Consider the following 56857-nt stretch of genomic DNA (forward strand, 5'->3'; position numbering starts at 1 on the left):
GAAGGCACCATCGGCAAGATCGTGGTGCCGGAAGGCACCGAGAACGTGCCGGTCAACGAGGTCATCGCCATCCTCCTGGAGGAGGGCGAGGATGCCGGCGCGCTGAAGGGCGGCGCGCCTGCCGCGAAGCCCGAGCCCAAGGCGGAGGCTCCGGCCGAGCCGAAGGCGGAAGCGCCGGCGGCGCAGCCCGCCCCGGCCGCCAAGCCGGCGACCAACGGCCATGACGACAGCCGCGTCTTCGCCAGCCCGCTGGCCCGCCGCATGGCGCAGCAGGCCGGGGTCGACCTGGCGGCGCTGAAGGGCAGCGGCCCGCATGGCCGCGTGGTCAAGGCGGACATCGACGCGGCGCTGGCCGGCGGCGCCCCCGCGGCCAAGCCGGCCGCCGCGGCGCCCGAGGCGGTGAAGCCTGCGCCCGCCGCCGCCCCGGCCGCGAAGCCGGCGGCCGCCGGTGGCCCGAACGCCAAGCAGCTCGCCGATGCCTTCGGCATCCCGTACAGCGAGCAGAAGCACAGCAACATGCGCAAGACGGTGGCGCGCCGGCTCCTGGAGTCGAAGCAGACCGTCCCGCATTTCTACCTGACGGTCGACATCGAGCTCGACGCGCTGCTGAAGCTGCGCAAGGAGCTGAACGACCGCGGCGACGTCAAGCTGTCGGTCAACGACCTGATCATCAAGGCGGCGGCGCTGGCGCTGCGCAAGGTCCCGGCGGCCAACGCCTCCTGGACCGACGAGGCGATGATCCAGTATGAGCGGGTCGACGTCTCGGTCGCGGTGGCGACCCCGGGCGGCCTGATCACCCCGATCATCAAGGACGCCGACCGCAAGGGCCTGGGCACGATCTCGGGCGAGATGAAGGACCTGGCGGCCCGCGCCCGCGACGGCAAGCTGAAGCCTGAGGAGTACCAGGGCGGCACCTTCTCGATCTCCAATCTGGGCATGTTCGGGGTCAAGGATTTCGCGGCGATCATCAACCCGCCGCAATCCTGCATCCTGGCGGTCGGCGCCGGCACCCAGCGGCCGGTGGTCAAGGACGGCGCGCTCGCCATCGCCACGGTGATGAGCTGCACGCTGTCGGTCGACCATCGCGCCGTCGACGGCGCGGTCGGGGCCGAGTACCTGGCCGCCTTGCGCGCGCTGGTGGAAGCTCCGCTGAGCATGATGCTTTGACCGGTCGCGGGGGCCGGGCCCGACCCGGCCCCCGACCGGCGACCCCGTGATCGCCTCCGCCGGGATGCGGGTGGCAGCAAGGAGACACCACAGTGGCTGATACCAGCTTCGACGTCCTGGTGATCGGCGGCGGCCCGGGCGGCTATGTCGCCGCGATCCGCGCCGCCCAGTTGGGGCTGAAGACCGCGCTGGTCGAGCGCGAGCATCTGGGCGGCATCTGCCTGAACTGGGGCTGCATCCCGACCAAGGCGCTGCTGCGGTCGTCCGAGATCTCGCATCTGCTGAAACATCTCGACCAATATGGCTTTTCAGCCAAAGACATCAGCTTCGATCTTAAGAAAGTGGTTGATCGGTCGCGCAAGGTCGCGTCGCAGCTGTCCGGCGGCGTCAAGCACCTGCTGAAGAAGAACAAGGTGCCGGTGTTCGACGGCGCCGCGAAGCTGCTCGGCGGCGGCAAGGTCGAGGTGTCGCTGAAGGCCGGCGGCAAGGAGACGCTGGCGGCCAAGCACATCATCATCGCCACCGGCGCGCGGGCGCGGAACCTGCCGGGGCTTGAGGCCGACGGCAAGCTGATCTGGAGCTACAAGGAGGCGATGGTCCCGCCGACCATGCCGAAGTCGCTGCTGGTCATCGGCTCGGGCGCCATCGGCATCGAATTCGCCAGCTTCTACCGCAACATGGGCGCCGAGGTGACCGTGGTCGAGATGCTCGACCGCGTGCTGCCGGTGGAGGACGAGGAGATCTCGGCCTTCGCCAAGAAGCAGTTCGAGAAGCAGGGCATGCGCATCCTGGTCGGCGCCAAGACCCAGAAGCTGGAGAAGGGCGCCGACAATGTCACCGCCACCATCGAGGTCGGCGGCAAGACCGAGAAGATCACCACTGACCGGGTGATCCTGGCGATCGGCATCGACGGCAATGTCGAGAACATCGGCCTGGAGAACACCAAGGTGAAGGTCGACCGCGGCCACATCGTGGTCGGCCCCTATCTGGAGACCGACGAGCCCGGCGTCTACGCCATCGGCGACGTCGCCGGCGCCCCCTGGCTGGCGCACAAGGCCAGCCATGAGGGCGTGATCTGCGTCGAGAAGATCGCCGGCCAGCATCCGCACCCGATCGATGTGACCAACATCCCGGGCTGCACCTACTGCATGCCGCAGGTCGCCTCGGTCGGGCTGACCGAAGCCAAGGCCAAGGCCGCCGGCTACGAGGTCAAGGTCGGCCGCTTCCCCTATATCGGCAACGGCAAGGCGATCGCGATGGGCGAGCCGGAGGGCATGATCAAGACCGTGTTCGACGCCAAGACCGGGGAGCTGCTGGGCGCCCATATGATCGGCGCCGAGGTCACCGAGCTGATCCAGGGCTATGTCGTCGCCAAGACGGCGGAGTCGACGGAGGCGGAGCTGATGCACACCATCTTCGCGCACCCGACGCTCAGCGAGATGATGCATGAGAGCGTCCTGGACGCCTACGGCCGCGCAATCCACTATTGAGCAAAGCGAGCTTGGCTTCCGGCGGCGCTCCCCCATCTTTGGGTGAGGCGCCGCCGAGGCCCGGCCGCAACCCGCCCAGGACACCTCAAGGACGGACCATGTCCGCTGTAGAGCCCCATCTCCGCCACCCCGAAAAGGCCAACCGCCCGGACAATCCGATCCAGCGTAAGCCCGCCTGGATCCGGGTCAAGGCGCCGGTCTCGGCCGAGTACAACCAGACCCGCAGGCTGATGCGGGACCTCAAGCTGAACACGGTGTGCGAGGAGGCGGCCTGCCCCAATATCGGCGAATGCTGGGCCAAGGGCCATGCCACGGTGATGATCCTGGGCTCGGTCTGCACCCGGGCCTGCGCCTTCTGCAACATCGCCACCGGCCGGCCCGACCAGCTCGACCCGCATGAGCCGCAGCACGTGGCCGAGGCCGCCGGCCGGCTGGGGCTGAGCCACATCGTCATCACCTCGGTCGACCGCGACGACCTCGACGACGGCGGCGCCCGGCATTTCGCCGAGACCATCCGCGCGGTCCGCGCCGCGGCGCCGGACACGACCATCGAGATCCTCACTCCCGACTTCAAGAACAAGCCGGGAGCCGTTGAAATCGTTGTCGAAGCGCGCCCGGATGTCTTCAACCACAACCTCGAGACCGCGCCCCGGCTGTACCCGTCGATCCGGCCCGGCGCCCGCTACTTCACCTCGCTGCAGCTGCTGTCGCGGGTGAAGGAGCTGGACCCGACCATCTTCACCAAATCCGGCATCATGGTCGGCCTGGGCGAGACGGCGGAGGAGGTCGGACAGGTGATGGACGACCTGCGCGCCGCCGATGTCGACTTCATGACCATCGGCCAGTACCTGCAGCCGACGACCAAGCATGCCAGGCTGGACCGCTTCGTCACGCCGGAGGAGTTCCAGACCCACGAGCGGATCGGGCGGGGCAAGGGCTTCCTGATGATCTCGGCCTCGCCGCTGACCCGGTCCTCCTATCACGCCGGCGCCGATTTCGAGAAGCTGAAGGCCGCCCGCCTGGCCAAGCTGGCCGCGGCCTCCGGATCCATCGACCTGGTCGCCCTGGCGCAGGGCGCCTGAAGGTCGCACTGGCGGGACGCCGCCGACGGTCTAATCTAGGTCGTCGAGCCGTCCCGCGGGTCCATCATGCCGTCACACACCGAACGCCGCGTCCTGCCCTTCACCCCGCAGCAGCTCTATGAGCTGGTGGCGGATATCGAGGCCTATCCGAGCTTCCTGCCCTGGTGCCTGGCCGCGCGCATCCGCAAGCGCGAGGGCAATGTGCTGACGGCCGACCTGGTCATCGGCTTCAAGATGATCCGCGAGCGCTACACCAGCCGGGTCACGCTGACCCCCGGGCGGCAGATCGACGTCGCCTATGTCGACGGGCCGATGAAGCGGCTGACCAATTGCTGGCGCTTCCTGCCGCATCCGAATGGCTGCGAGATCGACTTCCATGTCGATTTCGAATTCCGGTCGCGGGTGCTGCAGACGGTGATCGGGGCGGTGTTCCACGAGGCCTTCCGCCGCATGGTCGGCGCCTTCGAGACGCGGGCGCGGGCGCTCTACGGCGAGCGCGCCTCGGTGCCCGCGGCGGCCGCCGAGGGCTGATCCAGGCCGGCCGTGGTGAAGCGCGGCGCCAGGGTGCGGTCGGCGCAGAGTGCATCGAGCGGCGCCGCCGGCATGTCGATGAAGCGGGCCACCAGCTCCGGCGCGCAGCTCTCCGTGCTCAGGATGGAATGGCTGCCGGCCCGGAACTCGATCACCCGGCCGTTGGTCAGGGTCCGCGCCGCGATATAGGCGTATTCCGGCGGCGTGATCGGGTCGAAGCTGCCGGTCAGCAGCAGGGCCGGGGTGGTGCTCGACACCGCCACCGCATCGACCGCCGAGATCGGCGGCACATGCCAGGAATCGCAGACCTGCCACTCCAGCGCATAGGCGGCGTTGCCGCCATAGGGCTCGGAAGCGGCGACCGACGCCGCCAGCGTGTCGCGGGTGGCGAAGGGCCAGCTCTCGCTGCAGGCGACGCTCAACGCCAGCCCGTCGGACCGGTTCGGCCCGCCGCTGAACACCGGCCCGATCCAGGGGACGAGGGCGCTCAGGTCGCCGCGCGCCACCTTGTCGATCAGCTCCGGCAGGTCGGGCAGGACGGCCGGGTCGTAGAAGGTGGCGTAGAGCGCGTCGAGCAAGATGCCGTCATCGACCCGGATGCTGCGCCGGCCCTGGCGGATCGTCTCCGGCTGGGACCGCAGCTGCGCCAGCATGCCGTCGAAGCGGGCCTCCAGCAGCGGGTATTGGGCGTCGCAATCGGGGCCGGAGTTGCACTCGCCGAACAGCCGGCGGAATACGCGGGCGATCAGCGCCGGCTGGGTGTCGAGGTCGAAGATCCCCGGCGGGTAGACGCTGTCCAGCACGGTGCTGCGCACCCGGTCGGGGAAGTCGCGCATCACCGCCAGCGCCACCCGGCTGCCGTAGGACACGCCGATCAGGTTGTAGCTCTCGTAGTTCAGCGCGGCGGCGATGTCGTCGACATCGGCCGCGGCCTCGGCGGTGGTGTAGGCCGACAGGTCGATGCCGGACCGGGTCAGGCGGTCATGGCAGCGCACCGCCGCCGGCCGCTCCAGCGCCAGCACCTCGGCCCGGCCCATCCCCGGCTTCCAGTTCCGCTCGGCGATGCGGTCGAGCTCCGGGCAGTCCAGGTTCGGGCGCGACTGGCCGACGCCGCGCTGGTCGAAGACGATGAAGTCGCGCGCCTCGCGGATCGGCCGGCTGATCTGCCACCAGGTGTCGGCATCGTCGCCGAAGGCGGCGTCGCCAGGGCCGCCATTGAGGAAGATCACCGGATCCGGCAGCGGCGACGGGGCCTGGCTGTGCAGCACCGCGACATAGAGGCGGAGGCTGCGGCCGCGCGCGCCTTCGCGATGCGTCGGCACGGCGACGAAGCCGCAGGTCGCCCGCTCGCCGCGCGGCACGGCGAAGACGCAGCGCGTGCTCTCGAAGCCGGAGGCCGCGGAAGCCGGAAAAGCGAACAGGAGCAGGGCGCCGAAGGCGATAAAGGGCCAGAAGCTCGGGGCCGGAGTCAGACGCACTGGCACGATACTTTCGTGTGAGTCTCGCCGGCCATGATGCGGTGCGCCCCGCCGGCCGGCAACCCGCGTCAGCCGGCGTGGGGGGATGCGGTTTTCGCAGTTTGCGCGCCGGAGATCCGGTCCGGAGCCGGCCGCTCCGCTGGATCAGTCCTGACGATCGACGGTAGCGGAGGCGTTGGCCAGCACAGCCGCCTTGAATGCGACGGCGATCTTGTTCACGAACGAGGCGCTGAAAGCCCCGATCGGATCGGCGGCGGGGTCGAGGTAGAACGAGCGCTCGGCCACGTCGCGGTTGTACTCGTTTACGCAGACCCAGCAACGGGCTTTCCATTCTGAAAGTCCGCCCCTTCGGCACTCGATCTCAGGCACCTCGATCGCACCGTCGCGATCGGTCGGCGCAACCGTGCTGACGGCCAGCAGGTAGAGAACGGTTTCCTTCGATCCGGCCTTCTGTACCGGCAGCAGCATGCAACAGGGGCGATCCTTTCGCCCCTCGGTCTCGCCGGCTGCCTGCTGCCGGGCCCAAAGGTACGGATACCAGATAAGTTGCCCGGTCCTAGGCGTCGCCATCACGCTTGCCGTCGATGATGTCGTCCAGGGCCGCAAGAAGCTCCGCGCGAACATCGGCGGGTTCCTTGCCCGAGACATAGACCTGGCGCGGGTCTTCCGCCCGGCGGGTCAGGCGCTCGAAATCCTCGATCGCCATAAGGACCAGCCGGGGCTTGTTCCGCTGAGTGATCATGACCGGGTGCCGCAGGGCTTCGGCGATGATGTCGCCTGACCTGCGCGAGAGGTCACTGGTGGAGTAGGACGACATGGCAGCGATCTCCTGTGATGCTGTAAAATACAGCAAAAGCAGCATTGCTGCAAATTCCAGAGACGAAAATGCCGCCTCGGATGGCGGCTAATCCAGGGATCGGTGGCAGGGCCGATGGCCCGCAACATTCGTCAGCCGGCGCGGGGGGATGCGGTTTTCGCAGCTTGCGCGCCGGCCAGCAGCAGCTCCAGCGCCAGCCGCAGCGCCTGGGCCCGGACCGCGGCCCGGTCGCCGGCGAAGACGCGCTTTTCCGTGCGCGTCGCGGCGCCTTGCCGGGCGAGGCCGAAATGCACCAGCCCGACCGGCTTGCCGGGGGTGGCGCCGCCCGGCCCGGCGATGCCGGTCACGGCCACGACCAGGCCGACCCGGGCTCGGATCAGCGCCCCCGCGGCCATCGCCGCCGCGACCTCGGCGCTGACCGCGCCCTTGGCGGCGATCAGCTGCGTCGGCACGCCCAGCAGCTCGGCCTTGGCCGCGTTGGAATAGGTGACGAAGCCGCGCTCGACCACGTCGGAGGAGCCGGCGATCGCGGTCAGCGCCGCCGCCACCAGCCCGCCGGTGCAGCTTTCCGCCGTCGCCAGCGTCAGCCCGCGGGCCCGGCAGGACTCCAGCACCTGCGTGGCCAAGGCGAGGTCCGCATCGTCGATCATGCCAGCCCTCCCGCCAGCACCGCCGCGCAGACCGCGGCCGTGGCCGCGCCGGCGGCGATGTCGTCCATCATCACGCCCCAGCCGCCGCCGAGCTCGCGGTCGAGCCAGGAGATCGGCCAGGGCTTGGCGATGTCGAGCAGCCGGAACAGGCCGAAGGCGAGGGGGTAGAGCCACGGCACCCCGGCGACCGGGGCCAGGGCCAGCAGCTGGCCGGCCACCTCGTCGATCACGATCGCGCTCGAATCCGCCTCGCCGCCGCGGCAGACCGCGCCGGCCGCCCAGACTCCGGCCAGACCGATGACAACCCCCGCGATCGCCACCGCCACTGGCCCGCCGAGCCGCCACAGCAGCCAGGCGAGGGGCAGGGCGGCCAGCGAGCCCCAGGTGCCGGAGGCCACCCGGATCAGCCCGATCCCGCCCACCGTCGCCAGCAGCGTCGAGGGCTGCCAGAAGGTGCAGCCGGGCGGGAGCGGCCGGAACGACGGCATCAGCGCTCGATCCGCACGCTCGCCGAGGCCTGGGCGGCGATGCCCTCCTCGCGGCCGGTGAAGCCGAGCCGCTCGGTCGTGGTCGCCTTGACGCTGACCCGCTCGGCGTCGATGCCCAGGATCTCGGCGATCCGCGCCACCATGGCGGCGCGGTGCGGGCCGATCTTCGGCCGCTCGCACAGCAGCGTCACATCGACATTGAGGATGGTGCCGCGGGCCCGCACCAGATCGGCGGCATGGGCCAGGAAGGCGGCGGAATCGGCGCCGCGCCAGCGTTCGTCCGAGGGCGGGAAGTGCTGGCCGATGTCGCCGGCGCCGATGGCGCCGAGCAGCGCGTCGGTCAGGGCGTGCAGCCCGACATCGGCGTCGGAATGGCCCTCCAGCTTGGCGGCGTGGGGGATGCGGATGCCGCACAGGATGACCGCGTCGCCGGTGATCAGGCGGTGCACGTCGAAGCCGGTGCCGGTCCGGATGTCGACGGCGCCGCCGAGCAGTCGTTCCGCGCGGGTCAGGTCCGCCTCCGTGGTGATCTTGAAGTTGTCGACATGGCCTTCGACCAGGCGCACGGCGATGCCCTGGCGCTCCGCCACCGCGGCGTCATCGGTCAGCGCCTCGCCGGCGGCGGCGCGGTGGGCGGCCAGCAGGGCCGGGAAGCGGAAGCCCTGCGGCGTCTGCGCCTGCCACAGCCCGCTGCGGTCGACCGTGCCGGCGGCGATGCCGGAATCGGCCCGCTTGATCGTGTCGACCACCGGCACCGCGGCGATCGCCGCCTCGACGGTGGCCAGGGCGTGGAGCACGCGGTCGATCGTCGCCCGGTCGACCAGCGGCCGCGCCGCATCATGCACCAGGACGAGATCCGGCGCCCGCGGCGCCAGCCACTCCAAGGCCGCGCGGACGCTGTCCTGCCGGGTGGCACCGCCGATGACCGGCTCGGGCAGGCCGAGCCCGGCGGTGGCGGCCTCGTAGAGCGGCCGGTGCTCATCGCGGATCACCACGACGATGTCGTCGAACCGGCCGGTGGCGCGGAACGCCTCGACCGACCGGCGCAGCACCGAGCTGCCGGCCAGCGGGCGGTACTGCTTGGGCAGGGAACCGCCGAACCGCTCGCCGGTTCCGGCGGCGACGATGACGGCGGCGTGGCGTGGCATGATCCGCTCGGTCTCCTGGACGAAAGGCGCCGCACGATAGGGCGGCGCCTTGGATGAGACAAGCGGAAGGCGGGCTCTACTGCGGGATCAGCTCGACCCGGCGGTTCTTGGCCCGGTCCTCGTCGCTGTCGTTCGGCGCCACTGGCGCCAGCGGGCCGACGCCCGCCGGGTTCAGCCGGCCGGCGGCCACGCCGTACTGCTTCACCAGCGCCGCCACCACCGCCGCGGCGCGGGCCCGCGACAGGGTCATGTTGGTCTCCGTGCCGCCGACATTGTCGGTGTGGCCGACGACATGGATCTTCAGCGCCGGGTCGTCCTTCAGGAACTGCGCCACCTGGTCCAGCGCCGGCTTGGATTCCGGCTTCAGCTCGGACTTGGCGAAGTCGAAATAGATGCCGTAGAGCGCGATGTGCCCCTGCGCCGACAGACCCCTCCCGATCTCGGCGGCCGTCACCGTCACCATCTTGTCCTGCAGCGTGCCGGATTCGATGACGTCGAGCTGGACGATGGCCTGGCCCTTCTCGACCTCGACCTGCGGCGTGTAGCCGTCCTCGAATTCGGTGACGTAGAGGGCGATGCTGACGGTGGCGCCGTCCTTGCTCAGCTCGGCGGTCAGGAGATGCGCCGCCTCCGGGCTGTAGCCGAACAGCTGGGTCCCGATCCCGTCGAAGATGGCGTCCTGGCGCCGGCCGATCGCGCCGCCATCGGCCTTGAACAGCACCGTGTAGCCTTTGGCCGCCAGCTCGTTCTGGTAGTTCTCGAACACGTCGTCGGAGGAAATGCCGGCCGGAACCGTATAGCTGAGGCGGGTCAGGGCGCCGCTGGCCTGCTTCGAGGCGGCGAACACCGGCTTGTTGTCGGAGTCGACGTCGTCGGCGGGGCCGAGCGGCAGGGTGTAGTGGGTGAATTTCTGGGTCTTGTAGACCACGATCGACGAACCGTCGAAGCGCTTGATCCCCGGATAGTCCTTCGCCCCCGGGACGTCGGCGGCGAAGGCCGGCGCCGCCACCGCGGCGGCCAGCGCGAACGCCAGCACGGCGATGCGACCGATCGTCCCGATCATCGAGTTCATAGGATTCTGCTCCATACTTGCCACCGGCCCGCAAGCTCGATGACATCATGCTCCAATCGCGGCCGTACTTCCGGCAGAGAAAGCGTCAATGCCCGTCCCCGACCTTCGGCCGGCTCTCATGTAGCGCGCGTCGCAAGGAACTTCTTCCCCCTCAGACTAGGGGGGCGGATGTCATTTCTGCTCATTGGTTAGGCAAAAGTTTCATTGGACAAAATTTAGGCGATGGGTTGATCTGACATTTGTAACCTTCTCGCCGCACATGCCGAACCTGAAACCCATTCCTGCCGCCGCGGCCGAGCCGCAACCGGATCCCTTCGCGCTTCTGGCCTCGCTGCCGGTGGCGGTGCTGGCGGTCGGCCGCGACCGGGTGATCCGCTTCGTCAACCTGGCCGCGCAGCAACTGCTCGACGCCAGCGAATCCGCCCTGCTGGGCCAGGACCTGACCGGCTTCGTGCCGGGCGACAGCCCGCTCTTCGCCCTGATCGAGCAGGCGATCCAGCAGGACCGCAGCGTCGGCGATTACGGCATGCTGCTGGAAAGCCCGCGGATCGGACGCCGCACCGTCTCGGTGACGGTCGCGCCGCTGGTCGACCCGCCGGATCTCGCCGTGCTCAGCCTGTTCGAGGAATCGGTGGCGCGGCGGATCGACACCCAGCTGAACCGCCGCCATGCCGCCCGGTCGATGACCGCCATGGCCGCGATGCTGGCGCATGAGATCAAGAACCCGCTCTCCGGCATCCGCGGCGCCGCCCAACTGCTGGAGCAGACGGTCGGCGACGAGGACCGGGCGCTGACCCGGCTGATCTGCGAGGAGACCGACCGCATCGTCCGGCTGGTCGACCGCATGGACGCCTTCTCCGACCCCAGCCCGCTGAACCGCGACCCGGTCAACATCCACGAGGTGCTGGAGCGGGCGCGCCGGGTGGCGCAGACCGGCTTCGGCCGCCATGTCCGCTTCATCGAGCGCTACGACCCGTCGCTGCCGCCGGTGTCGGGGCACTTTGACCAGCTTGTCCAGGTCTTCCTGAACCTGATCAAGAACGCGGTCGAGGCGGTGGCGGAAGACGGCGAGATCGTCCTGACCACCGCCTATCAGCGCGGCGTGGCGATCGCGGTGCAGGGCACCAGCCAGCGGCTGAACCTGCCGCTGATGGTGGCGATCCAGGACAACGGCCCGGGCATCCCGGACGACCTGAAGGACCATCTGTTCGACCCCTTCGTCACCACCAAGGCGGAAGGCTCCGGCCTTGGCCTGTCGCTGGTGGCCAAGATCATCGGCGACCATGGCGGGCTGATCGGCTTCGAGAGCGAGCCGCGCCGCACGGTGTTCAAGATTTCCCTGCCGATCCACGCCGAACCGGTGGCGCACGGCGAAGACAACGGAAGCGAAGCATGACCAGCGGGACCATTCTGGTCGCGGATGACGATCGCGCCATCCGCATGGTGCTGACCCAGGCCCTGTCGCGCCTCGGCCACGAGGTGCGCAGCACCGGCACCGCCTCGACCCTGTACAAATGGATCCAGGACGGCATCGGCGACCTGATCATCACCGATGTGATGATGCCGGACGAGAACGGGCTGGACCTGCTGCCGCGGATCAAGAAGCTGCGGCCGGAGCTGCGCGTCATCGTCATGAGCGCGCAGAACACCCTGCTGACCGCGGTCAAGGCGACCGAGCGCGGCGCCTTCGAGTACCTGCCCAAGCCGTTCGACCTGAAGGAGCTGGTCGGGGTGGTCGAGCGCGGCCTGACCCTGCCGCGCCAGGGCGGGGCCGAGCGGCGGGAGCCCGAGGACGGCGAGGAGGCGATGCCGCTGATCGGCCGGTCGCCGGCGATGCAGGAGATCTACCGGGTGATGGCCCGGCTGATGGCGACCGACCTGACCGTAATGATCGCCGGTGAGAGCGGCACCGGCAAGGAGCTGGTGGCCCGGGCGCTGCACGATTACGGCCGCCGCCGCTCCGGCCCCTTCGTCGCCATCAACATGGCGGCGATCCCGCGCGACCTGATCGAATCCGAGCTGTTCGGCCATGAGAAGGGCGCCTTCACCGGCGCGCTGTCGCGCTCCACCGGCAGGTTCGAGCAGGCGCAGGGCGGCACGCTGTTCCTGGACGAGATCGGCGACATGCCGATGGAGGCGCAGACCCGGCTGCTGCGGGTGCTGCAGGAGGGCGAATACACCACGGTCGGCGGCCGCACCCCGATCCGGGCCGATGTCCGCATCGTCGCCGCCACCCACCGCGACCTGCGCACCATGGTGCGGCAGGGGCTGTTCCGCGAGGACCTGTTCTACCGCCTCAACGTCGTGCCGATCCGGCTGCCGCCGCTGCGCGAGCGGTCGGAGGACATCCCGGCCCTGGTCAGCCACTTCATGCGCCGCGCCGCCGCCGAGGGGATGAGCGAGAAGGCGCTCGACAAGCGGGCGATGGAGCGGCTGACGCGGCACCGCTGGCCCGGCAATGTCCGCGAGCTGGAGAACCTGGCCCGGCGGCTCTGCGCGCTCTATTCGCAGGAGACGATCGGCATCGACGTGGTCGAGGCCGAGCTCAGCGACGCCCTGCCGCAGGCCGGGATCGCCGAGCCCGGCGTGGAGCCGGCCGGGGAGGGGCTGTCGGCCGCGGTCGAGCGCCATCTGCGCGACTATTTCGCCGCCCATGCCGGCAGCCTGCCGGCCAGCGGCCTGTACGACCGGGTGCTGCGCGAGGTCGAGCGGCCGCTGATCACGCTGAGCCTGGCCGCCACCCGCGGCAACCAGATCCGGGCGGCCGAGCTGCTCGGCCTCAACCGCAACACCCTGCGCAAGAAGATCCGCGAGTTAGACATTCCGGTCGTCCGTGGCCTAAGCTAGGACGCTTGACCGTAGCGCCTGCAGAACCGCCGATGACAACCAACGCCGCGAGCCCGACCTCTCTCTGGCGGCAGCTGTACCAATGGGCGGCCCGGGTCGGGCTGGAGAACAAGCTGGCGGTGGTGCTGATCTTCGCCGCCGTCGCATCCGGCATCGCGACCTATACCGCGCTCAGCAGCAACTCGCTGTTTGGCAAGGACGCCGACCGGGTGTCGCTGCTGCTGGTGCTCGACCTGACCATCCTGCTGATGCTCGGGGCGATCGTGGCGCGGCGGCTGGTCCAGATCTGGGCGGCGCGGCGCCGCGGCTCGGCCGGGTCGCGCCTGCATGTCCGTCTGGTGGCGCTGTTCGCCGTGGTGGCGGTGGCGCCCGCCATCCTGGTCGCGATCTTCTCCGCCGTGATCTTCAACATCGGCGTCCAGACCTGGTTCTCCGAACGGGTCTCGACCGCGATCAACGAATCGCTCTCGGTCGCCCAGGTCTATCTCGAGGAGAACCAGAAGAGCATCCGCTACGCCGCGCAGAGCATCGCCTACACCGTCGAGCGGGCCTACGCCCAGTATCCGGAGTTCATCTCCGGCAACCGGTCCGCCCTGGTCGGCATCCTCAGCAGCATGACCTCGACCTACGGCATCCCGGACATCCGGATCATCGACCGCAAGGGCCAGGTCGTCGCGGAATCGGCCTTCGCCAAGGGGCTGAAGCTGGAGATGGTCGGCCAGGAGCATTTCGAGCGGGCGATGTCCTCCGACACCACGGGCTACGGCCCGGTCGAGCTGATCGTCGACAGCGAGAGCGACCGGGTGCGGGCGCTGGTGCGGCTGAACGGCTTTCCCTTCGAGGCCTTCCTCCTGATCGGCAAGCAGGTCGACCCGGAGGCGCTGGCCTATGTCGAGCAGACCAAGGGCGCCGTCGCCGACTACCGGGCGCTGGAGGGGCGGCGGTCGCAGCTGCAGCTGATCTTCACCGCGATCTACGTCACGGTCGCGGTGCTGCTGCTGATGGCCGCGGTCTGGATCGGCCTGGTCTTCGCCGACACGCTGGTGCGGCCGCTGCGCGAGCTGATCATGGCGTCGGAGCGGGTGCGGGCGGGCGACCTGTCATACCGGGTCCAGGGCAGCGACAGCACCGACGAGCTCGGCAGCCTGGCCCGCTCCTTCAACCGCATGACCAACCAGCTGGAAAGCCAGCGCCGCGAGCTGATCGAGGCCAACCGCCAGCTCGACCAGCGCCGGCAGTTCACCGAGACTGTGCTGTCCGGCGTCTCGGCCGGCGTGCTCGGCCTCGACCAGGACGGCCGGGTCCATCTGCCGAACCGCTCCGCCACCGACCTGCTCGGCCGCTCGGTCGATGAGCTGGTCGGCCATCCCCTGGAGGCGGCGGTGCCGGAGATGGCCGATCTGATCGAGAACGCCCGCAGCCGCCAGGGCCGGGTGGTCGAGGGCCAGGTGAAGATCCGCCGCCATGGCGAGCTGCGCACCCTCCTGGCCCGCATCGCCGCGGAACGGCTGGACGGCGAGATTCAGGGCTTCGTCGTCACCTTCGACGACGTCACCGAGCTGCTCTCGGCCCAGCGCAAGGCGGCCTGGGCCGACGTGGCCCGCCGGATCGCGCATGAGATCAAGAACCCGCTGACCCCGATCCAGCTCTCGGCCGAACGGCTGAAGCGCAAATACCTCAAGCAGATAACGGACGATCCGCAGACCTTCATCACCTGCACCGAGACGATCGTCCGGCAGGTCGGCGACATCGGCCGGATGGTCGACGAGTTCTCGGCCTTCGCCCGCATGCCGACGCCGGTGATGAAGACGATCGACCTGTCGGAGACCTGCCAGCAGGCGATGTTCCTGCAGCGCAACGCCCATGCCAAGATCGGCTTCGCCTTCAGCCAGCCCGACGACCGCCCCCTGGTGCCGTGCGATTCCCGGCAGCTGTCCCAGGCCGTCACCAACCTGCTGCAGAATGCCGCGGACGCGATCGAGGGCCGCATCGCCGAGGGCCGCGACCTGCCCAAGGGGCAGGTGCGGATGGTGCTGGACTATGCCGACGGCGAGGCCTGGATCACGGTCGAGGACAACGGCAAGGGCCTGCCTACGGTCGACCGCGACCGGCTGACCGAACCCTATGTCACCACCCGCACGAAGGGCACCGGATTGGGTCTCGCCATCGTCAAGAAAATCATGGAGGATCACGGCGGCCGGCTGGTCCTCGAGGACCGCCCGGGCGGTGGGGCCCGGGTGAGCCTCGTCTTTCCGTTGGAACAGGCGGGCGTGCCGGCCGTTCCAACCGGCGACGAGCCGGATGCATCGACCGATCGGGTGACAGCTGCGGGCTCCAAGGACGCGGTGGGCCATGGCGCATGACATTCTCGTCGTCGACGACGAGGCGGATATTCGGATGCTCATCTCGGGCATCCTGGACGATGAAGGCTATACGACGCGGGAAGCCGGCGACACGACGCAGGCGCAGCACGAGCTTGCCGCCCGTCAGCCCAGCCTGGTGATCCTCGACGTCTGGCTGCAGGGCAGCCCGATCGACGGGCTCGAGCTGCTCGATATCATCCGGCGCGACCATCCCGGCGTGCCGGTGCTGATGATCAGCGGCCACGGCAACATCGAGACCGCGGTCACCGCCATCAAGCACGGCGCCTACGACTTCATCGAGAAGCCGTTCAAGTCGGATCGGCTGCTGCTGATGGTCGAGCGCGCCATCGAGGCGGCGCGGCTGCGGCGCGAGAATGCCGAGCTGCGGCTCCGCGCCGGCACCGAGGTCGAGCTGGTCGGCGCGTCGCCGATGATCGGCCAGTTGACCCAGCAGGTCGAGCGCGTGGCGCCGACCGGCAGCCGGGTGCTGATCACCGGCCCCGCCGGCGTCGGCAAGGAGGTGGTGGCCCGCCAGCTGCACGCCTTGTCCAAGCGCGCCGAGGGCCCGTTCATCGCGCTGAACTGCGCCGCGATGCATCCGGACCGGCTGGAGGAGGAGCTGTTCGGCGTCGAGGTCATGGTCGACGGCGCCATCACCACGCGCAAGGTCGGCACCTTCGAGCAGGCGCATGGCGGCACGCTGCTGCTGGACGAGGTGGCGGACATGCCGCTCGCCACCCAGGGCAAGATCGTCCGGGTGCTGCAGGAGCAGACCTTCGTCCGCGTCGGCGGCGCCACCAAGGTCGAGGTCGACGTCCGGGTGATCGCCTCCTCGAACAAGGACCTGCCGAGCGAGATCGCCGAGGGCCGGTTCCGCGAGGATCTGTACTACCGGCTCAACGTCGTGCCGATCGCGGTGCCGCCGCTGGCCAGCCGGCGTGAGGACATCCCGCTGCTGGCCCGCCATTTCATGCAGCGCGCAGCCGACGGCCAGGGGCTGATGCCGCGCCAGGTCGGCGAGGACGCGATGGCGGCGCTGCAGGCCTATAGCTGGCCGGGCAATGTCCGGCAGCTGCGCAACGTCGTCGAATGGCTGCTGATCATGGCGGCGGGCGACAACAGCATGCCGATCCATGCCGACATGCTGCCGCCGGAGATCGGCGCCATCGCCCCGGCGGTGCTGCGCGGCGACCGCGGCAGCGAGATCATGGGCCTGCCACTGCGCGACGCGCGCGAGCTGTTCGAGCGCGAGTACCTGATCGCCCAGGTCACCCGCTTCGGCGGCAACATCAGCCGCACCGCCGAGTTCATCGGCATGGAGCGCTCGGCCCTGCATCGCAAGATGAAGAGCCTGGGCGTGCACGGCGCCGGCGACCGCAAGCTGGTCGACTGACGGCCGCAGAGGAACGGGAGACATCGGGGAATGGCGCGCGACGCCTATGTCAACGGGCGCTATGTGCCGCATGCCCGGGCGGCGGTGCATATCGAGGACCGCGGCTTCCAGTTCGCCGACGGCGTCTACGAGGTGGTGTGCATCCGCCGCGGCCTCCTGATCGATGAGGACGGCCATCTCGACCGGCTCGACCGCTCGCTGCAGGAACTGCGCATCGCCTGGCCGTGCGAGCGGCGAGTGCTGCGGCTGCTGATGCGGCAGCTCTTGCAGCGCAACGGCGTGCGCGACGGGCTGATCTACCTCCAGGTCACTCGCGGCGTCGCGCCGCGCGACTTCCGCTTCCCCGCCGCGGTCCGGCCGACCCTGGTGATGACCACGCGGCGGGCGACGCTGGCGCCGCATGGCCGGACCGGCGTGCGCGTGATCACCATCCCCGACATCCGCTGGAAGCGCCGCGACATCAAGTCCGTGGGCCTGCTGCCCCAGGTGCTGGGCAAGCAGGAGGCGGCGGAGCGCGGCGCCTTCGAGGCCTGGCAGGTCGACGAGGACGGCTTCGTCACCGAAGGCACCTCGTCCAACGCCTGGATCCTGACCGCCGACGGCGCGCTGGTCACCCGCCCGGCCAGCCACGAGATCCTCAACGGCATCACCCGGCAGTCGATCCTGCGGATCGCGGCGGCGGAAGGGCTGCGCTTCGAACAGCGGCCGTTCAGCCTGGAGGAGGCTTTTGCCGCGCGCGAGGCCTTCCTCAGCAGCGCCACCAGCTTCGTCACGCCGATCCTGCAAATCGACGACCGCACGGTCGGCGACGGCACGCCCGGCCCGCTCGGCCGACGGCTGCTGGACGCCTATGTCGCGCATGCGGCGGGTGCCGGCGCAACATGACAATGCACCATTGTTCCCTTTTCTCCGGGCCGGTGCTTCCCATATTGTCGGACGGTGCCACATCGTGTGGCTCGGGCCCCTCGGGGCTCCAATAAAATCAAGCAGCAGGATCCAACTAATGTCGGAAAAGGCACAGAACGTTCAGGACGTGTTCCTCAACAACGTCCGGAAGAACAAGATCCCGGTGACCATCTTCCTCGTCAACGGGGTGAAGCTGCAGGGTATCATCACTTGGTTTGACAACTTCTCGGTCCTGCTCCGCCGCGACGCCCATTCGCAGCTGGTGTACAAGCATGCGATCTCGACGGTGATGCCGGCGCATCCGATCCAGCTGTTCGAGCCGCAGAAGGAAGAGGCCTGATCCCTTTGGGCCAAACTCTGGGGCCAAATGCCGGTGCGGATGGCGCGTCCTCGGGACGCGCCATCGTCATCCACCCGGTTCTGCCGGGCACCCGCAACGATTCAGGGCGGACCGCCGAGGCCTCGCTGGAGGAGGCGGTCGGGCTGGCGCGCGCGATCTCGCTCGATATCGCCGAGGCCCGCTGCGTCCGGGTGTCGCGGCCGCAGCCCTCGACCCTGATCGGCGAGGGCGCGCTGGAGGAGCTGGCGAGCGTGGTCGCCGCCACCGAGGCCGGTCTGGTCGTGGTCGACGCCACCCTCAGCCCGGTGCAGCAGCGCAACCTGGAGCGGCGCTGGAAGGTCAAGGTGATCGACCGCACCGGCCTGATCCTCGAGATCTTCGGCGAGCGCGCCCGCACCCGCGAGGGCCAGTTGCAGGTCGAGCTGGCGCATCTCAGCTACCAGCGCTCGCGCCTGGTCCGGTCCTGGACCCATCTGGAGCGCCAGCGCGGCGGCGCCGGCTTCCTCGGCGGCCCCGGCGAAACCCAGATCGAGCTGGACCGCCGCCAGATCGACGACCGCATCATCCAGATCAAGCGCCAGCTCGACGACGTCCGCCGCACCCGGTCGCTGCACCGCGACGCGCGGGCCCGGGTGCCGTATCCGGTGGTGGCGCTGGTCGGCTACACCAATGCCGGCAAGTCGACCCTGTTCAACCGCCTGACCCGGGCCACGGTGCTGGCCAAGGACATGCTGTTCGCCACGCTCGACCCGACCATGCGGTCGATCGAGGCAGGGCAGGGGCGGCGGATCATCCTGTCCGACACCGTCGGCTTCATCTCCGACCTGCCGACCCATCTGGTCGCCGCCTTCCGGGCGACGCTGGAGGAGGTGCAGGTCGCCGATTTGATCCTGCATGTCCGCGACATCGCCCATCCCGACACCGAGGCCCAGCGCGAGGATGTCGAGGGGGTGCTGCGCGACCTCGACATCGACATCGATTCCGACGGCAGGGTGATCGAGGTCCTGAACAAGGCCGACCTGCTGCCGGAGCATGAGCGCGAGACCCTGTCGACCGCGGTGCGCCGGCGTGGCCATGACGCGGCGGTGATCTCGGCCCTGACCGGCGAGGGCTGCGACGGGCTGATGGAGCTGATCGCCCGCCGCATCAACGCCGACCGCGAGACCATGACGGTCAAGCTCGACATCGCCGACGGCCGCACTTTGGCCTGGCTGCACAGCCACGGCGAGGTGCTGGAGGCGCGCGACGACGGCGCCCATCTCTTCATCCGCGTCCGCCTCCACCCGAACGACGCCGCGCGGCTGCACCGCCAGCTCGGCATCGCCCCCCGTCACTGAGAGCTCTTCGATGCTGCGCCTGCCCGAGATCGACACGGTCGCCGCCCTGATCGCGGAGACCGCGCAGGAGCTGATCCTGCCGCGCTTCGGCCGGCTGGAGGAGGGGGCGGTGATGGAGAAGGCGCCCGGCGATCTCGTCACCATCGCCGATCAGGAGAGCGAGATCCGCCTGGCCGCGCGGCTGCCCGGGCTGCTGCCCGGCTCACTCGTGGTCGGGGAGGAGGCCTATGCCAAGGACCCGGCCATACTCGACCTGATCGACGGCGACGACCCGGTCTGGATCGTCGACCCGGTGGACGGTACCGCCAATTTCGTCGCCGGCCGGCCGCGCTTCGGCACCATCGTCGCCCTGGTGCATCGGGGCGAGACGCTGATGGGCTGGATCCACCTGCCCATCGAGAACCGCACCGCCTGGGCGATCCGCGGCGAAGGCGCCTTCATCGACGGCCGCCGCCAGACTCTGGCCGCGCCCGGCCCGCTGGCGACGCTGCGCGGCGGCTTCAACCTGGCCAAGCGGCCGCCGGGCTACGCCGTGGCGGTGATGCGGCTGCGCGATGCCGTCGCCTCGCACATCCATGTCAACTGCGCCGGCGCCGACTACATCGATGCCGTCGAGGGCCGGATCGACATCCTGGCCTATCGCAAGCTGTTCCCCTGGGACCATGCCGCCGGCACGCTGCTGCATGCCGAGGCCGGCGGCTGGGCCGCGGTGCTCGACGCCACCCGCTACCGCCCGACGCTGCGCCAGGGCCCGATCCTGGTGGCGCCGGACGAGGCCAGCTGGCGCGCCGCCCGCGCCGCCATGGGCGAGATCGCGGCCGCGGCCTGAGCCCGGCCGAACCCGACACCAACCCGAGAAGGAAGCACCATGTCCCGCACCACCACCGCCTCCGGGCTGGAATACGAGGATCTCGAGGTCGGCACCGGCGACGAGGCGAAGGCCGGCGTCACCGTGACCGTGCACTACACCGGCTGGCTGCAGAACGCCGACGGCAGCGCCGGCCGCAAATTCGATTCCAGCAAGGACCGCAACGAGCCGTTCCGCTTCCCGCTCGGCGGCGGCCGGGTGATCCGCGGCTGGGACGAAGGCGTGCAGGGCATGAAGATCGGCGGCAAGCGCCGCCTGGTCATCCCGGCCGCGCTGGGCTATGGCGCCCGCGGCGCCGGCGGCGTGATCCCGCCGAACGCGACCCTGATTTTCGACGTCGAACTGCTCGGCGTCTGACCCGTCCGTCCGCCCTCCAGGCTTGACCCGGCCCGGCCCCTGCTAGGACAATAGGCCGAGCAGGGGCGGTACGGTTGCCCCGAACGCAGATATTTGTCTCAATATTTTTACGTCTTATCGGGAGGGTCACGTGGCGATCATCAACGGCGACGACAACCCGAACGTTATCAACGGCACGTCGGACGACGACACGATCAACGGCTTCGGCGGCGACGATAGCCTCTCCGGTATGGACGGCAACGACGTGCTCAATGGCGGCGACGGCGACGATGTGCTGTACGGCGGCAGCGTCAGCAACGGTGAAGGCATTGATCTGCTGCACGGCGGGGCCGGCGCCGACAGCCTCACGGGCGACTACTGGCTGGGGGACATCGCAACCTATTATGACAGCGCGTCGGGGGTGGCGATTGATCTCAAGGCCTTCACCGCCGCGGGCGGCGACGCCGAGGGGGACACCCTGTACAACATCAGGAATGTCACAGGCTCCGATATCGGCGGCGACACCCTGATCGGCGGCTACCGCGACAATGTCCTGCGCGGCGGTGGCGGCGATGATGTGCTCAGCGGCGGGGACGGCCACGACACCCTCGATGGCGGTGACGGGTTGGACACCGCGACCTATTACGACGCCCCATACGCGGTACGGGTCGATCTCAGCACCGGGAAAGGCTCGCTGGGCGAAGCCTACGGCGACATCCTGATCGGCATCGAGAATCTCATCGGCTCCGATGTCGGTGGCGACACCCTGACCGGCAACAGCGGCGCCAACGTCCTGCGGGGCGAGGGCGGCAACGATCTGCTCCGCGGCGGGGCCGGTGCCGACACGCTCGACGGCGGTGACTCGGTGGACACCGCGAGCTATTACGCCAGCGCATCCGTGGTGACGGTCGATCTCACCACCGGCACCGGCACCGGCGGCGACGCCCAGGGCGACACGCTGATCGGGATCGAGAACGTCACCGGCACCAATGCCGGCGGCGACACCCTGACCGGCGACGGCAATGGCAACACCCTGATCGGCCTGGCCGGCGCCGATGTTCTGCGCGGCGGGGCCGGGAGCGACTCGCTCGAAGGCGGGGCCGGCAACGACACCCTCGATGGCGGTGGCGGGGTGGACACAGCGAACTATATCAACGATGTCTCGGGGGTGACGGTCGATCTCACCCTCGGGATCGGTGCGGGCGGCGACAATCTGACCGACACTTTGATCAGCATCGAAAATGTCCTCGGCTCCAATATCGGCGGCGACAAGCTGACCGGAAACAGCGGCGCCAACGTCCTGTACGGCTACGACGGCAACGATGTGCTCCGTGGTGGCGCCGGCGCCGACATCCTCGATGGCGGTTACCAGGATCTGGATACCGTGACGTATTCCGACAGTGCGTCGGGGGTCACGATCGATCTCGCCGCCAATGCCGGCCCGTTCGGCAACTCCGGCACCGGCACAGGTGGCGACGCCCAGGGGGATCTCCTGAGGGACATCGAGATTGTCATCGGCTCCAACTTCAACGACACGCTGACCGGCAACTGGCACTACGAAACGCTGCGGGGCGGGGGCGGCAACGATCTGCTCCGCGGCGGGGCCGGCGAAGACGTCCTCGACGGCGGCGCCGGAGTGGACACCGCGTCCTATTACACCGGCGCCTCGGCGGTGACGGTCACTCTCAGCGGCGGCACGGGCGGCGACGCCCAGGGCGACACCCTCAGCGGCATCGAGAACCTCACCGGCTCGAATATCGGTGGCGACACGCTGACCGGCGGCAGCGGCGCCAACGTCCTGAGCGGCTGGGGCGGCGACGACAGGCTCTACGGCGGGGCTGGGGCCGACAGGCTCGACGGCGGCAGTGGAGTCGACTTCACGTCCTATTACAACAGCAGCGCTGCGGTGCGGGCGAACCTTGCCGCCGGCACCGCCTCCGGCGGCGCCGCCCAGGGCGACGTCCTGGCCTCGATCGAGAACGTCAACGGCTCCAGCTTCGACGACACCCTGACCGGCAGCAGCGCCGCCAATGCGCTGGGTGGCCTGGGCGGCCGCGATACGCTCACCGGCGGCGCCGGCGCGGACAGCTTCATCTATAAGGCGACCAGCGAGAGCGCGGTCGGGGCCAATGCCGACCGGATCACCGATTTCAGTCACGCCCAGGGCGACCGGATCGACCTGTCGCTGATCGACGCGAATGGCGGGGGGCTCGGCAACGCAGCCTTCACCTTCATCGGCACCGGCCTGTTCACTGGCGTGGCCGGGCAGCTCCGCTACGCCGTGACAAGCCCCGGCGTCACCACCATCGCCGGCGACGTCAACGGCGACGGCACCTCCGACTTCCACATCGCCCTCACCGGAAACCTGACTCTCGTCGCCGGCGATTTCGTGCTCTGAGCCGACGGCGCCGGAAACGCCGTCAAGCCAAGCGGCCTCCGCCTGCCGGCGGCAGGCCCCGGCTTGACCCGGTCTGGCTCATGCTGGGACAATGGAGCGAGCAGGGGCGGGCCGGGGGCCACCTTTGTGATTCCGACATAGTGTCATCGTTATATTTTTGCGTTGGGAGGGGGACGTGGCAGTCATAAACGGCAACGACAACCCGAACTATCTCCTGGGCACGCTGGACGACGACACGCTCAACGGCTTCGGCGGCGACGACATCCTCGACGGCGGCTTCGGGGCGGACACGTACAGCGGCGGCGCCGGCATCGATACGATCCTCTACGACGAGGGCTACAATCCCGACGGGGTGTCGGTCGCGATCGGCGGCACCGGCAGCTTCGGCGATGCCGAGGGCGACGTGATCGGCACCGACGTCGAGAACATCGTCGGCTCGGCTGCGAGCGACGCGCTGACCGGATCGGCCGCAAACAACGCGCTCACCGGCGGCTTCGGCGACGACAGACTCGAGGGGCTGGGTGGCGATGACGTCCTGGACGGTGGCCCCGGCGGGGACGCGCTGAGCGGCGGCGACGGCAACGACTATCTGAATGCTGGCGAGTCCTTCATTGCCGGCTTCGAAGTGCTTGAGGGCGGCCCCGGGGCGGACACGCTGATTGGTGGCGGCAGCGGCACCACGATCACCACGATCGTCTACGAACGCAGCAGCGCCGGCGTGTACGTCGACCTGGCCGCATTGGCTGCGTCGGGCGGCGAGGCCCAGGGCGACGTGATCGGCGTCGGCATCCAGAACATCATCGGCAGCGGCTTCGACGACAGCCTCTACGGGTCGGACGAGCGCAACGAACTCGTCGGCAATGGCGGCAGGGACGGCCTCCGCGGCTACGCCGGAGACGATGTCCTGGTCGGCGGCGACGGTGCCGATTTTCTGTCGGGAGGGACCGGGGCGGACATGCTGTTCGGCGGGGGCGACATCGACACGCTCAACTACAGCGAGAGCGGCGCCGGCGTGACGGTCAACCTGACGACGGTGGCGGTTTCGGGCGGCGACGCCGAGGGCGACGTGATCGACGACACGTTCGAGAACGTCCGCGGCTCCGGTTTCGCGGACACGCTGACCGGATCGGCCGTCGCCAACCAGTTCTATGCCGGCGACGGCAACGACACCCTCTCAGGCCTGGCCGGCAATGATGCGCTCGACGGTGAAAACGGCGACGATGTGCTGGATGGTGGCGACGGCAGCGACACGCTCTATGGCGGGGCCGGAGCGGACAGGCTGAACGGCGGCGCCAGCTCCGACCTCGTCGGCTACAGTTTCGGCAGCGCCGGCGTGACCGTGAACCTGACCACGCTGACGGCATCGGGCGGTGACGCCGAGGGCGATGTCATCGGCACCGATATCGAAGGGATTGTCGGCGGCGGGTCCGATGACACCCTGACCGGAAACGCCGCGAACAACACCCTTTACGGTTTCAACGGCAACGACAGCCTCAGCGGGATGGCCGGCAGCGACAGCCTGGTCGGCCATCCCGGCGACGATCTGCTGCGCGGCGGGGCCGGCGGCGACAGCCTCGAGGGCGGTGACGGGGTGGACACCGCAACCTATTATGAGAGTGCCTCCGGGGTGACGGTAGATCTCGCCGCCGGCACCGCCACGGGCGGTAACGCCGAGGACGACATCTTGACCGGGATCGAGAACCTCTCCGGCTCCAATCTCGGCGGCGACAGCCTGACCGGCAGCAGCGGTGCCAACTCCCTGCGGGGCTATGGCGGCAACGATCTGCTCCGCGGCGGGGCCGGGGCCGACACGCTCGAGGGCGGCGTCGGAACCGACTTGGCGTCCTACTACAACAGCGCCGCCGCGGTGACGGTGAATTTGGCCGCCGGCACCGGCACGGGCGGCGACGCCCAGGGCGACATCCTGGCGTCGATCGAGAACGTCAACGGCTCCAACTTCGCCGACACGCTGACCGGCAACGGCGGCGCCAACGCGCTGCGCGGCCTGGCCGGCCGCGACACGCTCACCGGCGGCAGCGGCGCCGACCGCTTCGTCTATGCCGCCACCAGCGAGAGCGTGGTCGGGGCGAACCGGGACGTGGTCACCGATTTCAGCCAGGCCCAGGCGGACAAGGTCGACCTGTCGCTGATCGACGCCGATACCGGGACGGCCGGCAACCAGGCCTTCACCTTCATCGGCGCCGGCCTCTACACCGGCGTCGCCGGACAACTGCGCTACTCCGCGGTCGGCGGTGTCACCACCATCGCCGGCGACGTCAACGGCGACGGCGCCTCCGACTTCCACATCGCCCTCACCGGCACGTTCGCCCTGCTCGCCGGCGACTTCGTGCTCTGAGCGGAGCGGGCTAGGCGGTCTCCGCCCGCTTGGCGGCGACCCAGAGGGCCTCCATCTCGTCCAGGCTGGCCCCGGCGGGATCGCGGCCCTCGGCCCGCAGCGCCGCTTCCAGGTGGCGGAAGCGGCGCTCGAACTTGGCATTGGTCCGGCGCAGGGCGGAATCGGGGTCGACCTCGGTGCGCCGGGCCAGGTTGACGGCGCAGAACAGCAGGTCGCCGATCTCGTCCTCGATCCGCTCCTTCGGCGCCCGTCCGTCGATCTCTGCCCGGATCTCGCCGACCTCCTCCTCGATCTTGTCGAGGATGTCGGCCGGGTCGGTCCAGTCGAAGCCGACCCGCGCTGCCCGCTTCTGCAGCTTCAGCGCCCGGGTCAGGCTGGGCAGGCCGCCGGCGATGCCGTCCAGCACCCCGGCCGGCCGGCCCTCGGCCTCGGCCTTGGCGGCGCGCTCCTCGGCCTTCTGCCGCTCCCATTGCGCCGGCATGCCGTCGGCGTCGACCGGCGCGTCGCCGAACACATGCGGGTGGCGGCGGATCATCTTGTCGACGATGCCGGCGGCGACGTCGGCGAAGTCGAAGGCGCCGCGCTCCTCCGCCATGCGCGAGTGGAAGGCGACCTGGAACAAGAGGTCGCCCAGCTCGTCCTTGAGCTCGTCCATGGCGTCGCGCTCGATCGCGTCGGCCACTTCATAGGCCTCCTCGATCGTGTAGGGCGCGATGGTGCGGAAGCTCTGCTCGACGTCCCAGGGGCAGCCGGTCTCGGGATGGCGCAGCCGCGCCATCACCTCGATCAGGCGGCGCGTCGCCTCGGCGGCATCGGGGGGAATTTCGGGACGGTCGGTCATCAGCGGTCTCCGGCGGATGCCCTCTGGTATCGCATCGTGGCGTCATCGGCAAATCGCGCTCTCGCCTTGCAACCGGGGCGGCCCTGCATTCCTATATCCGGCCGGGGCGATTCGCTCCGGTCCGGAGGGGAAATCCACATCATGACGTTCCTCAGATCTCTCAGAACCGTCGCGCTCGCGACCAGCCTGGCGACGACCGTCGCGATCGCCGCCTGCGCTCCGAAGCCCGCGCCGGCGCCGGTCGAGCCGGTCGGCCCGACCCAGCTCTTCTCCTACGAGGTGCTGACCTTCAAGCCGCTCGGCCTCGACGACAAGAAGGCCAGCTATGCCGACCGCGCCGCCTTCACCGAGCAGGTGAAGGACACCGAGATGCCGAAGATCCTGGCGCTGCTGAACATCCCGGCCGACCAGGTGGAGACCGAGCTGACGCCGGGCGGCTACCAGCTCGAGACCAACGCCTCGCTGCAATCGGCCTTCGAGACCGACGCGAAGACCGCCGACCTGTTCGCCGCCGCGATCGGCTACACCTTCCGCCAGTGGAGCGTGCTGATCACCGACTTCACGCCGGAAGGGCAGGGCAACACCGCCTATGCCGTGGTGACCTTCAAGGACCACGCGCCGAGCGGCGACGAGGCGCAGGCCTTCTTCCAGCATGCGGCGTCGGTGAACAAGGGGCTGGGCGGCGGCTACACCGCCTTCGGCCACGACCTGTTCTTCCTGAACATCGGCGATTCCGAGGGCAAGGCCTATAGCGGCCTGGACGACGCCACCTTCGTGGCCGAGCTGACCAAGGCGGCGAAGAGCTTCACCGGCACGCCGGTGTCGGTCAGCCGCTCCGGCCGGGTCGACGCCCGCTTCGTCGAGAACGACTGGGACAAGGCCAAGACCGGCCAGGATTACGGCAAGGTCCTCGGCCGCGACCTGACCCGCCAGCTGACCCAGCTGCGCCGCGAGCATGAGCGCGCCCTGCGCAAGTTCGGCACCGAGCACGGCTGGAAATAGGCGAAGACGGCGCCGCCCCGGTGCGGGCGGCGCCGCTTCACTCGGCGGCCTCGGCAGCCGTGACCGGCCGCGCCGTGCGCCGGCCGAAGCGCTGGGCCAGGACGACGCCGAGCAGCACCAGGGCGCCGCCGGCCAGGTGGTACGGGTGCAGGCTCTCGCCCAGCACCGCCACGGCGATCGCCGCGGTCATCACCGGCGACAGATTGATGAACAGGCTGGTGCGGCTGGGGCCGAGCAGGCGGATCGCCTGCATCCACAGATACGGCGCCAGGATCGAGGTCGGGATCCCGGCATAGAGGATCATCCCGATCGCCGTCATGCTGTGCGGCGCCGCCGGCGCCAGCAGCCAGCCGGGCAGCAGGAACAGCGCGGCGAAGCCGATCTGCAGGTACAGCGACGGCCAGGCCGGCAGCGGCATCGGCCAGCGCCGCAGCAGCACGCTGTAGCCGGAATAGGCGACGCAGGCGATCAGCATCATGCCGTCGCCCGGCACCAGCCCGCCGCTGAACGGCGCCAGCGGATCGCCCTGGCCGAGCAGCAGCGCCAGGCCGACCAGCGACAGGGCGCCGCCGCCGACCATGCCCGGCGTCGGCGCCTCGGCCAGCAGCAGGCTCGACAGCGCCATGGTCAGGAGCGGCACCAGCGACACCACGAAGCCCATCTTGGTGGCCGAGGTGGTCTCCGCCGCGAAATAGGCCAGCCCCTGATAGGCCGCCATGCCGAGCAGCCCCAGCATCGCCAGCTTCGCCAGATGCGGCCGGATCTCGCGCCGCAGCCGCCACGCCGGCCGGATCAGGAACGGCGTCAGCAGCAGCAGCGCCAGGGCCCAGCGCTCGAAGGCGATGACGCTCGGGTGGACCGCGGTCGCCGCCAGCTTGGTGACGACCACGTTGCCGGACCAGATCGCCACGGTGACGACCGGCAGGGCGAACCAGCCCAATGGGGTGGTCGATGGGGTGTGGGATGCGGACATGACGCGACCCTAGCGCCTGGCCGGTTCGAGATATATAACGATGATCGGACAGGTGATCGAGAGGACAGGACATGGCCCGCATGCCCGCGCTGCGCGGCGAACCGCCCGATCCGCTGTCGTTCCGGACCGAGGACTATCCGGCCGGCATGGTGTGGCCGGAGGCGTGCCTGCCCTGGGGCAAGCTCAACTACGCCGTCCGCGGCCTGATGGTGGCGACGGTCGGCGGCGTGCGCTACCTGTCGCCGCCGCATTACGCGATCTGGACCCCGCCGGACATCGTACATGCGTGCCACAACCGCGACGCGGTGCGCTACGTCTCGGTCTATGTCGTGCGCGAACTCTGCGCCGACCTGCCGGCCGAGCCTTGCACCCTGGCGCTCAGCCCGCTGATCAAGGCGATCCTGGCCGATGTCGACGCCCGCGGCGTGAAGGTGCCGAAGAGCGAGGCCGACCTCCGGCTGGCGCAGGTGCTGGTCGACCAGATCCGGCTGGCGCCGCGCCATTCCTCCTACCTGCCGCTGTCCGACGACCCGGCGCTGCGCACCGTGCTGGAGGCGCTGCAGCGCGAGCCGGGCGACCGCCGGTCGCTGGCCGAATGGGCGCGGATCACCGGCACCACCGAGCGCACGCTGTCGCGCCACTGCCAGCGCGACCTCGGCATGTCCTTCGCCGAATGGCGGCAGCGGATGAAGCTGGTCGCCGCCCTGTCGCGGCTGGAGGAGGGGGCGTCGGTCGGCGCGGTGGCGCGCTGGCTCGGCTACGGCAACGCCTCGGCCTTCATCGCCATGTTCCACCGCCTGACCGGCACGACGCCGGAGCAGATGCGCAAGGACGGCCTGCGCCGCGACCGGGAGGCGGCGTGAGGGAAGACATTCTGGCCTTGGTTGGAATAGGGGACGGACTGTGCTTTGGATATTGGCGTATCAGACCGGCGAGCCGAGATGAGCACATCGAATGAAAGCCTTTGCAGGCGGGCCATTGCGTACCTGATGCCTTCCCTTCCGAATGCTGAGATGGCGGTTGCGCTAGCGGAACTCGACGCCCCGGTCATCTCCAACCTGAACAACGGTCTTCTGGTGGGTTACTTGGTCGATCAGGGAAATCATTTTCAGTATATCCAGCGACGACATCTGGTGGGTAGCGGGATGACTGAGACCGTTCTGCACCAGGGCGCGGTCAACAACTTGGCAGCGTTGTTGAAGGAGAAGGGTGCGAAAGTTCAGCCCTATGACGACACCTTTGCTGTCTTCTTCGGTGGAAATTTTGAAGCGAGCTTGATTCTCGTCGATGCGCTGTGGGACGAATACCTCTCCCATCTCGCTCCAAACGGGTTCATCATAGCCATTCCCAATCGAGACATCCTCGCGTTCTGCGATGCGCAATCTCAACCCGGCGTCGAACAACTGCGGCAGATCATCGGTCAGGTCGAAGGCGGCGATCATCCGATTTCCCCAACGCTTTATCGTCGCGACCGATCCACTCGTGCTTGGCGTCCGTACGCAAACTGAAGTCGCCCCGTCGAAGACGGCCGCTACCGCACGCTGACGGACCAGGGATCCTGTGCGGATCTGGTTGGCTCAATGTTCCCTTTTTGTTCTATTGTAGAAATGGTCAATGCCACCAAAGCCCGGACTCCCTCCGCCGGATCGCCGACCACGGAGGCGGACGCCCGGGACGTCGAGGTGCTGTCCGAGCTCGCCATGGAGTTGGCCCGGGCCTTCCAGGCTCAAGCGCTCGCCGCCCCTTGCGGCCGGCGACCTCGACCGCGCCGGCAAGGCCGAGGTCGGCTTCAACCGCACCGCGCTGGGCATCCGCCGCGCTGAAGGCTCGGCTTCACCTGCAGCGGGAAGAGGAGCGGCGCAAGGCCGACGCCCACCGGCGCCGGCTGCAGGACAGGAAGGACGACCGGCGCCACGCCGTCGCCCAGGGCGTGTCCCGCGCCGTCGCCGTCGTCAAGCCCGAGGCCCAGGAGCGGCTCACCGCCGATCTGTGGGTCCGGCTGACCGAGACCGACCGGATCGACGCCGACCTGGCCGACACCGCCCTGCCGATCGAAACCCTGGCCAGGCGGGAGAGGCCGGGTTCGTGCAGCGAGATCGGGTGAGGGCCGGCACGGGCATCCGAGCCGCGCATCGGCCCATATCAAAAGCGGAATTCCCATCGCTGTCCTTCGGGCCAATCCTGACGGGATCGTGTCAGGCGTAACAATCTCGGTTTGCGAGCAGCGTTGGGAGAGAACGATGACAGACAATTCGGGACAGCCGCCTATTGGCGAGGGAAGCCAAGGGCAAGCGCCAGCGCCGACAGCCCAGGACGAGGCTCTCAACCGATGGTTGGTCGCTGTCCTGGGCATCGGCACTGCCCCTGACCAGCTGACCCGCGGCACCGTGCAGACTCGGCGGGGGCTGGTCCGGCGCGACACGGACGAAGAACTCAAACAAGCGCAGCGAGACATGGGCTTCGTGAGCACCAATCAGTCGATGCGCCAAACAGAGCACCAGGCACTTGTCGCGGAATTGACCCAACTCGAGCGTACGCAGAAAGAGCAGTTCGCCCAACTGGCCAGCCTTACTGCCGAGGACAGCCAACTGGCTGGTCAATTGGCCAGCCAGAACCAGGACGCGGCCGCGCGCACACGACAGCATGATCAGCTATCGGCCGACAAGGGCCGCTATGACGCCGAGATAATGCGCTTGCACGACGAATACGCGCAAGTGTGGGAGAGCGTCAGAACCGAGCTGGACGGCCAGGGGATCGCGCTGGGCGAGGTTGGCGGGCGCAGGGAGCCGGGCGAATTGAAGGCTCTGATCGTCGAGCGCCGTACTGCCCTCACCGAAAGGTCAGCCGAGCTGACGCGGGAGATGGATGCGGCAACAGCGAAACAGACGACAGCCGAGACGGAGAAAGCAGGCGCGACCGAAAAAGCAGCAGACCTGCAGAGAGAGATCGATGCTCTCGAACACCCATCGGTCGATGCGGAGGCTTCGGAAGAGGTCATGGCGGCAAGGCTAGCAGCCTTTGAGGCCCTCCGTGTCCGCCTTGAAAACGAACGTTCCGAAGAAGCAGCGAAGATAGCAGCCAGCGAGGCGACGCTCGCCGAGCTCACGGCCGAACTGGAAGAACTGGAAGCAGAAAAACAGAAAGCGACCGACACCATTGGTGTTTTGGCTGGCCTTGTAGACGGTGAAAACCCAAAAACAAAAGAGCTTCAATCTCTTATGGATGAATACAACTCGAATAACAAAAAATCGTTTGACAGTTTTACTGAAATGCAAAAAATTGAACAAGAAAATATTGAAGGAGACCATAGTATTCAAGAAATTCAACGAAATATACAAGAAATTGCTAATAATATTACGGAAACAAATATTGCTATGGAAAACGTTAAAGCTAAAACTGCAAAGCAAAAAAAATCGGAAGGAGATCTGGGGCTGGAGCTCTTGGGCCTCGAGCAACGAAGGACGGAAGTCGACGAAAACATCGATCGCCTTGTGAAGATTGCAGAAGATCTGGACAGCCAGGCGCTTCTCGACGCCATCAATGCATTGCCAGCAACGCCTCCGCCCGGATCGCCTACGGACGCCACGGCAGCAACAACGACGCAACCGCAGGAGCCGGGCGTCGAACAGACCGAGCCGTCGCACGGGATCGAGCCGGTCGCCCCGGGCGGTGAGGCGTCCCTACCAGATCCCGCGGCGTTGAGGCAGGCCGCTGAGGTAATTGAAAGAGAAATTGAAAGACTCGGCGTGACTGAGGAGGACGAGGCGGCGAGCGCATCCTTGTCGAGCGCCACCCTGAGCGCCTTGAAGATTATGGCGACCGAGGTCCCGGCGCTGGTCGGACTCATGTCCGTGCGAGAAGCGATGTCCTATGGCGTCGCCGACGCCAGCGAGACGGCGCGAGAGCGTGTCGCCATGGCGATGATCGCGCTGAATTTTCTGCCGGTCGCGGTGAAGGGTGGCACCGTGCTCTATGACAGCAGCAGCAGTCGACCGCCAGAAGACCGAATGGTGCCGACAAGAAAGCAAGTTCTTTCGCTTTTCGCCAACGCCCTCATGATGATCGGGGCGACCGTCCTCGCCGTAAAGTACGGGGGCGGGCTCGCGGCCCTGGCGCCCAACACTCTGAGGCCGCTGATCATCGGCTTCCGCCCTCTGATTACTATGATGCGCAAGCTCTCCGAGAATCGTCGCGGCGACCTGCCGCCGAATTGGACCGCGGTCGGGACCGACGATCTCTTCTATTCGATATACTCTCAGATGACGACCGTGATGCTCGCCTTCGAAGCGGCGCATACCGGCGCCGGGGCCCAGGCGGCCGGCCTGACCGGAAAGGAGGCCGTCGGGGAGGTGGGCAAATATATCGCGCTCTTTACGGCAGTCGAGGCCTTGGAATCGTATACGTCTCGTGCCTGCAACCAGTTCTTCGACAGGATTGAGAGTGGTCTCGAGCCGGCGATGCCGGGTGACCCGAACGCGCGCCAGGGTTTGCAGGGCGTTCTCCGATACCGGGCCCGGGTGGACTTCCAGGTCAGACAGACCTTCAAGGCGATTCGCCTCAGGGGGACCGATGTTGCGCATGCCCTTCAGGCATTCACCTATATCAACCTCATGATGGGAAACGTTGTCGGCGGGCTGACCAAGGACTTCGGCTTTCGGGAGCAGCTTGTCACCGCGGCATTTGCTTCGTTCCTGGTGACGCTTATCACCTATCTCCCCTATGTCGGGCTTTCGGACTACCGTCCTCGGGCTCGGCCGGCGACGGCGACAGCGTAACCGCTTCCCGGATCGGGCCGGGAACCAATGATGGCACCGCGGCTTTTATGGGTGATGCGGTCCTGCCCCGCGTCCGGGGATGATCGTCTGTCGGAAGAGGGAGATCCGCATGTGCATCCGACAGCATCGCCACTCGATCTTCTGCATCCTGCCGCCCTACATGCTGCGCGCCATCCTGGCCAATGGCAGCAAGGCGCAGAAGGCGGCCGCCAACCGGGCGCTCGGCATCGACACGACGTTCCGCACCATGCGCGTCCGGTTGGCGGTGGCACAGTCCGTGGCCGAACGGCGGCACCGCAAGCTGGCCCTGCCGCCGTCGCGCCAGCGCAGCATCTACACCGCCGGCAACGGCGAGAGCCTGCCGGGCCGGCTGGTGCGGGCCGAAGGGCAGGGGCCGTCCGGCGACGTCGCGGCCGACGAGGCCTATGACGGGCTGGGCCACACCTTCGACTTCTTCCTCGAAGCCTATCGCCGCAACTCGATCGACGATGACGGCCTGGCGCTCGACGCCACGGTCCATTACGGCGAGGACTACAACAACGCCTTCTGGAACGGCCAGCGCATGGTGTTCGGCGATGGCGACGGCGACCTGTTCAACCGCTTCACCGCCTCGCTCGACGTCATCGGCCATGAGCTCGGCCACGGCGTCACCGAGGACGAGGCCGGCCTAGTCTATATGCAGCAGCCCGGCGCGCTGAACGAATCCCTGTCCGATGTCTGGGGATCGCTGGTCAGGCAATGGGTGCTGAAGCAGACCGCCGAGGAGGCCGACTGGATCATCGGCGCGGGGCTGTTCACCGCCAAGGTGCAGGGCGTCGGCCTGCGCTCGATGAAGGCGCCGGGCACCGCCTATGACGACCCGGTGCTGGGCAAGGACAGGCAGCCCGGCCATATGGACGACTATGTCGACACCATGCAGGACAATGGTGGCGTCCACATCAATTCCGGCATTCCGAACCGGGCCTTCTACCTGGCCGCCACCGCCATCGGCGGCAATGCCTGGGAGCGGGCGGGGCGGATCTGGTACGATGTGCTGCGCGACGCGCGGGTGACCGAGACCACGAAATTCGCCGATTTCGCCGCGGTGACGGTGGATGTGGCGGGGCGGCTGCCCGGCGCGAAGAAGGCCGAGGTCAAGGCCGTGGCCGACGCCTGGAAGCAGGTCGGCGTCCCGACCGGCTGACATGCCCTGGGAGCCGGGGCAGGAGCGGACGATGCGGATCACCTTCGCGATGTCGAGCCCGGGCCTGTTCTACGCGCCGGGGCTGGCCGAGCCGGTGGTGCTGGACCTCGCGGCCCTGCCGCCGGCGGAGGCCGCCCGGATCGAGGCTCTGGTGCGCGATGCCCATGTCCTCGACCGCCCGGCAGCGCCGGAAAGCCTGTCGATGCCCGACGCCCGCTGCTTCACGCTGACGGTCGAGCAGGACGGCCGCAGCCGCACGCTCGAGGTGCCCGAGCCGATCGCCGATCCGGCGCTGAAGGCCCTGGTCCGCTGCCTGCAGGACCAGGTCCGGGCGCTGCGGGGGAAGCGGCAGTAGTTCATTCCCGAATTAAGCCATAATTTATCGCGAAATTACTTTCTGAAATCAAAAAAATGCAGATTCTTTTCCCAACCCATCCCAAGGGGGATCGAGGCGATGGCCATTATTCCGGGGACTGCGGGCGACGATAATCTCTACGGGACAACATCCAGCGACCAGATCACGGGCGGCGGAGGGGACGACACGCTCTCCGACGGCGATTCACTGCCCGGCTCGATAGACACCATCAATGGCGGGGACGGCGACGATTTTGTCTATACCTATGGCGGTGCCGACATCCTCAACGGCGGCGCCGGACAGGACACCCTGCAGTTCTACTACTGGACCGCTTCGGTGGCGTTCAGCGTCACGCCCAACCCGACGCCGGGTGGAACCACGACCACGTCGAACGGCGTGCAGTTCACCAATTTCGAGAAGCTGGCCTTCTATCTCGGCACCGGCAACGACGCCGTGAACGGAGGAGACGGCGACGACAGCTTTTCCGGCAATGCCGGGCACGACACGTTCCACGGCGGCAGCGGTCGCGACAACGGATATGGCGGCCTCGGCAATGACATCATCACCGGGGATAACGGCGGCGATTCCCTGTCGGGCGAGGACGGGAACGACATCCTCTATGGCAACAGCGGTCGCGACAATCTCTATGGCGGCGTCGGCATCGACACTCTCTACGGTGGCGAAGGCGATGACTACATCGAAGGCGGTGCCGGCGCCGATACGATCGGCGGCGGCGCCGGCTACGACGTCCTGACCCATTATTCCTCCACCGCCGGGGTGACGGTGAATCTGGCGGTGGGAACCGCGAGCGGCGGCGATGCGCAAGGCGACTCCATCTCGAATTTCGAGGGTGCCTACGGCAGCGCGCACGACGATTGGCTGACCGGAACTGCCGGCAACAACAGCATCATCGGCAATGACGGCGACGACCTGATCTATGGCGGCGGCGGCGCTGATTCGTTGTACGGCAACAACGGCGACGACAGCCTGTCGGGGGACGACGCAAACGACTATCTCTCCGGGGATGACGGCGATGACGTGCTGCGCGGCGGCGCCAGCGGGGACAGCCTCAACGGCGGCAACGGCAATGACACCGCCAGCTACTACACCGGCTCGGTCGGGGTCGTGGTCAGCCTGGCCACCGGCTTCGGCAGCAACGGCGATGCCACGGGCGACAGCTTGTACTTGATCGAGAACCTCTCCGGCAGCCAGGGCAATGACAGCCTGGTCGGGGACACCGGCGCCAATGTGCTGCAGGGCTGGGGCGGCAACGATGTGCTCACCGGCGCGGGCAGCAAGGACACGCTGACCGGAGGGGCCGGCGGCGACCGCTTCGTCTACGGCTTTGCGGCGCAGAGTCCGGTCGGGGCCGGGGCGGACCGGATCACCGATTTCAGCCATGCGCAGGTGGACAGGATCGACCTTCTGGGGATCGACGCCAACACGACCGTCGCCGGCGACCAGGCCTTCAGCTTCATCGGCGCCGGCCTCTATACCGGCGTCGCCGGGCAACTGCGGTACTCCGCGGTCGGCGGCGTCACCACCATCGCCGGGGACGTCAATGGCGACGGCGCCTCCGACTTCCACATCCAACTCACGGGGACGGTCGCCCTGGTCGCGGCCGATTTCGTGCTCTGACCGCGGCGGCGGACGGCTTACCCTGCCTGCGGGATCGGCGCGCCGGCCGGCCGCCCGTCCCTCGGGCCGCGGACGCCGGTCAGGTCGGCCCAGCGGTAGCGGTCCATCGCCAGCCCTTCCAGGTCGATCTCGGCGCGGCGGCCGGAGACGATGTCCGACATCACCCGGCCGGAGCCGCAGGCCATGGTCCAGCCCAGCGTGCCGTGGCCGGTGTTCAGGAACAGGTTGCCGTAGGGCGTGCGGCCGACCACCGGCGTGCCGTCCGGCGTCATCGGCCGCATGCCGGTCCAGAAGCTGGCGCGCGAGACGTCGCCGCCCTGCGGGAACAGGTCGGTGACCGAATGCTCCAGCGTCCGCCGCCGAGCGTCCCACAAGCGGCGGCTGTATCCCGCCAGCTCGGCGGTGCCGCCGACGCGGATGCGGTCGCCCAGCCGGGTGATCGCCACCTTGTAGGTCTCGTCCATCACGGTCGAGACCGGCGCGCCCGCGGCCGCGGTGACCGGCACGGTGATCGAGTAGCCCTTGACCGGATAGACCGGGATCTCGATGCCCAGCGGCTTCAGCAGCAAGGGAGAATAGCTGCCGAGCGCCAGCACATAGCCGTCGGCGCGCAGGGTCTCGCCATCCTCCAGCGCCACGCCGCCGATCCGGCCGCCATCGGCCACGAGGCCGGCGATCCGGGCGCCCCAGCGGAAGCTGACTCCCAGGCCTTCGGCCAGCCTGGCGAGGTTGTTGGTGAACTTGAAGCAGTCGCCGGTCTCGTCGCCCGGCAGGCGCAGGCCGCCGGCCAGCTTGTCCGTCACCCCGGCCAAAGCGGGCTCGGCGGCGGCGCAGCCGGCCGGGTCCAGCACCTCGTAGGGCACCCCGGCCTCCTGCAGCACGGCGATGTCCTTGGCCGCGGCGTCGACCTGCTTCTCGGTGCGGAACAGCTGCAGCGTGCCCTGGGCCTTGTCGTCATAGGCGATGCCGGTGTCGGCGCGCAGCTGGCGCAGGCAGTCGCGGCTGTACTCGGCCAGGCGGACCATCCGCTCCTTGTTCACGGCGTAGCGGCCGGCGGTGCAGTTGCGCAGCATCTGCGCCAGCCACAGCCACTGCCGCGGGTCCAGCTGCGGGCGCAGCACGAAGGGGCTGTGCTCCATCAGCATCCACTTGATCGCCTTCAGCGGCACGCCCGGCGCCGCCCAGGGCGCGGAATAGCCCGGCGAGACCTGGCCGGCATTGGCGAAGCTGGTCTCGTTCGCCGGCCCCTCCTGCCGGTCGACCACCGTCACCTCATGGCCGGCGCGGGCGAGGTAGAAGGCGGTGGACACGCCGATGACGCCGGCGCCGAGGACGATGACCTTCACGACGGAACTCCTTCGAGAACCAAAGCAGGTGTGGGGGCAGGTGACGGCTGGGCGTCGCGATAGTCGCGGCGGAAGCGGCGGCCGAGGCGGGTGAGAATCTCGTAGCCGATGGTGCCGGCCTCGGCGGCGACGGCGTCGACGCTGCGGTGCGGCCCGATCAGGTCGACCATGGCGCCGGGGCGCAACGCGCCCTCCGGCAAGGCCGAAACATCCAGCGTGATCGAGTCCATCGACACGGTGCCGGCGACCGGCAGCGCGACGTCGCCGAGATGCGCCGTGCCGGTGCTGCGCGGAAAACCGTCGGCATAGCCGACTGCCACGGTGGCGATGCGGGTCGGGCCCTTGGCGCGCCAGGTCAGGCCGTAGCCGACCTCGTCGCCGGCGGCGATGGTGCGCAGCTGCACCACCCGGGCCTGCAGCCGCACCACCGGACGCAGCGGGTTCGGTCCGCCGGCGACCGGGGCCAGCCCGTACAGCGCGGCGCCGGGCCGGGCCAGGTCGTAGTGGAAATCGGGGCCGAGGAAGATGCCGGAGGAGTTGGCCAGCGATGCCGAGGCCTGCGGCAGGCGGCGGCGGGCGACGTCGAAGCGCAGGCGCTGGGTGCCGTTGGCCGGGTTGTCCTGCCGCTCGGCGCTGGCCAGGTGGCTCATCACCAGGCGGAGGTCGAGGCCGTCCAGCCGCCGCGGCTCGGCCGCGATCCGGTCCAGCTCGGCCGGCGACAGGCCCATGCGCGACATGCCGGTGTCGAGCTGCAGCACCGCCGGCAGCGCCCGCCCGCGGCGGCGCGCCAGGGCGGTCCAGCCCTCGACCTGCTCCAGGCCGTTCAGCACCGGGGTCAGGCGGTGGGCCAGGGCGATGTCCTCGCAGCCGGGCATCAGCCCGTGCAGCACGAACACCTCCGCCGCCTCCGGCACATGCGGCCGCAGGGCGATGCCCTCCTCGAGATGGGCGACGAAGAAGTGGCGGCAGCCTTCCGCGGCCAGGGCCGGGCCGACCCGGTCGGCGCCCAGCCCGTAGGCGTCGGCCTTGAGCACCGCGGCGCAGGCGGTGCCGCCGAGGCGGCGGCGCAGCGCACGATAATTCTCGCGGATCGCGGCCAGATCGACGATCAGGGTGGCGCCGGAGGCGTCGGGGAGGGTGGTGGTCATCGGGGCCGAACCGCAGGGGATCCAACGGCCTCAGAATACGGCCACAGGCGTTCGGCGATCCTTGATTTCCGTTGATCCTTCTGCGGCCGGATGGTCTGGTGTTCGCAGCAAATTCACCGGTTTTCGCAGAAACCACCAATGACCTCGCTCGACGCCATCGACCGCAAGATCATCCAGCACCTGCGCGCCGACGGGCGCATCAGCAACGCCGATCTGGCCGAGGCGGTCGGGCTGTCGCCCTCGGCCTGCCTGCGCCGGCGGCAGTTGCTGGAGCATGCCGGCATCATCCGCGGCTACACCGCGCTGATCGACGAGCCGGACGTCGCCAACCCGACCATCGCCATCGTCCAGATCACGCTGGAGCGCCAGACCGAGGAGTACCTCGCCCGCTTCGAGGCGGCGGTGCGGAAGTGCCCCGAGGTCGACCAGTGCTACCTGATGACCGGGATGTCGGACTATCTGCTGCGCGTGGTCGCCCGCGACACCGCCGATTACGAGCGCATCCACAAGGAGCAGCTGTCGCGCATGCCCGGCGTGTCGCGCATCCAGTCCGCCTTCACCCTGCGCAGCGTGATCCGGGGCAATTCCGGGACCTGAGGAGAACACCGTGACCCGTGACCGCCTGTTCCTGCTGCGCCCGGGCTTCACCGACCCGGCCTATCCCGGCCAGGTCTTCTACTGCTGGCACTGCGCCCTGATGGAGGGCGTGCTCGCCTCCTTCCTGGACCTGGCGGCGCGGCTGGAGGTCGAGCGGATCGCCTGGCCGCGGCCGCGCCAGGCCGTGGTGGCGCTGGTCGGGGAGCGGAACCAGTCCGTGCCGCTGCTGGTGCTGGGCGAGGGCGGCCCGGCCGATGCCGACGCCGAGAGCCATGGCGGGGTCCGCTTCATCGCCGGCAAGGACCGCATCCTCGCCGCCCTGTCACGGCGCCACGGCTTCCCCGACCCGCATCCCTGATCGGCTACGGCTCCTTCCACACGCCCCAGAGGCGGGCGTTGCCCGGGGCCCAATCGGCATAGCCGCGGACCTTGGGCCCGACCGCCGTCACCTGCACCGGGTTGAACAGGCCGATCACCGGCAGCTGCTCGGCCATGCGGGCGTGCAGCCGGTCGAAGATCGCCTGCCGCCCGGCCTTGTCCTCCAATGTCTTGGCCTCGGCCAGCCAGGCGATCGCCTGCGGGTCCTCCCACTGGTTGGTCGGGTCCTCGTCCTTGCTGCCGATGATCGAATCGAAGGCCAGCGCCGGGTCGGGCCGGCCGGAGAAGGTGAAGACCGAGGCCTGGAACTTGCCCTCGCGGTAGTTCTGCAGCTGCGTCGCCCAGTCCAGCGTGTCGATCTGGGCGTCGATGCCGGCGCCGGTCAGCAGCCCCTGGATCATCAGCGCCGCCTCGTACTGGCCGGTCGGGCGGTTGTTGGTCTGGATCCGGATCGAGGCGCCGGCATGCCCCGCCTCCTGCAGCAGCCTGGTGGCCTCGGCCGGGTCGAAGGCCGGCCAGGCCGCATCGCCGTGGTGATAGGCGCTGGCGACGGCGATGGCCGACGGGTTCGGGGCGGCGAGGCCGAAACTCGCCGCCTCTGCCACCTGCCCGCCGTCGATCGCCCGGGCCAGCGCCTGGCGCACCCGGACGTCGGACAGCAGCGGGTCTCGGGTCTGCAGCAGCAGCACCGCCCAGGACAGGGTCGGCGTCACCGTCACCTGCGCCCCGGCCGCCTTCATCGCGTCGATCTCGGTCGCGCCGACATCGGGGACGATGTCGACCTGGCCGGAGAGGAGGGCGGCGTTCATCACCGAGCGGTCGGGTATGACGACAAAACGCAGCGTCTCGGCCAGCGCCTGCTTGCCGCCGGCGGCGCCTTCGCGGTCACCGGGCAGGGGCTTGTAGCCGGGGAAGCGCGTCAGCTCGAGATAACGGTTCTTCTGCCAGTCGGCGAAGATATAGGGCCCGGTGCCGACCGGCTTGACCCAGGCGCCGTCCGGCCCGAGCGAGGACGGGCTGAGCACCACCGCGCCGCACTGGATCGTCGCCATGTTGACCAGGAACAGCGCGCTGCGCCGGTCGATCCTGAACACCACGGTGCGCGGATCCGGCGTCTCCACCGCCAGCACCTTCGGGCCGCCGCGGCCGTCGAAGCGGTCGAGGCACTGCCACTGGGTCGTCGGGTCGAGATAGCGCTTCCAGCTCCACGCCACCTCGGCCGAGGTCAGCGGCCGGCCGTCATGGAAGGTGATGCCGTCGCGCAGACGGAACGTGTAGGCGGTGCCGTCGGGCGAGACCTCGATGCTGTCGGCCAGCATCGGCGCCGGGGTCTGGTCCTCGCGCAGCGCGACCAGCCCCTCGGTCACATGCTGCAGCACGACGTCGGAGTTGAAGTCGCGCTGCACGCCCGGATTGCTGCTGCGGATGTCGGCGTTGAGTGCGATCGACAGCAGCGGCGTCGGCTGCGGCTCTGCGGCGGCCGCGGGCGCGGCGGCGAGCAGCAGCACGGCAAAAGCGAGGCGCTTCATGGCGGTCACGCCGCCTCGGCCCGGCGCTTCGCCAGCGTCTCGGCGAAGAACGCCTTTACCGGCTGCAGCACGCGCGTGCCCTCATGGGCGATGCCGGGGACGATGTCATGGCGCACCGCGATGCCGTGCCGTTCGAAGCTGTCGCGCAGCGACCGCAGCCGTTCCTGCCGGTTGCCGCCGGCCAGGTCGGCGCCGTCCATCCAGCCCGGATCGGTCGGCTTGGTGACGATCTCCCAGGTCTCGGTGTCGTCGCCGCCGACCACCATCTGCACCGCCACAAGGCGCATCGCCGCGAGGTCGACCGGCCGACCGAAGCGCGCCCCGAAGTCGCGCAGGCCGACCCACCAGTCGTAGTTCCAGTCGAGCAGCGTGACCGAGCCCGGCGCGCCGATCGAGACGCCCAGCACCCGCTCCGGATGGACGTAGAGGAAACGGTGGACGAAATGGCCGCCGCCGGAGAAGCCGAACATCAGGAAGCGATCGGCGCGGACACGGTACTTCGCCGCCACCTCGTCGACCATGGCCAGCAGCAGCAGGTCGAAGCGCATGTCGTGGAAGGCCAGGCGCTTGTAGTTCGACAGCTCGCCCGGCTTGATCAGCCCGGCCGGGAACAGCGGCGCCAGCAGGATGCAGTCATTGGCGTCGGCGAAGTCCATGAAGCCGTCGCGATAGGCGGTGACGGTGCGGCCGGTGCCGTGCATCAGCACCGCCAGGCTGTAGGTCTTGTCACCGTCCTCCTGATAGTCCCGCGGGACGTAGAGGCAGTAGGAGACGCGCTGGTCGGCCTGCAGCGCGAAGAACGGCGTCTGGCCGAAATCATAGTAGGACAGCTTGACGCCATGACCCGGACGATCGCGCATTCTTCGGCCTCCCCTGCGCCGGCTCCACCGGCCGGCCGGAGCATCTTAGGACGGTCATCGGGCGTCGCAAGGCCAAATGCATTTTGATCTTTCAAAAACCGAATGCGGTGGGTGACGTCTCCCATCGCGGGCTTTGCGCAGACAAGCCCGGCATGCCTAGAGTTGCGGAGACCTCGGACAGCGGAGCCAGATGCAGCAAGCCGTCGGCGCCAAGGACGATCTGCGGGTTGAGCGCGCCGCCGAGCCGGCGCCGTCCGGCCTGTTGCTGCCCTTCGTCGAGGCGCTGTCCCATCCGGTGTTCCGCTTGGTCTGGTTCACCGGCCTGTTCGCCAATCTCGGCGACTGGGCCCAGTCGGTCGCCGCCGCCTGGGAGCTGACCGTCACCGCGGCCAGCCCGTTCCTGATCGCCCTGATCCAGGTGGCGACGGCGGTGCCGCTGGTGCTGCTGTCGCTGCCGACCGGGGCGCTGGCCGACATCTATGACCGCCGCAAGATGATCCTGGCGGGGGAGGCCTGCTGCGTCCTGGGCGGCCTGGGCCTCACCCTGCTCGGCTTCCTCGGCCTGCTGGAGCCGGTCGGGCTGATCGGGCTGACCTTCCTGATCGCGATCGGCTATGCGCTGGAGGGACCGGCCTGGCAGGCGGCGGTCGGCGACATGGTGCCGAAGCCGGCGGTGGCCAGCGCGGTTCTGCTGAACTCGATCAACTACAATGTCGCCCGCGCGCTGGGGCCGGCGATCGGCGGCTTCCTGTTGGCCTGGCTCGGCGCGCCCTGGGTGTTCCTGATCGCCACCGCCAGCTTCACCGGGCTGCTGGCGGCGATCTGGTCGTGGGGCTGGCGGCCGGCGCGCTCGGCCCTGCCGCCGGAGACGCTGCGCGGGGCCGTCACCGCCGGGCTGCGCTTCGCCCGGCACTCGCGGGTGCCCCGGCGGGTGGCGACGCGGTCCTTCATTTTCGGCTTCTGCGCCAGCTCGGTCTGGGCGCTGTTGCCGCTGCTGGCGCTCGACCAGCTCGGCCAGGACGCGATCGGCTACGGCGTGCTGCTCGGCGCGCTCGGCATTGGCGCCGTCTGCGGCGCCTTCCTGGTTCACCCGGCGCGGGAATGGCTGGGCACCAGCTGGCTGATCTCGAGCTCGGCCTTCGTCTTCGCGGCGGTGCTGCTGGTGCTGGGCACCGTCCACATCACCGCCGTGCTGGTGCCGGTGCTGTTCGTCGGCGGCATGGCCTGGATCGCCGTGGTGTCGACCTACAACACCGCGGTGCAGCTGCTGGTGCCGGACTGGGTCAAGGCCCGGGCCATGGCGATCTACCAGATGGCACTCTATGGCGGGTTGGCGCTCGGCTCGGTCGCCTGGGGCGCCATGGCGGGGAGCGCCGGCGTCGCCGCCACGCTGGCGGCCAGCGGCGCCGCGCTCGTGATCGGTGCGCTGTGGGCGCTGCGGCTGAAGATCCCGGACATCGCCCTGGTCGATCTGCGCGCCGCGCCGGCGCGCAAGCTGGAGTTGCCGGCCCTGCAGATCGACCCGCGCCGCGACGCGGTGATGGTGGTGGTCGAATACCGCATCGGGCCGGAGCAGGAGCGCGACTTCGTCCGATGCACGGTGCGGCTGCGCGAGGTGCGGCTGCGCAACGGTGCCAGCCGCTGGTCGCTGTTCCGCGACGCCGCCGACCGGCTGAAATGGAGTGAGGTCTATTTCGTCGACAGCTGGTACGAGCATCTGCGGCTGCTGGCCCGGCTGACCGTCGCCGAGCGCGAGCTCATCGACCGGGTCGGGCGGCTGCATCAGGGGCCGCCGCCGCCCTCGGTGCGGCACGCCATCAGCTGGCGCCGGCGCGGCCGGCGGATGCTGGCCGCCAAGCCTCCGGCCGGCGGCGCAGTCAAACCCGGGCAGGCGGCGGCGCCGCCGCAGGGGCTGCAGCCCGCCAGCTCGGATTAGAGCCGATCCGCCCGCTGCGCAATATCAGCCTCGCTTCGTTCCGTATTCCTCTCGGCCTGGTCCCAAGATCTGCAATACCGGATGTTGAGGGCAAAGGAAACGCAGCCAGCCATGGGATTTCGAGTGCGGTTTTTAACTTCAGAATTTGATTGATACCGGGTGGCCATCCGCAGCCGGCAGGACTAGTCTGGCGGAGTCGAATGATGCATTGGAAACCAGACGTGACCATTGGCCGATGGCAGGATCGTCAACGACGCGGCACGCCGCCATGAAACCTCCGATCGATTCTTTCGCCGCGATCGAGTTCGAAAGTGCCGCCCATCTGACGCTGACTCTGCTCGGCCAGGTGCGGGACGGGCGGATGACGCCGATCGAATTCGCGATCTGGCTGCGGCAACTGATGATGCACAAGCACGAGCCGCTGTCCGACAACGAGAAGAGCGCCATGGCCTGCACGTTGGCGGTGGCGCTGCTGGACGAGGAGGGGCTGGACCTCACCCCATCGGAGCTGATGGAGCTGCTGGACAATTCCGAGCAGGCCGGCGCGATCGGGCGGCTGGTGTAAAGCAGGCCGTTCCGTGCCGCGCGCCCATCCAGACTATGACTTCGACGCGTGCTCAGGCTTGCCCTTGCGCCTGGTCGAGGCCAACTCGTCGAGTTGCTTCTCGCTCATCGACTTGTACATCGATTTCGACGCGCCCTTGAGCTCGCCGACCTTCTGTTCGCCGCGCTTGGCGGCCAGGGCCGCGCCGGCGGCCTTCTGCTGCGCCTTCGATTTCGCCGGCATGATCGTGCCTCCGCGATGGTGGGTGCCTGCATCGGGAACGGCCGGTCACGCCGGCCGGTTCCGGACGGCCCGCTGCGCGATCAGTGGATGAGCTGCTTGATCACGGCGGCGACGCTGCCGGTCTCGACCGGCTTGCGGAGGACCGGCGCCTGGAAGCGGTCGAGCTCCGGATCGCTGTAGCCGGTCATGAAGGAGAAGGGGATGCTGCGGCGCTGCAGCGTCTGCGCCACCGGGAAGACCCGCCGGCCCTGGTCGAGCCGGACGTCGAGGACGGCGGCGTCGACGTCGCCGGCTTCGGCCAGGCGCAGGCCGGTCTCGAGCGAACCGGCCGGGCCCAGCACTTCGAAGCCGAGCGAGCGGAGGATGGCCTGCATCTGCAGCGCCAGGAGCTGATCGTCCTCCACCACCAGGATGCGCCGGACAGTGCGCTGCAGCGGCGGCTTCGGCGACGGCCGCCCCGAGGCGTGATCGGAGCCCTTGGTCCAGGCCATCGGCCGCGTCCATTGCGCCAGCGCCTCGAGACCCGGCCCGTCGAGGATCTGCAGCCATTCGGCCTTGAGGCGGATCAACCCGGTGCGCTGCAGCTTCATCACCATCCGGTTGGTGTGGACCGGCGAGATCCCGAGCGCGTCGGCGATGTCCTGCTGGGTCAGCGGCAGCCGCAGGCCTCGGTCGCTGACGAGATCCCGGGCCCAGGCCCGCTCGAACAGCCCCAGGAGAAGGGCGGCCACGCGCTCCTCGGCGTTGAGGGCCCCCAGCGACAGCAGGGTCTCATGCGCCTGCACGGTCTCCATCGCCAGCACGACGCAGAACTGGCGCAGGGCCGCGGCCGAGGCGGGGTCGATCAGCTCCGCGACCGGGACCGTCGCCACCCGGGCATCGGTCAGGGCGACGGCGGGCGCGGGCGTCGATCCGGAGAATTGCGAGGTCGCCCCGACCATGTCGCCGGGCATGAGGAAGCGCAGGACGTGCCGCCGGCCATCGGTCAGGGTGCGGAACTGGGCCATCCAGCCGGAGCGGAGGAGGTGGAGGCAATCGCGGTCGCCCCAATCGGTCCGCTCTCCCTTCGCCAGGCGAAGCTGATCCGCGCCGACCAGCCGCGACCGGGCTGCCGGGACGAGAAGATCGAGCTGCGGCCGCGCCGCGGCATGCGCGTCGCGACGGCTCGGCCGGACGATGTCCGCCGGCGCTGGAGATCCGGAAGATGCGGGGGGAGCGGCCACCCGGACAGGCATGGGTCAGCCCTGCGAGTTGGAGCGTCGACGGATTGATCAACGCATGGATGGGTCAAGGGTTCCGCAGGCCGTGTTCTCGTTTTGCGATCGATCGGAATTCGCGCACAGGAATACAGACCTGGAAAGTATCATATGTTAATCCGGTCGGCGTTTGATCGTCGGAGACCAGCGCTTTTGCTTCGTTCCCATGTTGAGGCCTGCGTCACGCTGCGCTAGATTTGGCGAAGCGTGGCCGGCTGGCTCGGCGGCCCTCGATCCCCATCGGCTTTGGCGTGGGGCAGACCGGTTTCAGAGGGCACTGAATGAGCGGCAATCCCCAGGCTGCGTCGCCCGCGACCCCGGGACCGACGTTGCCGACCATCCTGCCTGGAGAACGCGCAGCGCAGGATATTCTGCAGGCGCTGCCGGCGGCGATCTATACCACCGACGCCGACGGGCGCATCACCTTCTACAACGAGGCTGCGGCCGAGCTGTGGGGCTGCCGGCCGGAGCTGGGCAAGAGCGAGTTCTGCGGCTCGTGGAAGCTGTACTGGCCGGACGGCACGCCGCTGCCGCACGACCAGTGCCCGATGGCCCTGGCGCTGAAGCAAGGGAAGCCGATCCTGGGCATGGAGGCGGTGGCCGAGCGGCCCGACGGCACGCGAGTTCCCTTCATCGCCTATCCGACGCCGCTGTTCGATGCGGAGGGGCGGCTGACCGGCGCTGTGAACATGCTGGTCGACATCTCGGACCGGCACCGCGCCGAGCAGTCGGCGCTGGCCGGAGCCGCGGAGCGCATCGTCGGCGAGCAGGCGGCGCAGCGGCTGGCCGCGATCGTGGAATCCTCCGAGGATGCGATCGTCGCCAAGGACCTCAACGGCATCATCACGAATTGGAACCGTGGGGCCGAGCGCCTGTTCGGCTACACCGCCGAGGAGGCGATCGGCCAGCCGATCACGATCGTGATTCCGGCGGACCGGCTGGACGAGGAGCCGGAGATCCTGGCCCGCATCCGCCGGGGCGAGTGGGTCGAGCCTTTCGAGACCATCCGCCGCCGCAAGGACGGCAGCTTGGTCGAGATCTCGCTGATGATCTCCCCGGTCCGGAACCGGACGGGCGAGATCGTCGGCGCCTCGAAGATCGCCCGCGACATCACCGAGCGGAAACGGGCCCAGGAGCGCCAGACCCTGCTGCTGCGGGAGATGAGCCACCGGGTCAAGAACCTGTTTGCCCTGGCCGGCGCCGTCATCACCCTGAGCACCCGCACCGCGCGGACGCCGGACGAGCTGGCGGAGCAGGTGCGCAACCGGCTCGGCGCCCTGGCCCGCGCCCATGACCTGACTCTGCCGGACCTGAGGCGCGAGCAGGCGGTGACGCCGACCACGCTCGAGGCTCTGGCGCGCACCATCGTCTCGCCCTTCGAGGAACAGATCGACGGCCGCGTCACCATCGCCGGGCCGGAGGTCATCGTCGGCGGGCATGCGGTGACCAGCCTGGCGCTGCTGCTGCACGAGCTGGCGACCAACGCCGCCAAATACGGCGCCCTGTCCACGGCGTCAGGCCGCATCGCCGTCGTCTGGACGGTCGAGGAGTCGGTGCTGTCGCTGAGCTGGGCGGAGCGGGGCGGGCCGCCGGCCGACGGGACCGCCAATGGCGACGGCTTCGGCACCTGGCTGGTCGACGGCACCGTCCAAGGCCAGTTGCAGGGGCAGATCGATCGCCGCTGGGATGCCGAGGGCCTGACCATCCTGATGACCATGCCGCTGGATCGCCTGGCCGGGTGACGGTGGCGTGCAAGACCTTGGTCGCATCCGCGGAACCCGATCGCGATGCCGCACGTTGGAGGTGCAACTGGTGGCATGCCAGTCGGCGCCGGTCGAGAGCGACAGCATGGCCGCGATCCTGATCGTGGAAGACGAGCCCTTCGTGCGGATGATGGCGGAGGACGCGGCCCAGGGCCTCGGCCTGGAGCCGTTGTCCGTGAGCAACGGCGAGGCGGCGATCGCCGCAGCCAGGACCGCACAGGAGCTGCAGATCCTGTTCACCGACATCCACATGCCGCCCGGCCCGGACGGCTGGACCGTCGCCCGGGCGGTGCGCGCGATCCATCCCGGCATCCGGGTGATCTACACCAGCGGCCAGGCCGGGCCGGAGGATTGCGCCCGGCTCGGCGTCCCGGAGGCCCGGCTGCTGCCCAAGCCCTACACCCAGGGCGAACTCGCCGCCGTGATCGCCGAAATCGCCGGCGACCGGTAGCCGGGCGACCCCGTCACTTCCCCTTGAGCAGCGCGGCCCAGGTGGCCGGGCCGACGATGCCGTCCGCGGTCAGGCGCTTGTCGGCCTGGAAGCGCATCACCGCCAGCTCCGTCGCCGGGCCGAAATCGCCGTCGACCCCGACCGGCAGGCCGGACGCCCGCAGGCGGGTCTGCAGCTCCGCCACCTCCGGCCCGCGCGAGCCGCGGCGCAGCACGGGGTGGTCGGCGGAGGGGTCGCGGGCGACGCCCCCCGCCTCCAGCCGGGCCAGAGCGGCCTTGGCCTTGACCAGATAGGCGCGCCGGGCGTCGAGCCCGTTCTGGCCGCCATTCACCCGGCGCGTGGCATCGATCAGATCGTCGCCGTCGGCGGCCTGGTTGAGCTTGCGGCCCTTCCAGTACTCGCAGGCGACGCGCAGCGACAGCTTGGGCTCCGCCGCCATCTCGGGATTGTTCTCCAGGTCGACCCCGAGCTTGCCGCCGAGGGTGTGGTAGTTGGCCCGGCCGGTGAGCTGGATCAGCCCGCGGCCCTTGAAGCGGCGCCCGTCGCCCGGCTGGGTGTTGCCGAGGTCGCGCCGTCCCTCATAGGCGGCGCCCGAGGCATATTCCTCGGTGGTGCAGAAGCCGTCGGATTCATGCGCCACCTGGGCGAGGAAATGGGCGACCCGCGATCTCGTATTGATCTCATAGTGTTCGAGGACGCTGGCCAGGCTGTCGCCGATCGAATTGATGATGTTGGCCTGGGCCTCCGCCTTGCGCCCCGACACCCGCGGCGCAATGGCAACCAAGATGTCGCGATCGACCGGAATCATGATCAAATCTCCATCTCAAATGCAAAAAATCAAATCGACTATGAAAATGAAGGAAACCTAATCCTCGATCAGAGATAACCGGAAATCTTGTCCACATTATGAGACGCGGTGGAGATCGGGAGCGCCGGCTCTTGCTCGATGTCCTGCAGGATCTGCTGCAGGACGGTCTCGGCGATCTCCTGGTGCCCGAGGCGGCAGGCCATGGTCTCGGTGCCGGCGAAGCTGCCGAGCTCGCCGAGCTTGTTCGACGGCGCGCCGCCGCGGCACAGCGGGAAATATGAGCAATCCCGGGCGCAGGCGGCCACGCCGGCGGCGATCTCCGCCCAGGCCTGCCGGAACACCGGCCCGTCCAGCACCTCCTGCAGCGTCGAGGTCAGGACGTTGCCGAGGGCGAGCGAGCCGATCCGCGGATGCTCGAGGCCGGCCAGCTCCGGCGAGAAGGTGTGGATGCGGCCGTCATGGCTGACAGTGACGATGTCGAACGGCATGTTCTGGTCGTTGCCGGGCCAGGCTCCGGCAGGCGGCTCCTGCAGCCCGGCGAGGATGGTGCGGACCTCGCGGATGTCGACGCCGAGGGCCGCCGCCCGGCGCCAGGCCCGCTCGAAGAAGCCGCGGAAGCATCCGGCGCGGTCGCGGGACAGGGAGGAGCGGGCGTGGACGCCCTCGACCTCCTCGACATTGAAGCCGATCTCGCGGATGTCGTGGGCGGCGAAGAACTCCACCAGTTCCTCGGGCGCGTCGAGCGCCGCGTCGCCGACGACGCAGATCGCGTGAAACGGGATACCGTGCCGCTGCAGCGCCGCGACGCCGCGCATAACCGCATCATGCGTGCCGCGCCCCGCCCGGGTCCGGCGCTGCGCGTCGTGCAGCCGGGCGGGGCCGTCGAGGCTGACGCCGATCTGCACCCCGTGCTCGCGGAACAGCGCGCACCAGCGGTCGTCGACCAGCGTCCCGTTGGTCTGGATGCAGTGCCTGAGGACGGGGCCGGCCGGCCGTGCCGACGCGGCGGCGGCGAAGGCGTCGCGATACCAGTCGACCGGCAGCGTCAGCGGCTCGCCGGCATGCCAGACCACCGCCAGCTCCGGCGCGGCGAGGCCGCTGGTCTCCAGCCAGCGGAGGGCGGCATGCACCGTCTCCGGCGCCATCCGGGCGCGGTTGCCGCGGTCCGGCAGGTAGCAGTAGCCGCAGGCGATGTTGCAGAACGGCGTGCCCTGCAGGACCAGCAGCCGCGTCCGGCCGCGCAGGTCGTCCGGCTGAGGAACGCCGATCAGAAATTCCGCCACAGGTTGCCCCACTGGTTCCACCAGTTCCCTTGCGCCAGGCGGGTGCCGCCCCGGCGATCGCCGGGATCCGCCGTGGGATCGGCCGCGTCGCGGGTCTTGGCGACGGCCGCCCGGATCTCAGGCAGGCGGTCGATGGCCCGGCCGGCCGGCGGATGCGCCGCCTCGGCCGGCAGCGACGACAGCAGCAGCGACGCGATCACCGCGGCGCCGCGCGAGAACAGTCGGTTCCGGTATGCCATGGGTCTTGGCCTCATCTTCGTCACTCCGTGCATCTGATGGCCCGGCAGGGGTCCGAGAGATCCTCCAGCCGCGGCGTGACCGCGGGGGCGAGGATCCGCACGTGCTCATGCTGCGCGTCCAGGTCGACGACGACGGTCCGCCACACGCCGTACGCATCCTGGAATTCCAGTGTCGTGTCGGTGGCCGCGATCCTCCGGATCGGGCCGCCGCTCCAGAAGCTCAGGCCGGCGATGCGGATGATCGGGGAGGCGGTGCCGGGAATGACCTGGCGGCGCACGTCGACATACACCCGGCACGGATCGAACGAGGTGGGTTCGGCAGAGGCGGTGCAGCCTCTGGCCACGCCGGCCGCCGCGTCGGCGGGCAGGATTTCCCAGCGATGCACCGTCACGATGGTCTTGCTCATGGCGATCTCGTCGATGCACCCGTCCGGCCCCTTGGTTACGTCGCAGGCCTCCTGCCCGCGCTGCGGATCGGGATCGGCCGAGAGGACCGGCCGCAGCATGCCCGGGCTGAGATCGGCGACCACGCGATCGGCCGCGCTGCCGAAGGAGAAGCCGCGGCGCAGCGTGCCGGAGCCGTCGGGCCCGGCATAGTCGGCGATGGCTTCGCCCGACGAAGCGGCGTTGCCGCGGAGCGCCACCGCCAGCCAGGCCGACTGGAACCGGTCCCGGACGTCACCGCCGGCTTTCACATCGGCGCTGGCGAGGCGGGCCGGCAGCGGCGACACGGTCGCGCCCCAGGCGGCGCAGTCCCCGGGGCTGCTCCCGCCCCGGGGCCCGACGCAGTGCCATTCGAGCGCGTGAAACTGGGGCAGTCGCTCGCGCGGCCATGCCATCAGCAGCTCCGCATCCGCGCTCAGGCAGAAGATCGTGTCCGCATAGGGCTGGCTTTCGATCTCGCCCTTCTGCGGCATCTCGCGCGCCACCCCGCGGGTGGGCGGCCTGCTGATCTGGCCGAAGAACGGCCGCCAGAAGATCTTTCGGGCGTCGGGGACGTGGCGGAAGCCGACGCCGAGCGGCCGCGAGCCATCCCGTGTGATCGGGGACGAGGCCGGACGGTCGCGCTCACCGTTCGCCAGGACCAGGCTGCAGGAGGAGCGCGGCGTCGCCGGCACATCGGGCAGCACCCGGATGGCGACGGCACCGGTGAGGGCGCGCGCGGCCTGTTCCCAGGATCCGACGGCGAGGTAGAGCTCGTCCTGGCTGCGGCCCAGCGCAGCGGGATCCAGCTTGCCGATCTGGCCGAAGGCCTTCTGCAGCTCGAAGGCCCTGAATTCGGGGGATTCCTGATCGGGACCGGCCTCACGGTACCGGACAGCGGCCGCCACCGCGTTCATGTACAGAGCCGTGTTCGCGGTTTCGAGCTCCAGATTTGCGGTTTCGAGCTTCCGGTTCGCGGTTTCGAGCTCCGAATTTGCCTGCGTGAGGGCGAACCAATCGACCCCCACCATGACCAAACCGCCCATGAACAGCAGCGTGAAGCCGGCCAGCAGGCTGACGAAATAGAGCAGCCGCGATACCCGGCGCCCGGCGTAGCGGGAGGCGAGAGCGAAGGGTGTCTCGACGGCGGCGATGCCCTGCAGCATGCGCTGCTCGAGCGCATTGCGCCCTTCGGGCCGCCGGGTCGCGCCGTCCATCGGCGATGATTTCCGTTCCGCGCGATCGGCCAGAAGCGCGGCGGCCAGGGGACGGCTGATGCGGGGGGCGGGGCCCAGGACTTTCGCGATGCCCTCCTTGAACCGATCCGGAATCGCGGCCGCCGCCTGCTTCTCGACCGTTTCCATCACCCAGTTCCGGCCCCTGATCACCCAGCCCGGGATCCAGCGCAGGAGGCCGGGCCGGGCGCTTGGAGCCGGGGCGGTCCCGACATTGCCGACCACCTCCTCGAGCGCCTCGCCGATCTGATCGGCCTCGTGCAGCCAGTCGGAATAGCGCGCCCAGTTGCGGATCAAGGCCTCATGGGACACGTCGTAGATCGGCTCGTCTCCCGTCCTGCCGACATTCAGGTACCCCGCGGCCTGGAAAGTCTTCAGCACCGCCTCCATCGCCGCGGTCGCGTCGCCGGCCTCGGATCCGTCGAGCAGGGCGGCCGCGCGCCGGGCGGTGACGAAGCGCCGGGCCCAGTTGCCGCGATCGTCCTTGCGCGCCATGGCGCAGAAGATCGTCCGCAGCACCAGCTTGGCGCGAGCCTCCCGGGTCTCCGGCGTCTCGGCCGCCGGCAGCTGCTGCGCCGCCGCCGCCGCGGCCGCCGCATGGATGGCGTCGGCGTGCTGGTTCAGGCAGCGGACGAGCCAGCCGGGCGTCGACAGATCGCTGCGCATGGCGGCTTCGACATCGCGGCGGAGAATGCGGAAGCCGGGCGCGCCGTCCTCGGCCGGCCCGCGCTGCCAGCGCTCCGCGGCGCTGTCCCAGATCTGCAGCAGCCCGTGCTGCAGCAGCGGCAGATGGTCCGAGGCGTGGGTGAGGGAGTCCAGCAGGTGCCGGACCTCCTGCAGCAGGAGGTCGACCACCTCCGGCTCGAAGGGGGCCGTGTCCCGGCCTTCCCGGGCACCGTCCGGGCCCCCGAGCCAGTCCTGGATGACCGCGCGGGCGGGCGAGACGATCATCTCCCGCCGCTCGACATCGTCGTCGATCGGGCCGAGCAGATAGGCGGTGTCGGTGATGATGCCGGCGAGGCCCCCCTCGGCGCAGCGGTGCAGCTCCTCGCTGCGCAGGGTCAGCGCCAGGAACAGGCAGGACGGGCGGGCCTCGAAGGTCGCCTCCACCAGCCGACGCAGGTTGCCCCGGCCTTCCCGGGTCACCTCGGGGCGGAACACCTCCTCGAACTGGTCGACCAGGATCAGCAGGTTGGGGGCGCCGGCGCGCAGGCCGCGCGACAGCGCCTGGTCCAGCCGGTCCAGCGCCTCGCCGGCCAGCGTGAACAGGGCCGAGACATTGAGCCAGAGCGACCGCAGGTCCCGGCTGCCGCGGGCGGGAAACAGCTCTTCCGCGATCTTGTGCAGAAGCCTCTCGCGCAGGGCGTCGCTGCCGCCGGTGGGCTCGATGCCGAAGGCCTGCGCCAGGGCACGCTGCCCGAAGGTCGGCCCGTCCGGCGGGTCGGCGGCATCGGTGATGCGGAGGATCGGCGCCACCAGCTGGTCGGCAATCGCCGCCAGCAGCGCCGCGTTGGGATCCTCGCCCGGGCGCAGCTCCAGCACATACCAGCGCCCCGGACGTCCCGGCACCGCATCGCCGGCGAACAGCCTCGGGATCAGCCCGGCGCGGACCAGCGAGGACTTGCCGCAGCCGGAGCCGCCCAGCACCACCATGATGTTGGCCCGGGACAGGCGCTCGATCAGGCCGTCGATCTGCCGCTCGCGGGCGAAGAACAGGCCGGTGTCGTCGGGGGCGAAGCTGCGCAGCCCCGGATAGGGCCGGGGCGGGGTCAGGCCGATCTCCCGGCCCCGCTCGGGATCCCGGACATCGAGCCCGATGCCGTCGCGCAGCTCCCGCCACCGCTGCAGCAGCCGGGCCGGGCCGAGGAACCGTGATGGAGGGAGACCGTCATCCATGGCTGTCGGCCTCAATGGCCCATCCAGGATTGCAGCCCCTCGCTGACCGATTTCCGGCTGTTCTGCTCGACCGCGAAATCGGCGTTGCGCCGCTCGACCCGCAGCATGTGCCAGCGGTCGACCGACGGGTTGGGCAGCCGGACCGAGGGCGGAACCACGGTCTGTTCCGCCGTGATGCAGGCGATCCAGAACACGTCGTCGGAGGTCAGCTTCAGCTCCTGCAGGATCTGGTCGGCCTTGGCCTGCAAGGTGCGGAACTTGCCGATCAGCTGATGCACCGGATTGGCGTTTCCCTGCATCGCCGGGATCGGCATCTTCAGGTCGTGGGCCATCAGGATCGGCCGCTTGTCGGCGACGCTGCGGAAATAGTGCTCGAACTGGCTCGCGGTGAACCACACCGACAGCCGGTCCTCCGGCGGCGGCACGCCATAGATCATCTCGTCGAGTTCCTCGACGATCTGGCGGCGGGCATCGACCGGCCGGATCTCGATCTCCTCGCAGGCCATGATCTGCCCGCGCCGCCCGAAGCCGAAGCGATGGCACAGCCATTCCGCCAGCGCCGGCGCGGTGTCGATGCGGAAGACCGGATTGGCCTCTCCCGGCTGCCCGGCGCTGCGCACGAACTCCTCCTGCGGCTCGCCATCGGGCAGCCAGAGCACGACGGGCGAGGCCTCGATGCGCGGTCGGGCGGCTTCACCAAGGGCATTGACCAGATAGTTCTCGGTGCGTGACGGGGTCCTGGCGCTGGCCGCGGCGTCGGCCGCCGCCAACGGCTGCAGGAACACTGTCCGCTTCTCCGCCGCCGCGTCCCCGGCCGGGGCGCCCGTGCCCTCCCAGCCATCCGGCCAGGGCTGCACCGGCACCCCCGCAGCAGCCAGCGCCTCGGCGACCTGGGCCGCGGCCTTGCCGACGCCCTCCGGCAGGCTGCGCGTCGGGTGACCGAGGAGCACGATCCGCGCCACCGCATCCGGCAGCGGGGCGGGCAGGGACTGCGGCGATGGGGAGGGCAATGACGGCGGTGGCGGCGCAAGCAGGTCGCAGAGCCAGTCCCGCAGGTCATGGATCACATGGATGTCCTCGGGATCGGGCAGGACCCAGCTGTTGGTGCCGGGCTTGAAGAACGGCCTGTCGGCGATGTTGCGCAGCGCCGCGGCTTCCGGCATCTCCTGCTGGAACTTCTCCCACCAGCTGCGGCCGTCGAGGCCGAGGATGATCGGCACGACGATCGGCCAGCCGCCGCAGTTGCGGCCGCGCCGCTGGGCCGCGATCCGCAGATCATGCGCCGCCGGGTGGCGGCCATAGTTCTCGCAGATGAACGAGACGATCACATCGGCGGACGCGACCCGCTCCGAAACCTCGGCGATGATGTCCATGCCCGGCGGGATGTCGTCGATCCGGGCTTCGATGCGGCGCAGGCGTCCGCCATCGTCGAACAGCGGCGCGCAGAACGCGTCGACGAACGTCTCCGTGTCTGCGACGTAGCTCAGCAAGACTTTCTTCGGCTCGCTCATCGGCGCGCCCCTCACATGAATCCGGTTCCAGAATCCGCGTCCACGCCCTTACGTGGCCGAGTTCTGCGTCGCCGGTGAGTCCACCTGGCTCAGCCAGTCGCGCAGGTCGTGGATCGCATGGATGCCGTCGACATCCGGCAGGACCCAGCTGTTGGTGCCGGGCCTGAAGAACGGCTTGTCGGCGATGTTGCGCAGCGCCGTCTCCTCCGGCGCGTCGTTCTTGAACGCCCGCCACCAGTCGCGGCCGTCGATGCCGAGGGTGATCGGCACGATGACCGGCCGGCCGGTGCTCTGGCTGCGCTGCCGGACCGCCATCCGCAGCTCGTCCGCCCCCATGCGGCGGCAGTACTTCTCGCAGATGAACGAGATGACCACATCGGCGGCGGCGATCCGCGCCGCGATGTCGGCGGTGATGTCCTTGCCCGGGGTGACGTTGTCGATCAGCCAGTCGACGCGGCGCAGGCGGCCGCTGACGTCGAAAAGCTGCTCGCAGAAGGCATCGACAAAAGCCCTGGTGTCGGCGACATAGCTCAAAAATACGGTCTTCGGGCCACTCATCAGCGTCCCCTCAATGAATCCTGCCTTAAAATCGCCAATAAGATACGAATCATCAAATCTTATGCATAGACAACAGGATATTAAACTACAATTCTAATCTTACTGTCAAGAGATCGACTGTTGCCACGATACGAAGACATTCGATTACGAGGCGTCTATTCGAGCTTTCTGGCGGCGATCGCGTCCGAATCCGCGGCGGCCGGGATCACCGACGCAGGGGAGGGCGAGGGCTGCCAGCTCGGGTTGTACGAGGGCTGGTTATACGAGGGCTGCTGCCAGTCCCAGGTATCGGTCCATTTCGCCGTCCAGGACATGTTCTCGCAGGCGATGATGTCCTCGCAGCGGGTGACGAAGGCGGACCACTCGGCGGGCGAGGCCACGCGCTGCGGCGGCGTCAGCGCGTCCTCGCTCTCCAGCCGCCGCGCCGCCGCCCGGTAGGTGATGGTCAGGAACTGGTAACGGGATGCCTCGATATGGGCCAGGATGGCCGAGGTGACCGTGGTCAGGAGCGGCGTCAGCATGATCGGCTCGTAGCGGAAGTCGCCGATCACGATGCCGACCTGGAGGGCGCCGCAGATCGCGGCGACCAGCGCCGCGGCAAGGGCGAGCACGAATTCGGCCAAGCGCAGGCGATCGGCGATCCTGCCGTAGCGCTGCGCCCTCGGCCGGTAGAAGTCCTTGGCCTGGGCCTGGATCCGCTGCTGCCGGTATTCGGCCTGCGAGATCATGGTCCGCGGGGCCGAGCCCGGCCGCCGGGTGGGCTTGAGATGCATCAGGAGATCGTCGGCATCCCGTTCGATCCGGTCCCGCTCCTGGTTCAGCAGCGCCTCGGCGGTGGCGGGGTCGTCATAGGGGGCGGCCCCGGCCGCGAAGACGAAGGCCTGGCGCTTCAGCGCCTCGGACGCGGCGCGGGCGCGGATCCAGGCGGTCATCCGCTGGGTCGACTGCAGGCGGGCGGCCAGGAACGCCGAGAGCGCGAGTGCGACGGCACCGATGACGGCGGCCGAGCGCTCGGTGTC

At 69.2% G+C, this 56857-nt stretch carries 51 protein-coding genes (2 of these 51 cut by a window edge); 29 read left to right on the forward strand and 22 right to left on the reverse strand.

The annotated features are described in order from the left end of the window. The 4 genes from ACTOWL_RS08490 to ACTOWL_RS08505 form a co-directional block, all read left to right on the forward strand. Positions 1 to 1167, forward strand: the 3' portion of a protein-coding gene (locus ACTOWL_RS08490) for a pyruvate dehydrogenase complex dihydrolipoamide acetyltransferase (RefSeq protein ID WP_441320774.1). The gene continues 156 nt to the left of window position 1, outside the view; only the last 1167 of its 1323 coding nucleotides appear in the window; its start codon lies beyond the left edge, outside the window; its stop codon occupies positions 1165 to 1167. 92 nt (positions 1168 to 1259) lie between these two features. Next, complete coding sequence (gene lpdA / locus ACTOWL_RS08495; protein WP_441320775.1) at positions 1260 to 2657, forward strand: dihydrolipoyl dehydrogenase; 1398 nt, start codon at positions 1260 to 1262, stop codon at positions 2655 to 2657. 98 nt (positions 2658 to 2755) lie between these two features. After that, positions 2756 to 3739, forward strand: a complete 984-nt coding sequence (gene lipA / locus ACTOWL_RS08500) for a lipoyl synthase (RefSeq protein WP_441320776.1) — start codon at positions 2756 to 2758, stop codon at positions 3737 to 3739. 66 nt (positions 3740 to 3805) lie between these two features. Next, on the forward strand, positions 3806 to 4270 hold the full coding sequence (locus ACTOWL_RS08505) for a type II toxin-antitoxin system RatA family toxin (RefSeq protein ID WP_441320777.1): 465 nt from the start codon (positions 3806 to 3808) through the stop codon (positions 4268 to 4270). Here the strand turns inward: ACTOWL_RS08505 and ACTOWL_RS08510 are convergent. The 7 genes from ACTOWL_RS08510 to ACTOWL_RS08540 all read right to left on the reverse strand — a co-directional run bounded on the left by ACTOWL_RS08510 (position 4225) and on the right by ACTOWL_RS08540 (position 9923). After that, positions 4225 to 5754, reverse strand: a complete 1530-nt coding sequence (locus ACTOWL_RS08510; protein ID WP_441320778.1) for an alpha/beta hydrolase — start codon at positions 5752 to 5754, stop codon at positions 4225 to 4227. The genes ACTOWL_RS08505 and ACTOWL_RS08510 overlap by 46 nt on opposite strands. 138 nt (positions 5755 to 5892) lie before the next feature. Next, positions 5893 to 6216, reverse strand: a complete 324-nt coding sequence (locus ACTOWL_RS08515; protein ID WP_441320779.1) for a hypothetical protein — start codon at positions 6214 to 6216, stop codon at positions 5893 to 5895. A gap of 88 nt (positions 6217 to 6304) precedes the next feature. Next, on the reverse strand, positions 6305 to 6565 hold the full coding sequence (locus ACTOWL_RS08520; protein ID WP_441320780.1) for a type II toxin-antitoxin system prevent-host-death family antitoxin: 261 nt from the start codon (positions 6563 to 6565) through the stop codon (positions 6305 to 6307). Between the two features lie 131 nt (positions 6566 to 6696). Then, positions 6697 to 7215: a CinA family protein gene (locus tag ACTOWL_RS08525; protein WP_441320781.1), complete on the reverse strand. Its 519-nt coding sequence runs from the start codon at positions 7213 to 7215 to the stop codon at positions 6697 to 6699. Then, positions 7212 to 7703, reverse strand: coding sequence for a phosphatidylglycerophosphatase A family protein (locus ACTOWL_RS08530; protein ID WP_441320782.1), 492 nt, complete (start codon positions 7701 to 7703; stop codon positions 7212 to 7214). Before ACTOWL_RS08530 ends, ACTOWL_RS08525 begins: the two co-directional genes overlap by 4 nt. Beyond that, on the reverse strand, positions 7703 to 8851 hold the full coding sequence (locus tag ACTOWL_RS08535) for a bifunctional 2-C-methyl-D-erythritol 4-phosphate cytidylyltransferase/2-C-methyl-D-erythritol 2,4-cyclodiphosphate synthase (RefSeq protein WP_441320783.1): 1149 nt from the start codon (positions 8849 to 8851) through the stop codon (positions 7703 to 7705). Before ACTOWL_RS08535 ends, ACTOWL_RS08530 begins: the two co-directional genes overlap by 1 nt. Positions 8852 to 8927: 76 nt before the next feature. Beyond that, positions 8928 to 9923, reverse strand: a complete 996-nt coding sequence (locus tag ACTOWL_RS08540; protein ID WP_441320784.1) for an OmpA family protein — start codon at positions 9921 to 9923, stop codon at positions 8928 to 8930. 259 nt (positions 9924 to 10182) lie between these two features. Between ACTOWL_RS08540 and ACTOWL_RS08545 the strand changes: the two genes are divergently transcribed. From ACTOWL_RS08545 to ACTOWL_RS08595, 11 genes are all read left to right on the forward strand, one after another. Then, complete coding sequence (locus ACTOWL_RS08545; RefSeq protein WP_441320785.1) at positions 10183 to 11319, forward strand: two-component system sensor histidine kinase NtrB; 1137 nt, start codon at positions 10183 to 10185, stop codon at positions 11317 to 11319. After that, a complete protein-coding gene (gene ntrC / locus ACTOWL_RS08550) occupies positions 11316 to 12770 on the forward strand; it encodes a nitrogen regulation protein NR(I) (RefSeq protein ID WP_441320786.1) in 1455 nt (484 codons plus the stop codon). Before ACTOWL_RS08545 ends, ntrC begins: the two co-directional genes overlap by 4 nt. A gap of 32 nt (positions 12771 to 12802) precedes the next feature. Further along, positions 12803 to 15133 carry an ATP-binding protein gene (locus ACTOWL_RS08555; RefSeq protein WP_441320787.1) on the forward strand — a complete coding sequence of 777 codons (2331 nt, stop codon included), beginning with the start codon at positions 12803 to 12805 and terminating at the stop codon, positions 15131 to 15133. Next, the gene (gene ntrX, locus ACTOWL_RS08560) at positions 15123 to 16526 is read left to right on the forward strand and encodes a nitrogen assimilation response regulator NtrX (RefSeq protein ID WP_441320788.1); all 1404 of its coding nucleotides are present in this window, start codon (positions 15123 to 15125) and stop codon (positions 16524 to 16526) included. Before ACTOWL_RS08555 ends, ntrX begins: the two co-directional genes overlap by 11 nt. A 30-nt stretch (positions 16527 to 16556) precedes the next feature. Beyond that, positions 16557 to 17411 carry a D-amino-acid transaminase gene (locus tag ACTOWL_RS08565; protein WP_441320789.1) on the forward strand — a complete coding sequence of 285 codons (855 nt, stop codon included), beginning with the start codon at positions 16557 to 16559 and terminating at the stop codon, positions 17409 to 17411. Between the two features lie 118 nt (positions 17412 to 17529). After that, positions 17530 to 17772: an RNA chaperone Hfq gene (hfq, locus tag ACTOWL_RS08570; protein WP_026870608.1), complete on the forward strand. Its 243-nt coding sequence runs from the start codon at positions 17530 to 17532 to the stop codon at positions 17770 to 17772. 5 nt (positions 17773 to 17777) lie between these two features. Next, positions 17778 to 19109 (forward strand): GTPase HflX, encoded by a 1332-nt coding sequence (gene hflX / locus ACTOWL_RS08575; protein WP_441320790.1) that lies wholly within the window; start codon positions 17778 to 17780, stop codon positions 19107 to 19109. 10 nt (positions 19110 to 19119) lie between these two features. Then, a complete protein-coding gene (locus ACTOWL_RS08580; protein ID WP_441320791.1) occupies positions 19120 to 19938 on the forward strand; it encodes an inositol monophosphatase family protein in 819 nt (272 codons plus the stop codon). Positions 19939 to 19977: 39 nt separating this feature from the next. Beyond that, on the forward strand, positions 19978 to 20334 hold the full coding sequence (locus tag ACTOWL_RS08585; protein ID WP_441320792.1) for an FKBP-type peptidyl-prolyl cis-trans isomerase: 357 nt from the start codon (positions 19978 to 19980) through the stop codon (positions 20332 to 20334). Between the two features lie 130 nt (positions 20335 to 20464). Further along, positions 20465 to 22711 carry a beta strand repeat-containing protein gene (locus ACTOWL_RS08590; protein WP_441320793.1) on the forward strand — a complete coding sequence of 749 codons (2247 nt, stop codon included), beginning with the start codon at positions 20465 to 20467 and terminating at the stop codon, positions 22709 to 22711. A 175-nt stretch (positions 22712 to 22886) separates the two neighbouring features. After that, a complete protein-coding gene (locus ACTOWL_RS08595; RefSeq protein ID WP_441320794.1) occupies positions 22887 to 25067 on the forward strand; it encodes a beta strand repeat-containing protein in 2181 nt (726 codons plus the stop codon). Positions 25068 to 25077: 10 nt separating this feature from the next. On the opposite strand, the gene mazG is transcribed toward ACTOWL_RS08595, so the two are convergent. Continuing rightward, on the reverse strand, positions 25078 to 25908 hold the full coding sequence (mazG, locus tag ACTOWL_RS08600; protein ID WP_441320795.1) for a nucleoside triphosphate pyrophosphohydrolase: 831 nt from the start codon (positions 25906 to 25908) through the stop codon (positions 25078 to 25080). 141 nt (positions 25909 to 26049) lie between these two features. Between mazG and ACTOWL_RS08605 the strand changes: the two genes are divergently transcribed. Further along, the gene (locus ACTOWL_RS08605) at positions 26050 to 26910 is read left to right on the forward strand and encodes a hypothetical protein (RefSeq protein ID WP_441320796.1); all 861 of its coding nucleotides are present in this window, start codon (positions 26050 to 26052) and stop codon (positions 26908 to 26910) included. Positions 26911 to 26947: 37 nt separating this feature from the next. Here ACTOWL_RS08605 and ACTOWL_RS08610 read toward each other — a convergent pair whose 3' ends face one another. Then, positions 26948 to 27883 (reverse strand): DMT family transporter, encoded by a 936-nt coding sequence (locus tag ACTOWL_RS08610; RefSeq protein WP_441320797.1) that lies wholly within the window; start codon positions 27881 to 27883, stop codon positions 26948 to 26950. 71 nt (positions 27884 to 27954) lie between these two features. Here ACTOWL_RS08610 and ACTOWL_RS08615 point away from each other — a divergent pair, with 71 nt between their 5' ends. The 7 genes from ACTOWL_RS08615 (at position 27955) to ACTOWL_RS08645 (ending at position 35834) form a co-directional block, all read left to right on the forward strand. Continuing rightward, the gene (locus ACTOWL_RS08615; RefSeq protein ID WP_441320798.1) at positions 27955 to 28746 is read left to right on the forward strand and encodes an AraC family transcriptional regulator; all 792 of its coding nucleotides are present in this window, start codon (positions 27955 to 27957) and stop codon (positions 28744 to 28746) included. A gap of 78 nt (positions 28747 to 28824) precedes the next feature. Further along, complete coding sequence (locus tag ACTOWL_RS08620) at positions 28825 to 29391, forward strand: DUF1444 family protein (RefSeq protein WP_441320799.1); 567 nt, start codon at positions 28825 to 28827, stop codon at positions 29389 to 29391. Positions 29392 to 29627: 236 nt separating this feature from the next. After that, complete coding sequence (locus tag ACTOWL_RS08625; RefSeq protein ID WP_441320800.1) at positions 29628 to 29987, forward strand: hypothetical protein; 360 nt, start codon at positions 29628 to 29630, stop codon at positions 29985 to 29987. Between the two features lie 136 nt (positions 29988 to 30123). Further along, complete coding sequence (locus ACTOWL_RS08630; RefSeq protein ID WP_441320801.1) at positions 30124 to 32658, forward strand: hypothetical protein; 2535 nt, start codon at positions 30124 to 30126, stop codon at positions 32656 to 32658. Between the two features lie 109 nt (positions 32659 to 32767). After that, the gene (locus tag ACTOWL_RS08635) at positions 32768 to 33841 is read left to right on the forward strand and encodes a M4 family metallopeptidase (protein WP_441320802.1); all 1074 of its coding nucleotides are present in this window, start codon (positions 32768 to 32770) and stop codon (positions 33839 to 33841) included. 31 nt (positions 33842 to 33872) lie between these two features. After that, the gene (locus tag ACTOWL_RS08640; RefSeq protein WP_441320803.1) at positions 33873 to 34196 is read left to right on the forward strand and encodes a protealysin inhibitor emfourin; all 324 of its coding nucleotides are present in this window, start codon (positions 33873 to 33875) and stop codon (positions 34194 to 34196) included. Positions 34197 to 34295: 99 nt separating this feature from the next. Further along, positions 34296 to 35834, forward strand: coding sequence for a calcium-binding protein (locus ACTOWL_RS08645; protein ID WP_441320804.1), 1539 nt, complete (start codon positions 34296 to 34298; stop codon positions 35832 to 35834). Between the two features lie 17 nt (positions 35835 to 35851). On the opposite strand, the gene ACTOWL_RS08650 is transcribed toward ACTOWL_RS08645, so the two are convergent. Both ACTOWL_RS08650 and alr read right to left on the reverse strand, forming a co-directional pair. Continuing rightward, positions 35852 to 37180, reverse strand: coding sequence for a D-amino acid dehydrogenase (locus ACTOWL_RS08650; protein ID WP_441320805.1), 1329 nt, complete (start codon positions 37178 to 37180; stop codon positions 35852 to 35854). Next, complete coding sequence (gene alr / locus ACTOWL_RS08655; protein WP_441320806.1) at positions 37177 to 38328, reverse strand: alanine racemase; 1152 nt, start codon at positions 38326 to 38328, stop codon at positions 37177 to 37179. The genes ACTOWL_RS08650 and alr overlap by 4 nt, the downstream gene beginning before the upstream one ends. A 138-nt stretch (positions 38329 to 38466) precedes the next feature. Here alr and ACTOWL_RS08660 point away from each other — a divergent pair, with 138 nt between their 5' ends. Together ACTOWL_RS08660 and ACTOWL_RS08665 are read left to right on the forward strand one after the other, a co-directional pair. After that, positions 38467 to 38925 (forward strand): Lrp/AsnC family transcriptional regulator, encoded by a 459-nt coding sequence (locus tag ACTOWL_RS08660; RefSeq protein ID WP_441320807.1) that lies wholly within the window; start codon positions 38467 to 38469, stop codon positions 38923 to 38925. Between the two features lie 10 nt (positions 38926 to 38935). Beyond that, on the forward strand, positions 38936 to 39283 hold the full coding sequence (locus ACTOWL_RS08665) for a DUF3088 domain-containing protein (RefSeq protein WP_441320808.1): 348 nt from the start codon (positions 38936 to 38938) through the stop codon (positions 39281 to 39283). Between the two features lie 4 nt (positions 39284 to 39287). Here ACTOWL_RS08665 and ACTOWL_RS08670 read toward each other — a convergent pair whose 3' ends face one another. Further along, positions 39288 to 40832, reverse strand: coding sequence for an ABC transporter substrate-binding protein (locus ACTOWL_RS08670; protein ID WP_441320827.1), 1545 nt, complete (start codon positions 40830 to 40832; stop codon positions 39288 to 39290). Between the two features lie 5 nt (positions 40833 to 40837). Continuing rightward, complete coding sequence (locus ACTOWL_RS08675) at positions 40838 to 41692, reverse strand: hypothetical protein (RefSeq protein ID WP_441320809.1); 855 nt, start codon at positions 41690 to 41692, stop codon at positions 40838 to 40840. A gap of 190 nt (positions 41693 to 41882) precedes the next feature. Here ACTOWL_RS08675 and ACTOWL_RS08680 point away from each other — a divergent pair, with 190 nt between their 5' ends. Continuing rightward, positions 41883 to 43628, forward strand: a complete 1746-nt coding sequence (locus ACTOWL_RS08680; RefSeq protein WP_441320810.1) for an MFS transporter — start codon at positions 41883 to 41885, stop codon at positions 43626 to 43628. Between the two features lie 268 nt (positions 43629 to 43896). Next, the gene (locus tag ACTOWL_RS08685; RefSeq protein ID WP_441320811.1) at positions 43897 to 44193 is read left to right on the forward strand and encodes a hypothetical protein; all 297 of its coding nucleotides are present in this window, start codon (positions 43897 to 43899) and stop codon (positions 44191 to 44193) included. A 33-nt stretch (positions 44194 to 44226) separates the two neighbouring features. Here the strand turns inward: ACTOWL_RS08685 and ACTOWL_RS08690 are convergent, their stop codons facing one another. Beyond that, the gene (locus ACTOWL_RS08690) at positions 44227 to 44415 is read right to left on the reverse strand and encodes a DUF3008 family protein (RefSeq protein ID WP_441320812.1); all 189 of its coding nucleotides are present in this window, start codon (positions 44413 to 44415) and stop codon (positions 44227 to 44229) included. Between the two features lie 80 nt (positions 44416 to 44495). After that, complete coding sequence (locus ACTOWL_RS08695) at positions 44496 to 45650, reverse strand: helix-turn-helix domain-containing protein (protein WP_441320813.1); 1155 nt, start codon at positions 45648 to 45650, stop codon at positions 44496 to 44498. Between the two features lie 302 nt (positions 45651 to 45952). On the opposite strand from ACTOWL_RS08695, the gene ACTOWL_RS08700 reads away from it, so the two are divergent. Then, positions 45953 to 47413 (forward strand): PAS domain S-box protein, encoded by a 1461-nt coding sequence (locus ACTOWL_RS08700; RefSeq protein WP_441320814.1) that lies wholly within the window; start codon positions 45953 to 45955, stop codon positions 47411 to 47413. 70 nt (positions 47414 to 47483) lie between these two features. Continuing rightward, positions 47484 to 47885 carry a response regulator gene (locus ACTOWL_RS08705; protein ID WP_441320815.1) on the forward strand — a complete coding sequence of 134 codons (402 nt, stop codon included), beginning with the start codon at positions 47484 to 47486 and terminating at the stop codon, positions 47883 to 47885. A gap of 13 nt (positions 47886 to 47898) precedes the next feature. On the opposite strand, the gene ACTOWL_RS08710 is transcribed toward ACTOWL_RS08705, so the two are convergent. The 7 genes from ACTOWL_RS08710 to ACTOWL_RS08740 form a co-directional block, all read right to left on the reverse strand. Continuing rightward, a complete protein-coding gene (locus tag ACTOWL_RS08710) occupies positions 47899 to 48693 on the reverse strand; it encodes a peptidoglycan-binding protein (protein WP_441320816.1) in 795 nt (264 codons plus the stop codon). 68 nt (positions 48694 to 48761) lie between these two features. After that, a complete protein-coding gene (grrM, locus tag ACTOWL_RS08715; RefSeq protein WP_441320817.1) occupies positions 48762 to 49976 on the reverse strand; it encodes a cyclophane-forming radical SAM/SPASM peptide maturase GrrM/OscB in 1215 nt (404 codons plus the stop codon). After that, on the reverse strand, positions 49961 to 50215 hold the full coding sequence (locus ACTOWL_RS08720; RefSeq protein ID WP_441320818.1) for a hypothetical protein: 255 nt from the start codon (positions 50213 to 50215) through the stop codon (positions 49961 to 49963). Before ACTOWL_RS08720 ends, grrM begins: the two co-directional genes overlap by 16 nt. Positions 50216 to 50235: 20 nt before the next feature. Continuing rightward, complete coding sequence (locus ACTOWL_RS08725) at positions 50236 to 53769, reverse strand: nSTAND1 domain-containing NTPase (protein WP_441320819.1); 3534 nt, start codon at positions 53767 to 53769, stop codon at positions 50236 to 50238. Positions 53770 to 53780: 11 nt separating this feature from the next. After that, the gene (locus ACTOWL_RS08730; protein ID WP_441320820.1) at positions 53781 to 55280 is read right to left on the reverse strand and encodes a hypothetical protein; all 1500 of its coding nucleotides are present in this window, start codon (positions 55278 to 55280) and stop codon (positions 53781 to 53783) included. 48 nt (positions 55281 to 55328) lie between these two features. Beyond that, a complete protein-coding gene (locus ACTOWL_RS08735) occupies positions 55329 to 55838 on the reverse strand; it encodes a TIR domain-containing protein (protein WP_441320821.1) in 510 nt (169 codons plus the stop codon). A 155-nt stretch (positions 55839 to 55993) separates the two neighbouring features. Further along, positions 55994 to 56857: the 3' portion of a DUF4231 domain-containing protein gene (locus ACTOWL_RS08740; protein ID WP_441320822.1), read on the reverse strand. The gene runs 156 nt beyond the window's last position; 864 of the gene's 1020 nt are visible here — the last part of the coding sequence; its start codon lies beyond the right edge, outside the window; its stop codon occupies positions 55994 to 55996.

The sequence above is a fragment of the Inquilinus sp. CA228 genome (assembly GCF_052078665.1).
In the GTDB taxonomy this organism is placed as follows: Bacteria; Pseudomonadota; Alphaproteobacteria; order DSM-16000; family Inquilinaceae; genus Inquilinus.

What these genes read in the sequence shown, in the direction of transcription:
- ACTOWL_RS08515 (WP_441320779.1), bottom strand. Translation starts at nt 6,216, where the DNA reads ATGCTGCTGCCGGTACAGAAGGCCGGATCGAAGGAAACCGTTCTCTAC.
- ACTOWL_RS08545 (WP_441320785.1), top strand. Translation starts at nt 10,183, where the DNA reads ATGCCGAACCTGAAACCCATTCCTGCCGCCGCGGCCGAGCCGCAACCG.
- ACTOWL_RS08555 (WP_441320787.1), top strand. Translation starts at nt 12,803, where the DNA reads ATGACAACCAACGCCGCGAGCCCGACCTCTCTCTGGCGGCAGCTGTAC.
- ACTOWL_RS08660 (WP_441320807.1), top strand. Translation starts at nt 38,467, where the DNA reads ATGACCTCGCTCGACGCCATCGACCGCAAGATCATCCAGCACCTGCGC.
- ACTOWL_RS08620 (WP_441320799.1), top strand. Translation starts at nt 28,825, where the DNA reads ATGAGCACATCGAATGAAAGCCTTTGCAGGCGGGCCATTGCGTACCTG.
- ACTOWL_RS08670 (WP_441320827.1), bottom strand. Translation starts at nt 40,832, where the DNA reads ATGAAGCGCCTCGCTTTTGCCGTGCTGCTGCTCGCCGCCGCGCCCGCG.
- ACTOWL_RS08605 (WP_441320796.1), top strand. Translation starts at nt 26,050, where the DNA reads ATGACGTTCCTCAGATCTCTCAGAACCGTCGCGCTCGCGACCAGCCTG.
- ACTOWL_RS08585 (WP_441320792.1), top strand. Translation starts at nt 19,978, where the DNA reads ATGTCCCGCACCACCACCGCCTCCGGGCTGGAATACGAGGATCTCGAG.
- ACTOWL_RS08695 (WP_441320813.1), bottom strand. Translation starts at nt 45,650, where the DNA reads ATGCCTGTCCGGGTGGCCGCTCCCCCCGCATCTTCCGGATCTCCAGCG.
- ntrC (WP_441320786.1), top strand. Translation starts at nt 11,316, where the DNA reads ATGACCAGCGGGACCATTCTGGTCGCGGATGACGATCGCGCCATCCGC.
- ACTOWL_RS08690 (WP_441320812.1), bottom strand. Translation starts at nt 44,415, where the DNA reads ATGCCGGCGAAATCGAAGGCGCAGCAGAAGGCCGCCGGCGCGGCCCTG.
- ACTOWL_RS08535 (WP_441320783.1), bottom strand. Translation starts at nt 8,851, where the DNA reads ATGCCACGCCACGCCGCCGTCATCGTCGCCGCCGGAACCGGCGAGCGG.
- ACTOWL_RS08735 (WP_441320821.1), bottom strand. Translation starts at nt 55,838, where the DNA reads ATGAGTGGCCCGAAGACCGTATTTTTGAGCTATGTCGCCGACACCAGG.
- ACTOWL_RS08635 (WP_441320802.1), top strand. Translation starts at nt 32,768, where the DNA reads ATGTGCATCCGACAGCATCGCCACTCGATCTTCTGCATCCTGCCGCCC.
- ACTOWL_RS08685 (WP_441320811.1), top strand. Translation starts at nt 43,897, where the DNA reads ATGAAACCTCCGATCGATTCTTTCGCCGCGATCGAGTTCGAAAGTGCC.
- ACTOWL_RS08565 (WP_441320789.1), top strand. Translation starts at nt 16,557, where the DNA reads ATGGCGCGCGACGCCTATGTCAACGGGCGCTATGTGCCGCATGCCCGG.
- ACTOWL_RS08610 (WP_441320797.1), bottom strand. Translation starts at nt 27,883, where the DNA reads ATGTCCGCATCCCACACCCCATCGACCACCCCATTGGGCTGGTTCGCC.
- ACTOWL_RS08640 (WP_441320803.1), top strand. Translation starts at nt 33,873, where the DNA reads ATGCGGATCACCTTCGCGATGTCGAGCCCGGGCCTGTTCTACGCGCCG.
- ACTOWL_RS08700 (WP_441320814.1), top strand. Translation starts at nt 45,953, where the DNA reads ATGAGCGGCAATCCCCAGGCTGCGTCGCCCGCGACCCCGGGACCGACG.
- ACTOWL_RS08645 (WP_441320804.1), top strand. Translation starts at nt 34,296, where the DNA reads ATGGCCATTATTCCGGGGACTGCGGGCGACGATAATCTCTACGGGACA.
- ACTOWL_RS08710 (WP_441320816.1), bottom strand. Translation starts at nt 48,693, where the DNA reads ATGATTCCGGTCGATCGCGACATCTTGGTTGCCATTGCGCCGCGGGTG.
- ACTOWL_RS08680 (WP_441320810.1), top strand. Translation starts at nt 41,883, where the DNA reads ATGCAGCAAGCCGTCGGCGCCAAGGACGATCTGCGGGTTGAGCGCGCC.
- alr (WP_441320806.1), bottom strand. Translation starts at nt 38,328, where the DNA reads ATGACCACCACCCTCCCCGACGCCTCCGGCGCCACCCTGATCGTCGAT.
- hfq (WP_026870608.1), top strand. Translation starts at nt 17,530, where the DNA reads ATGTCGGAAAAGGCACAGAACGTTCAGGACGTGTTCCTCAACAACGTC.
- ACTOWL_RS08675 (WP_441320809.1), bottom strand. Translation starts at nt 41,692, where the DNA reads ATGCGCGATCGTCCGGGTCATGGCGTCAAGCTGTCCTACTATGATTTC.
- lipA (WP_441320776.1), top strand. Translation starts at nt 2,756, where the DNA reads ATGTCCGCTGTAGAGCCCCATCTCCGCCACCCCGAAAAGGCCAACCGC.
- ACTOWL_RS08525 (WP_441320781.1), bottom strand. Translation starts at nt 7,215, where the DNA reads ATGATCGACGATGCGGACCTCGCCTTGGCCACGCAGGTGCTGGAGTCC.
- ACTOWL_RS08725 (WP_441320819.1), bottom strand. Translation starts at nt 53,769, where the DNA reads ATGGATGACGGTCTCCCTCCATCACGGTTCCTCGGCCCGGCCCGGCTG.
- ACTOWL_RS08720 (WP_441320818.1), bottom strand. Translation starts at nt 50,215, where the DNA reads ATGGCATACCGGAACCGACTGTTCTCGCGCGGCGCCGCGGTGATCGCG.
- ACTOWL_RS08730 (WP_441320820.1), bottom strand. Translation starts at nt 55,280, where the DNA reads ATGAGCGAGCCGAAGAAAGTCTTGCTGAGCTACGTCGCAGACACGGAG.
- mazG (WP_441320795.1), bottom strand. Translation starts at nt 25,908, where the DNA reads ATGACCGACCGTCCCGAAATTCCCCCCGATGCCGCCGAGGCGACGCGC.
- ACTOWL_RS08530 (WP_441320782.1), bottom strand. Translation starts at nt 7,703, where the DNA reads ATGCCGTCGTTCCGGCCGCTCCCGCCCGGCTGCACCTTCTGGCAGCCC.
- ACTOWL_RS08540 (WP_441320784.1), bottom strand. Translation starts at nt 9,923, where the DNA reads ATGAACTCGATGATCGGGACGATCGGTCGCATCGCCGTGCTGGCGTTC.
- ACTOWL_RS08630 (WP_441320801.1), top strand. Translation starts at nt 30,124, where the DNA reads ATGACAGACAATTCGGGACAGCCGCCTATTGGCGAGGGAAGCCAAGGG.
- ACTOWL_RS08520 (WP_441320780.1), bottom strand. Translation starts at nt 6,565, where the DNA reads ATGTCGTCCTACTCCACCAGTGACCTCTCGCGCAGGTCAGGCGACATC.
- ACTOWL_RS08505 (WP_441320777.1), top strand. Translation starts at nt 3,806, where the DNA reads ATGCCGTCACACACCGAACGCCGCGTCCTGCCCTTCACCCCGCAGCAG.
- ACTOWL_RS08615 (WP_441320798.1), top strand. Translation starts at nt 27,955, where the DNA reads ATGGCCCGCATGCCCGCGCTGCGCGGCGAACCGCCCGATCCGCTGTCG.
- ntrX (WP_441320788.1), top strand. Translation starts at nt 15,123, where the DNA reads ATGGCGCATGACATTCTCGTCGTCGACGACGAGGCGGATATTCGGATG.
- ACTOWL_RS08580 (WP_441320791.1), top strand. Translation starts at nt 19,120, where the DNA reads ATGCTGCGCCTGCCCGAGATCGACACGGTCGCCGCCCTGATCGCGGAG.